A 56,434-nucleotide genomic window follows, 5' to 3' on the forward strand; every position below is an offset into this window, starting at 1 on the left:
GACAACGCCGCTGGGGGTCCCCCCTGCTCGAAGAGCTTGGGGGAGGGCGTGCCAGGCCCCGCGTCTCCGGCATGATCCGCCGGACAGGCCCTAGGACAGGTCCTAGCCGATGGCCGCGAACGTGATCGTGATCGGGTCCTGTTCCAGGCCGGTGTTGCCGACGCTGAACACATGGCCGGCGAAGTCCAGACCGCTGAGGGTGTTGTCGGTGATGGTCTGCGTGGCGGTGGTGCCGTCGCCGTTGCCGTTGCCGGCGTCACCGTCGGCCGCGGCGGTTCCGGCCAGACCGACCAGAGCTACGACGGCGACGGCGGGAAGGGCGAGAGCCGTTCTGATGCGCATGGGTGCGTTCCTGCGAAGTCGGTGGTTCTGCTGTCCGACCACTCAAAACGACCCCACGCACGACACGCACGGATTGCGCCGTCCCTTGGCGCGCCGCCGCAGGGCGCCCTCGCGGACGGAGGAGCCCCGGCCGAGGGCCCTCCCGTCAGCAGACCATGGCATTAATGTCATTTACGGCATTCCCCCATATATTGGGTCTGTGATCAGGCGGCTGGACCTACTCGACTCCGCTGACGACGGCATCACGGAAAGCGAGGTCTTCCGGCTCGCCCTTCAGCACTCCATCGCGGAGCTGGGCTGTGTCGGCGGGGCCGCCTACCTGCGGGGCCCCATGTCGGCTCTGCGCATGGTGTCCTCCACCGGACTGCCGTCGTCGTTCACCCGGGCGTGGGAGATCGTCGACCAGGACGGGCCCACGGCGACGGCCCGCGCCGTACGCTCGGGCCGGCACGCATGGGTGGCCGCTCTCCCCGCCGATCTGGTCGAACCCACCGCGCCGTTGCTGTCCCGGTCCGGCTGGTTCTCCGTACCCCTGGTCGACGGGCACCGTGCCATCGGCGCGATCACGTGCCTCACCGGGGACAACGAGGAACCGACGCCCGCGCAGTGGACGTTCCTCGAATCGGTGGCCGACTGGGCCATGAACCGCCTGCGGAAGATGCCGGCGCCCGCCCGTCTCGGCACCGACCTCGATTTCACTCCGGTCGGTTCCTGGGAGTGGGACCTGAGCACCGGCGCGCTGGAGTGGGACGAGGCCGCCATGAAGGTCTACGAGACCGATCCGGCGACGTTCGTGCCCGGCATCGAGAGCTGGATGAAGGTGGTCCACCCCGACGATCTCCCGGGCACCCTGGCGGCAGCCGAGCGCAGTATCCGGACCCACGCTCCGTTCGAGGCCGAGTACCGGGTCCGGCGCGGCGACGGAGCCTACACCTGGACGCGAGCATCCGGTCATGTCGTCCTGGACGACCAGGGCCATGTCGCGCGCATCGTCGGCAAGGGCTGGGCGAGCGACGCCTCGCGATCCACCCGGGATTCTCTCAGCCGTGCCCTGCAGCACATGAGCGACGCCTTCCTGTCCGTGGACGACTACTGGCGTATCACCTTCGCCAATCTGGAGGCGGAACGCATTCTCGGTTCGAAGGACGAGCAGCTCTTCGGACGCGATCTGTGGGACGTTCCCGCGCTGCGCCGGATGCCCGATCTGGAGGAACAGTGCCGACGCGGCGCCGCGCAGTCCACCGCCACCGGCTTCGACGTCACGCTGGCCGACACCGGCCGCTGTTACGACCTGCGACTCGTCCCCGTCCCCAGTGGTCTGACCCTGTACTTCACCGACGTCACCGATCGCCGCCGCAGTGAGGCCGAGCAGGTGGCGGCGATCCGGACCGCGGCCGAGCGGGCGAGCCGGACGGCGGAGCTGACCACGCGGCTCGCCGCGGCGACCACCTCACAGGACGTGGTGAAGGCCGTCGCCCAGCGCGTCCTGCCCCCGTTCGACGCCCAAGGCCTGCTCGTGCTGGTCATCGAGGACCAGAGGCTGGTGCACATCGGGTCCGTCGGTTACCCGAGTTCCTTTCTCCGGCACATGCGCGGAGCGCACGGGATGGAACTGTCGGATGCCGATCCGGCCGGGCGGGCCGTCCTGACCGGCGAACCCCGCTTCTACTCGTCCCGGGAGGAGTGGGTCACGGCCTTCCCCGACGACGGCACCCCGCCTCCGAGCACCAAGGAGGCCTGGGCCTTCCTCCCGCTGACGGCCTCCGGCCACACCTTCGGCGTGTGTGTCATCGCCTTCGACACCGCACGGCGCCTCACGTCCGAGGAACGCACCCTCCTCATCACCATCAGCGCGCTGGTGGCACACGCGCTGGAGAGGGCACGGCTCTACGACGCCGAGCTCACCCGCTCCGAGGAACTCCAGCAGGCTCTGCTGCCCCCGACCCTGCCCGCCGTGCCCGAGGTCACCGCGGCGGCGAGGTACCTGCCGGCCGGACAGACCTCCGACGTGGGCGGGGACTGGTACGACCTCATCCCGCTCTCGGCGGGCCAGGTGGCCCTGGTCATCGGTGACGTGATGGGCCACGGTCTGCCCGAGGCCGCGACCATGGGACGCCTGCGCACAGCGCTGCACACTCTGGCCGCCCTGGAACTGCCCCCCGACGAGATCATGGGCCACCTCAACGACATCGTCGGCGCCCTCGGCGATCACTCGTACGCGACGTGCCTGTACGCGCTCTACGACTCCACCGACGGAACGTGCACCATGGTGCGGGCGGGGCATCCGCCGCCCCTGGTCGTCCGGCCCGACGGCACCGCCTACTTCCCCGAGGTCGCCGCCAATCCTCCCCTGGGCGCCGCGTTCCCTCCGTTCGAGACGACGGAACTGAAGCTGTCGGCGGACAGCCTTCTGGTCCTCTACACCGACGGGCTCGTGGAGTCGCGGCTGAGGGAGATCGACCAGGGCATGGCCCAGCTCGCCGATCTGCTCCCCCGCGAGGCCTGCTGTCCCGATCTGGAGGAACTGTGCGACACGGTCACCGCGGGCCTGTTGCCGGGTGGGCAGCCCACCACCGACGACGCGGCCCTGCTGATCGCCCGCCTGCACACCGTGGCCGACCGGCAGATGGCTTCCTGGGCTCTTAAGGAGGGCCCGGAAGCCGCGGGTGAGGCCCGCCGCCACGTACGGGAGCAACTCGTCCGATGGCATCTGGACGACCTGGTCATGACGACGGAACTGCTGGCCAGCGAGCTGGTCGGGAACGTCATCCGCCATGCCAGGGGCCCGATCGGGCTTCGGCTCCTGTGCAGCGGAACGCTCGTCTGCGAGGTGTCCGACGCGAGTCTGACCATGCCCCGCATCCGGCGCGCCTCGGAGACCGACGAGGGGGGTCGGGGACTCCAGCTCATCAACGCCCTCTGCGAACGCTGGGGCAGCAGGTACACCACGGAGGGCAAAGCCATCTGGACCGAACAGGCACTCCCTCCGGAGGACCCGGCCGACGGGGATCCGCCCGCGAACACCGGCCGGCCGTCCTGAGGAGGGACCGAGGACACCTCGGCTACGGGGAGGTGTCGGTGCCGCCGGGTTGGGCGGCCTGCTGGTACAGCGTCACCAGCACGCTGTACATGGGCTGCCCCTCTTCGTCCTCCTCGGATTCGTCGACCAGCCGGGCGAGGGTCTCGGCGAGCTGCTGCGCCTTCGCGGGACCGAGACGCAGATGACGCAGCGTCAGAAGGGTCTCATCAGGCGAGCGCTGCAGTTCCTGGGCGACCGCGGCGAGCATCGCCGCGGTGCCGTCCGCCCGGGGTTCGGCGACGACCATGCGGCGGGCCGTGCGCTGGTAGTAGTGCTCGGTACCGCCGCGAACCTGGCGGGTCTCGGCGATGCGGACCAACCCGGCTTCCCGCAGCACTTTGAGGTGGTGGGCCACGTTGCCCTTCCTCGCGTCGAGATGCACCGCGAGCTGGCTGATGGTGGCCGGTCGGTGGCCGAGGACGAAGAGGAGCCGCTGACGCAGCGGATGGGCGAGCGCCGCGAACTGCTCGGGCGCACCGATCTCCTGGAGATCCTCGGGCGGCGGCGGACTGGGAGGCTGATCGCGCATTCCTAAAGTGTCTAACTCTCTTGACGCTTTCGCAAGGGCGGTGCTCTACTCCCTCCCATGACGACTCCGACGCAGCTACAACCTGCCCCCGTCATCGACGAGACGGCCCGGCTCCTGACCGAGCACTACATCTTCCCGGAGACAGCCGAGCAGCTCGCGGGCCTGATGCGACAGCGTCTCGCCGAGGGGGCCTACGACGTCGACAGTGCCGAAGAGCTCGGCCGGCTGGTCACCACGGACCTGCAATCCGCCAACGGCGACAAACACTTGCGACTGAAGTACCACCCGGTCCGGGTGCCTCCGGAGCAGGGGGAGGCCGCTCTGGCGGCCATGCGCCGGGACTTCGACACCTCGCTGGGTGGCGCGCCCCTGGTGGAGTTGCTCAAGGGAGGGGTGGCCGTCGTGGAGCTGGGGCCGGCCCTGTTTCCGCTGGAGTGGGCGGCCGAGCCACTGGGGGCGGCGCTCGCTCTGGCCTCACCTGCCCGGGCGCTGATCGTGGACCTCCGCGGCAACCTGGGCGGTGATCCGGACACGGTCTCCTTCGTCTGCGGTCACCTGCTGGATGCGCGCACCCACCTCAACACCATGCACTGGCGGGCCGGCGACCGCCGCGAGCAGTACTGGAGCCCCGCGCACGTGCCCGGCGCGCGCTTCGGCGGTACCAAGCCGTTGTACGTGCTGACCAGCGGCCGCACCTTCTCCGCCGCCGAGGAGCTCGCGTACGACTTGCAGCAGCTGGGCCGGGCCGTCGTCGTCGGCGAGCGCACCGGTGGCGGGGCGCACCCGCGTGACGGCTGGACGGTGCACCCGCACCTGGAAGCCAGTATTCCGGTCGGCCGCTCGGTCAACCCGGTCTCCGGCACCAACTGGGAGGGCACCGGCGTGGCGCCGGACATCGCCTGCGCCGCCGCCGACGCCCTCGACCGCGCCCACGCACTGGCCCTCGCGCGTCTGTCGGACTGAAGCGGCCCGACTCGGCGGCCCGGCGCCGATCAGGGCACCGGCGTGCTCGACCGGGACCGCGAGGCAGGCCTCGCGTCAGGACTTCTTGAGCTGGTCGTAGCGGCCCAGAAAGTGTGGGGTGCCGTTCTGCACGCGTTGCAGGAAGAGGCCGTTGACCCAGTGGAACTCGTCGGTGACCTCGTCGAACTCGATGGTCTTTGCGAGCCCGTTGTAGGTGGCCTCACGGAGTCTGCGCACCATGGCGCCCCGCTCGACCCCGGCGCTGCCCAGCTCGCGCAGCCCTTCGGCGATGAAGTTCAGGGCGTCGTACGCCTCGACGGCGAAGCGCTCGACGGTGCGTACGCCGAAGCGCTTCTTGTACGCCGTCACAAAGGGAGCCGCGGCGGGCAGCCGGGCCGGGTCGACATAGGCCGTGCAGATCACCCAGCCCTCGGCCGCCGTGCCCGCCTCCCCGAGGAACGCGGCCTCCAGGACCGGTTCCGGCGCCATCCGTGCGCCCCGGAAACCGGCCTGCCGCAACGCGCGGGCGCACCGGGCGGCGCGGTGCGGTGACGAGCCGCCGTAGACCACGGCCTGCGCCTTCGCGGCGAGCACCGCGGCGGCGACGGTGTCGAAGTCCTCGCTGTCCGCGGGGACGACATGGGTCGTGGTGGTGCCGTTGGAGGGCGGGAACGTCGCCAGGTCCTTGACGATCTGCCAACTGGTGCGGCTGGCCGCCCTGTCGTCGACGAGGGCGGTCCTGCGGCTCTTCTCGGTGTGGGTGAGGTAGTGGATGAAGGCCGTGGACAGAGAGTTCTCGTCGGGTCTGAGCTGGAAGAACGAGCGGGTGCCGGTCTTCGAGTACGTATCGCCGGCGGACGAGACGGTCACGATGGGCAGCAGGGCCTTCTCGTAGCGGGCGACGGCGGTCTCCGTCGTGGCGTTCCCGGTCGGGCCGATGACGGCGTACACCTCGTGGTCCGCGACGAAGCTCCCGGCCACCTCACCGGCCCGCTTCGCCTCCCCCGCGTCGTCCAGGACCTTGAGCGTCAGGTCGAAGGTACGGCCGTCCCGGGAACGGGAGTTGAACTGTTCCACGGCCAGCCGCACGCCCCGCTCCTGCGCCCGGCCCAGCGTCCTGTCCGGCCCCGACAGGTCGGCGTGCAGCCCGATGACGTACCGGGGCAGTGGTCCGGACCCCTTCGTGCCGGCACTTCCGGCCGTGGGCCTCGACGCCGCCCAGGCTGCCAGTCCCCCGCCGACCACCACCACCCCGGCCGCCGAGCCCAGCGTCAGCAGACGGCGCCGTGAGAGGCCGGGCCGCTCCGGCGGCAGCATGAGGGTGCCCGGCCCGGGGTCGGGCAGCGCCAGGACCGTGGCCGAGCGTTCCGCGATCAGCCGGGGCAGCGCGGACGGCAGCCAGTCGCCCTCCCCCTCGCCCTCACCGGCCAGCGCGTCCCGCACCTCCTGCGCGGTCGGCCTGGCCCGCGGGTCCTTCGCGAGGCAACGGGACAGCAGCGGGACGAGGGCCCACGGTACGGCGTCCAGGTCCGGCTCCTCGTGCACCGTGCGGAAGAAGATGGCGGCCGGAGTGCCGGTGCCGAACGGGCGGTGGCCGGTCGCGGCGTACGCCAGGACACAGCCCAGGGAGAAGATGTCGCTCGGCGGGCCGATGTCACCGCCCTGTGCCCGCGCCTGTTCGGGCGAGAGATAGCCGGGCGAGCCGATGACCACGTCGCTCGCGGTCAGCGCGGTGGCGCCGGTGGCACGCGCGATGCCGAAGTCGATCAACCGGGGCCCGTCCAGGGCGAGGAGGACGTTTCCCGGCTTGACGTCCCGGTGGACCAGGCCGGCGGCGTGCACCTCGGTGAGCGCTTCGGCCAGCCGGGCGCCGAGGGCGCGTACCGTCCGGTCGGGCAGCGGCCCGTGCAGCGCGACGGCCTCGGCCAGCGACGGGCCCGGCACGAAGGCGGTGGCCAGCCAGGGCTCGCGGGCCTGCGGAGCCGCCGCGGTGACCGGTACGACCCATCGCCCGGTGAGCCCGCCCGCCGCCTCGGCCTCGCGCCGGAACCTGGTCCGAAAAGCGTGGTCCGAGGCGTACTCGGCGCGGATCACCTTGAGCGCGACCAGCGTCCCGCCCGTCGAGCGGGCCAGGTAGACCACGCCCATGCCGCCCGCGCCGAGTCGGCCGAGCAGCCGGTAGCCGCCGACGAACGGCGGATCGCCCGGCTTGAGCGCGTGCACTCCCGTGTGTCCTGGCGGGTGCACTCCGCTCACGGCTACACCTCGGAGGGGGCGGCGCCGAGGAAGCGGAACCGGCCGCCCTCGACCTGGTGCAGGAAGACGCCCCAGCCGGCGAAGGTGCCGTCCGCCGGCTTGAAGGAGAACTCCTTGGTGATGCCCTTGTAGCGGCTCTTGCGCAGCAGGCCCAGCAACTCCTGGCGTTTCGGCGGCCGTCCGCCCTTCGTGCCCTTCACCAGCTCCTGGACGACGAGATTGACGGTGTCGTACGCCTCGGCGGCGTAGTAGCCGGGCGCGGCGCCGAACCGTTTGCGGAAGGCGGCGGTGAAGGCCGCCGCGGCCGGCACGGCGGAGGGGTCGACGAAGGAGGAGGTCAGCACCCACCCCTCGGCCGCGTCCCCGGCCCCCTTCAGGAACGCCGGGTCGATGACGGCCTGCGGGGTGAGCCTCGGTCCGTCGAAGCCGGCGTCGGCCAGGGCGCGGGCCACCCGGACCCCGCCCCGCGCGTCACCGGCGTAGATGAAGGAGCCGATCCCGGCCCGCATCATGTCGGCGACGACGGGTTCCACGTCGTCCGTGTCCGCGGGGATCACCCGGGGGTAGACCGGCCGGCCAAGTCGGCGCAGCATGAGGGCGTTGATCCAGGCGGATTCCTGCGCGTACGTCCGCGCGGTGCGGTCCTGGAGCAGGCCGGGGAGCAGCTTTCCCTTCTGCCGCATGAGATAGATGCTGATCGGCAGGGCGACGGCCGCGTCGCTGGGCCGGCAGTGCACGAAGGACCGGTACTGCTGCGCGGTCAGGATCAGTCCTCCGGCCGAGACGCACAGCAGCGGCAGCAGGGCCTCGTCGTAGGTGCCGAGGACGGCGTTGGCCGCCTCGTCGTTGGTCGGGCCGAGTACGGCGAGCACGTCGGTGTCCTGGATCAGTTTCTTGGCCGCGGTCCGTGCCCGGTCGGCGCTGCCGCCGTCGTCGACGGTCTTCAGGGCAAGCTCGAAGGGCTTGTTCTTACTGGAGTTGAACTGTTCGATCGCCAGCCGCGCACCCCGCTCCTGCGCCTCGCCCGCCGTCCGCTGCGCCCCGCTCAGGTCCGCCTGGACGCCGACGGCCCAGCGGTGGTCCCGCGGCGCCGGTGACCCCTGGTCGTCCTCGTCGCGCAGAGCGGCCCAGGCCGCCACACCGCCCGCCGCCATGAGCACGGCCGCTCCGGAAGCCAGCACGAGCAGTCGCCGACGGCTGGGCGCTGCCTGTTCCGCGTCCCCCGGCGTCTCGGCGACGGTCGGCTCGATGTCGGGCAGCGCCAGCATCTCGGACGAACTGTCGGCGATGGCCCGTACGACGTCCGCGGGCAGCCAGTCGAGCTGCCCGCCCTCGGGGATCGTGTCCTCGACCAGGAGCGCCGTGCCGAACTGCGCGGCCGTCGGACGGTCCGCCGGGTCCTTCGCCAGGCACCGGCGCAGCAGCGTCGGCAGGTCGCCGTCGCCGGTGTCCGCATCGTCCCCGTCGTCATCGGCCTCGATGCCGGCCAGGTCGGGTTCGTCGTGGACGGTGCGGTAGAGCAGGGCGTCCGCCGTGCCGGTGCCGAACGGCGGTCGGCCGCTCGCCGCGTACGCCAGCAGGCAGCCCAGCGAGAAGATGTCGCTCGGCGGGCCCACCTCCGAGCCGCGCGCCTCGGCCTGTTCGGGGGAAAGGAATCCGGGCGTGCCGACGACCAGGTCGGTGGAGGTGATCGCGGTCTCGTCGGACGCGCGGGCGATCCCGAAGTCGATGAGGCGGGGACCGTCCACGGCGAGCAGGACGTTGGCGGGCTTGACGTCCCGGTGGACCAGCCCCGCGGCGTGCACCTCGCGCAGAGCGGCGGCGAGCATCCTGGCCAGGACGCGCACGCTCCGGGCGGGGAGCGGACCGTGGCGGGTGACCGCCTCCTCCAGCGAGGGACCGGGCACGAAGGCCGTGGCCAGCCAGGGCGCCGCCGCGTCCGGGTCGGCGCCGGTGACCGGCACGGCCCAGGGGCTGGTCACCCGGCGGGCCGCCTCGACCTCGCGGCGGAACCGGGCGCGGAAGTCGGGATCGTCCGCGTACTCGGCCTGGATGACCTTCACGGCGGCCAGCGCCCCGGCCTCCGTACGGCCGAGGTAGACCACACCCATGCCGCCCGCGCCGAGGCGGGCCAGCAGTCGGTGTCCGCCGATCGAGGCAGGGTCGGTGGGGAGCAGGCGCGCGCTCATTCCGGCCCTTCCAGTTCGCTCTCGGTCTGGCCGAGCATCTGGCCCACTCCCTGCTGCAGGGCTGCGTCGACCTCCGGTCCGGACCGGCCCTTGGCACCCCTGCCGGCGACAGCCACGGTGATCTGTCCCAGGCGGCTCTGGATCCAGTAGTAGTAATAGGGGCCGCCGAGTTCGTCGCTGAAGTACTGGCCGCCCTCGGTCAGCGTGTCCTCGGAGCTGAAGTTGCCCAGCAGACCGAAGTCCGATCCCTGGGAGAGCAGTCCGGTGATCCGCTCGCCCTGGCGGAGTTGCTGGTCGGGGCACCGCAGCCCCTCTTCGAGTGTCTCGGCCATCTCCCATTCGGCGTCCTTCACCGTTCGGTGCACGGTGACGACGGCGGCGAGGCGGATCGGGCCCTTGCCGTCCTTCGCGGGGAGTTCGCTGTAGCGGGTGAGGGTGGCGAGGACCGTCGAGGGCAGTGGCGCGCGCTGCCAGACGCAGTCCGCGTCGAGCACGGGCCAGTAGCCGGGATCACTCTCGTACGGGTTTCGCTTGACGAAGCCGGGGCCCCAGTTCACGGGGGCCGCCGCGATGGCGCGGGCCATGCGTGCGGCCTCGGCGCGGGTCTTCGGTGCGCGGTCGGGATCGGGATGAAAGTCCAGACCGGTGCTGCTGGGCGTCGGGGCCGGGGCCGAGGTGGCGCCTGTGCCACTGCTCGCGGTCGCCTTCTCGGCAGCGGTGGGTTTCGCGTTCTCGCCGCCCCCCGCCCCCGAACAACCGGCCAGCGCCAGCCCCGTGGCTAATATGCCGCAGCACAGCCGCACCGGTCTTTGATACGCCATGAACGCCCCCATCCGCACGGGTGTTCCCCCGCAGGGAGCGTAGCGACTATGCCTCCGGCGCACTACGAATGTGTCGCGGTCCGTTGCGTACGGGCATGCCGACGGGGACGCCGAACAAGCGGCCCGGGGGTCTCTCAGCGCCTGTGAACAAACCCCGTGTCCGCCTGTACGGGCAAGCCGGGGTTGTTCAGGAGGCGGCTGGGGCGGGGGCGTTCAGGAGTGAGGCAGGCAGATAGCCGGACGTGATCCGCAGGTTCCAGCCGTGCACCTGCACGGCGAGCGCGGCCAGGGCGATCGAACCCAGCGGCATCAGGCTCCGGGGCGCGGGATCCTCACCGACGCCGACGCGGTGCTCCACCAGGCGTTGGTGCAGCGCGTGCTCGAAGGCGGCCTGGTCGTCTCGGAGCAGGATGCGCAGCAGCCGCTGGTCGGGGCTTGTCGCGCCGGCGGCGTCCAGGGCCAGCGCCGCGTCCAGGCGCTCGTCGATCGACGGCTTGCACAGCGTCACCTGCGGCCAGTCCCGGGGCAGATGGCCCGGCGACGGGGTCAGGTAGCCGCACAGGGCGTCCATGTGCGCGAGGTCGGCCGGATCGGAGATCGAGTCCCGCTGTGCGTGGGGCAGGTTCCTGTGCAACATGGGGGCGTAGTCCTGTCGGAGCAGGAGCCCGATCACCCGCTCCCAGTCGCTCACCAGGCCGCTGGCCACACAGATGTTGAACGCCTCGACCCAGGTGCGGGCGGTGACCGTGTCGGTCGCGTCCCGCATCTCGTCGAAGTCCTTCTCCTCGCTGCTCAAGCGCGTACGGGTCAGCGGGAAGGGAATCTCCCAGTCGCCGCCCGGGCAGCACCCCAACTCCAGTACGCCGAAGAGGGATTCGGCCGCCGTGGTCAGGGCGAGCCGGGTGCGTTCGTCCCGCAGGTCGGGATCGTGCACGCTGCGTGCGGCGACGTGGTCCAGCAGCTCGTCGCCGAGCTCCGACAACATCTCGCGCAGCGGGTACTCGTCGTGGTACACGTCCTCGAAACGGCGCTGAACACGGTCCGCCTTGTCGCCGAGGGCCTGCTCCAAGTGCTGCGGGCGCACCGGATGGCGCGGCACGTCGTTGATCTTCATCGGAACTCCTCCGTGGATACCCCGGCCTTCGGGCCGGGGTGGGGGTACCTCCCGCTTGCGGGGGAGAAGCGGACTCCTGCGGAGCAGGGCAGCGGGCTGGGATGCGCCGTCAGGGCGGATCGCAGTGCCCCGACCGGCAGGTTCGATCCTTCGCTAACGTTGGCGCTAGTTTGTGGGCCGTGGCCACTTACTTGAAGCGGGCGTTCAAGTACCGCTTCCATCCCACCGATGCGCAGGCAGCTGAGCTGTTGCGCACGTTCGGATGTGTGCGGAAGGTCTACAACCTGGCGCTGGCCGCGCGTACGCAGGCGTGGACGCGGCAGGAGCGGGTGAACTACAACCAGACCTCGGCGATGCTGACGGCCTGGAAGAAGACCGAGGAACTGGCCTACCTGAACGAGGTGTCGTCGGTTCCGTTGCAGCAGGCTTTGCGGCACCTGCAGGTGGCGTTCACCAACTTCTTCGGCAAGCGGGCGAAGTACCCGAGGTTCAAGTCCCGGAAGAAGTCCCGGAAGTCCGCCGAGTACACCAGCAGCGGGTTCCGTTTCCGGGACGGGAAGCTGACGCTCGCGAAGATGCGTGAGCCGCTGGACATCGTCTGGTCCAGGCCGCTGCCCGCCGGCGTGTCCCCCTCGACGGTGACCGTCTCCCAGGATCCGGCCGGACGCTGGTTCATCTCGATGCTGTGCGACGATCCGTCCGTCCAGCCCCTGCCTGCCACGGATACGGCCGTGGGTATCGACGTCGGCCTGACCCATCTGCTGACCCTGTCGACTGGCGAGAAGGTCACCAACCCGAGGCACGAGCGCCGCGACCGTGCCGCCCTCGCCATGGCGCAGCGCCGACTGGCGAAGAAGGCCAGGGGCGACGGCGCGAACCGGGCCAAGGCCCGCCGTAAGGTCGCGAAGATCCATGCTCGGATTGCCGACCGCCGCCGTGACACCCTGCACAAGCTGACCACTCGACTCGTGCGTGAGAACCAAACGCTCGTGATCGAGGACCTGACCGTCCGCAGCATGGTCAGGAACCGGAGCCTGGCCCGAGCCGTCTCGGACGCGGCATGGGCGGACTTGCGGAGCATGCTGGAGTACAAGGCCCAGTGGTACGGACGTGAGGTGATTGCCGTCGACCGGTGGTTCCCCTCCTCCAAGCTGTGCTCCGCCTGCGGCACCCTCCGGGAGCGGATGCCGTTGCATGTCCGTACCTGGACATGTGACTGCGGCACGACCCACGACCGGGACGTGAACGCGGCGAAGAACCTGCTGGCCGCCGGACTGGCGGTGACAGCCTGTGGAGCTGGTGTAAGACCTCAACGGAGCACTCCGGGCGGGCAGTCGGCGACGAAGCAGGAAACCCCACGGCGCGAGCCGTAGGAATCCCCCTCCTTCAGGAGGGGGAGGAAGTCAACCGTTCATCTTGTCAGTCCCCCAATGACAAAACCGCCCCGCCTTGAGGCGGGGCCGGCCAGGAGGGGCCGGTCAGACGTGGCCGGTCGGGGGGCGCGGTGTCCGCCGGGTGGGCAGGCCGCCTGGGGAGCGGCATGAGGGAAGTGACCAGGTCGGGGGCGTCCAGGAGGCGGACGCGGGCCGGGTCGAGGTCGTCCGGGTACAGGGCGTACACCTCGCTCCCGGCGGGGAGGTCCAGGTCGCCGCGTACGAGGAAGGCCAGTCGGGCATCGGCCGCTTCCGCGGGGGGTCCCTCGCACCTGGGGTCGTGGGCGCGGGCGGTGATGCGGAGGGCCAGCCACCTCGCGTCCCCGTACACACGGCGGTAGGTGGTCGTGGTGCCGTCGCCGTGGCGGACCACGACGGTGTGCGCGCGGGCGGCCGCGTGCCAGGCGGCGACCTCGCCGAGGCCGACCCAGGGGACCAGGTCGATGCACACCCGGTTGAACACATCGGTGACTTCCCAGCCGAGGTTTCGGAGGGGGTCGCCACACCGGTGGGGGGAGTTGTCGGTGGGGGCCGGGGGGACGTCGAGCCAGAGCACGGTGCGGTCCTCGATGCTGACGACCATCGCCATGCTTTGGTAGGCCCTGCCGGCCAGGTCGAACCGGTGCTCGGCCCGGCGGGCGTCGAACGGCAGGCCGTCGCCGATCTCGTCGCGGACCGTCAGCCCGGCGAACGCCTCGGCGAGGTTGCCGAAGCGCACGGTGCGGGTGTCGACGGTGGTGACGATGTACCGGACTCCGGCGGCGGCGAGCCTGTCGAGGTCGAGGTCGACGAACTCGCAGGCGCCGTCCGGCGCCCGGGGCACGTTCAAATCGGCGGAGTGGACCGCGGCCTCGGGGAAGTCCTGCCCCCACCGGTAGGGGTAGGTCTGCCCGGTCCATCCGCAGGCGCCGACGCGGTCCCACACGCCGTTGTAGAACAAGGCGGCCAGGTCCAGGCCGGCGGTGGCGTCGGCCCCCGTCAGGTGGACGAAGAGGCGCAGGGCGCGGCCTGCGGGCAGGGGCAGTGCGCTGCCCCGCTGCAGGGTGGCCGGCGTGCCGGATGTGCGGGGTGCGCGGAATGGACGGGACGTGCGGCGTCGGGCGAACGGTGCGACGACGCCGTCGAGACCGGCGTCGATGACCGCCGTGCCGACCTGGGGCAGGGCGGCGGCGCGGCACACGACCTCAGCGGTGATGATCTCCTCGGCAGGTTTTCTGACGGCCGACCAGTCGAGGCCGGCGCGGTGTTCGGGCTGGAGGTGGACCCTGCCGGGGGCGCCCTGGGGGAGGAACACGCGGTTGCCGACCGGGAGGGAGCGGGCGCGCACCGCGCCGAGTGCGGACAGCAGCGCGGCGGGCGCCGCGTGCGGCACGGCGGCCTCCAACGCGGCGAGCACCGGCGCGGGAGCGGTGCGGGCGAGGAGCAGCAACTGGTTGAGGCGGCGCAGCAGTTCGTCGGGGCGCCCGTCGAGGAGCCGGAGAGCTTCGCCGGTGTCGGCGGCGGCGAGTGCGGCCTCCAGCCGAGCGGCCCAGGGTGCGATGCGGACGGTGCCGGTGGTGGTGTCCGCGCCCGGTACGCCGGCGGCGGCGGTCCGCAGCGTGGCGGCGAGCCGGTCGTCGGCGAGGGTCAGGCCGCGCAGGCAGGCGAACGCCAGGGCGGCGCGGGGGAAGGCGGTGGCGTGCTCGAAGGGGTGCAGTCGTTCGGCGGCGCGCTTCCACAGGCCCGCGCGGCGGCGCAGGTCCTGTGCGGCCGGCTGCGGGTCCATCCGGTCCAACGCGGCGAGGAGGGTGCGGCGCAGCGGGCGCGGGACCGCGGTGAAGCGGCGCACCCGGGCCAGGCCCGGGTCGCCTCCGGCGCGAACGGCCAGCAGGCGCAGCGCGTCGTCGGGGGTCGTGATGCGGGCGCCGACGGCCGGCAGCGTGGTGGGGAACAGGGCGGGGTCGTCCAGCAGCCAGGCCAGGACGCGGGCCCGGGTCTCGCGGGCGGGGATCGGGTCGGGCAGCCACGCCGTGTCGGTGCGGTCGCCGACCGCGTCGAGGAGGACGGCGAGGTCCGCTGTGTCCTGCGGGCCCAGGGCCGCCGTGTGGGCGAGGAGGGCGGACAGCTCGGCCCCGGCGTGGGCGCGCCGGGCGGCCAGGTCGCCGCCCAGGGAAAGGACCCGCAGGCGGCGTTGCGGCGAGCCGTGGCCCGCATCGGATGGGGCGGCCGCAGTCGGGCGCAGGAACGGATCGCCCGCGTCGACGCGGCACCGGCAGACCGGACAGGTCGGCACGCCGGCCCTGTCGAAGCACTTCCAGCAGACCAGGTGTGCGCACGGCGACACCGCGTCCACCGCACCGACGGCGCCGCACACGGCACACGGCTGCACGGGCGTCCGCGCCAGGACCGCCAGCACCCGCTCGGCCCACCTCGCACGCGGGTTCGGCGGCACCGCCGCCGGGAACCCCCGGAAGACGGGGACGAGGTCGGGGCCTGTGCCGCCCGCCGCGTCGATTTCCTCCAGCAGCCCGCGGCCCGCGGCGGCCAGCGACTCCTCGCTGCGCGCCGCAAGGGCCCGCCGCAGACCCGCCGACACCAGGAAACCCCGCTCCAACAGGTCGCCCTCCACGAGCGTGGCGCCGGCCGACGTCAGCGCGGTGGGCTCCGCCGCACACCACCCCGGGAGGTAGACGGCACCACGCCGACGCAGCAGCACCGCGGCCACACTGTTGGCGCCGCCCGCCGCGCCCGTACCAGAAAGCAGTGCCATCAGGCGTTTTCCCCCGTGTCGTACGAAAGCCCGGCCCGGTACGCACCGGCAGCCCAGCCGGTCCGGGCGGACAGCGCGCCGCTCCCGCCCCGCGAAAGGCACCCGGGACGGCCCGGTACGCACCGGGCGGGTGCGGCACCGGTCCCGAACAGGCTCGAGGCGGGGCGGAAAGTGAGCGCGCTGCTCCCTGCCCCGGAAGATCAGTAAAGGAAACACGCTGCGGAGCCGCCCCGCCTGGATACAAGACAACTATCACGAACCCGCCGAAGTCGATCAACCGGGTTCCCAGCGCCACGCGTTGTGTCCGGCGGAGACGCGCGACAGCCAGAAGAACCGGGAGCGCCAAGCCTCAGCGCCGGACCGCTTGTTCTGTCGTGAGGGCCGGCCTCCTGCGCCTTCCGTCAGGAAGCCGTTGGTTCAACTGCGCGCGAATTCCAGGAGGTCGGCGTTGAACACGTCGGCGAACTTGGGCACCATGGCCAGGCCGTGGGGAGCGCCGGGGTACACCTTGTAGATCGCGTCCTTGACGAGCTTCGAGGACTTGTGACCGGAAGCCACGATGGGGACGATCTGGTCGTCGTCGCCGTGCACGATGAGTGTGGGGACGTCGATCTTCTTGAGGTCTTCGGTGAGGTCGGTCTCGGAGAACGCCTTGACGCAGTCGTAGGCGCCCTTGATGCCCACGGTCATTCCCCAGAGCCAGAACTCGTCCCGCGTTCCCTGGGTGACGGTCGATCCGTCACGGTTGGCCCCGTAGAACGGGCCGCTGAGGTCCTTGTAGTACTGCGACCGGTCCTTCTCCACGCCCGAGCGGATCTCGTCGAAGACGTCGACCGGCAGGCCCTCGGGGTTCGCTTCCGTCTTGAGCATGAGCGGCGGGATCGCACCGACCAGGACCGCCTTCGCCACCCGGCCGGTGCCGTGCCGGCCCATGTAGCGCGTGACCTCACCGCCGCCGGTCGAGTGCCCCACGAGAATGACGTTCTGGAGGTCCAGGGCTTCGATGACCGCCGCCAGGTCGTCGGCGTACGTGTCGAGGTCGTTGCCCTCCCAGGTCTGCCCGGAGCGACCGCCACCGCGCCGGTCGTGGGCGATGGCACGGAAGCCGTTGTCCGCCATCACCCTCATCTGGGCGTCCCAGGCGTCCGCGGTCAGCGGCCAGCCGTGGGAGAAGACGACGGGCTGACCCGACCCCCAGTCCTTGTAGAAGATCTGTGTGCCGTCCTTGGCAGTTGCGAAGGGCATGTGTGGTTCCTCTCGAACTGGTCCGGGATTCCACGCTTCACGCGATCTCGATACCCGCGCCGGATGGTGAACGACGACTGCCACACACGTACCAGCGGCGGACGCACGGGGACGACGGAACGGTCAGCAGCGCAAAATGACCGGAATGAGCACGTCGTCCACATCACCCTAACCGAGGGGCCACGCTTCGGCGCGCCGGGCAGTCACCGCCCCCGAGCTCACCGGACGGACTGACCCGTCGGGGCGATCTTGCTTGTCCTGCCTCGCTTAATTCGCCTGCTTCCGCATCCTTCGGACACGGCCGGGCGTTGGCGCGATGTCCGTGTCGATCACCGAGTCCGGAGCAGGCGTGCCCGTTCCCCGTGTCCCCTCCCCGCCCCCCGGCCTGATGGCCGCGCGGGTGCAGGACCCGTATCCCTACTTCGCCTGGCTGCGCCGGCATGCGCCCGCTCACGCGGACCGCAGGCCCGGTCGGCCCACCGTGTGGCAGATCTCCCGCTACGCGGACGTCCGCGCGCTGTTGACCGACGGGCGGCTGAGCAAGGACCCCGGCCGGGTGCCCGGCTATGTTCCGGGGCCGGCCGGGCTGAACCGGCACCTGGTCCACGCCGATCCTCCGGACCACACCCGTCTGCGCACCCTGGTGAACGCGGCGTTCGTACCCCGCCGTATCGCCCGGTTGGAACCCTTCATCAAGGACACGGCGAACCGGCTGCTGGACCGGATCGAGCACGACGCCCACGTGGATGTGATCGCGGCCTTCGCCGCGCCTCTCACCTTCCGGATGATCTGCGCGATCCTCGGCGTCCCCGAGGAACTCGACGACGCGACGACCCGGGACACGCTGATGGCCACCATCGCACCAGCTCCGGGCCGGGATCCGGCCCGGGTGGAGGGCGATCTGCATGCCCTCCTCGACCGCCTGATCGCCGGCAAGCGCGCCAGGGGCGAGCGCAGTGGCGTGGACCTGCTGGGCGCTCTCGTCGAGGCCGGCGACCACAGCGGGGCGATGAGCGAGGAGGAGCTGCGCTCGACCGCCTACCTCCTGCTGCTGGTCGGCCACGACACCACCATGAACCTCATCGGCAACGGCATGCTCGCCCTGCTCAGGAACCCGGACCAGGCCGCCCGGTTGACCGCACCGTCGGCCGGCCCGGAGCTGGTCGGCACAGCGGTCGAGGAACTGCTTCGCTACGACTCCCCGGTGCGGGACGCGACGTTCCGGTGTGCCAGCGAACCGATCAGCCTGCACGGTCAGTTGATCGGTGAGGGGGACATCGTCAGCCTCCTGATCGGCTCCGCCAACCGCGACGACGCCCGCTTCCCCGACGCGGACCGGCTCGATGTGGGCCGAACCTCCAATGATCATCTCGCCTTCGGCTACGGCCCTCACTTCTGCATCGGCGCCGCCCTGGCCCGGCTCGAAGGCGCCGTCGCCCTCCCCCTGCTGCTCCGGCGCCTGGGCAGGGTGCAGCTGGCCAAACCCGACGACGAACTCCCCTGGCGCCCGGCCCGGGTGATGCGCGGACTGGCCGCACTGCCCGTCGTACGGACCTGACCGCTCCCGACTCCCCGCCTGCCCGCCTGCCCGCCTGCCCGCCTGCCTTGCCCCGTCTGCCCGTCTGCCCGTCTGCCCGTCTGCCCGTCTGCCCGTCTGCCCGTCTGCCCGTCTGCCCGTCTGCCCGTCTGCCCGTCTGCCTAACGTCCCTCGACCAGGAGCACATCGCATGGACAGTCACGACCCCGTAGTGATGACGGCCGAACCACGGCCCGGCGTCCTGCTCATCACCCTCAACCGGCCCCGCGTCCGCAACGCCGTCGACCAGGCGCTGGCCGACGCCGTGGACTCGGCCCTCACCCGCCTGGAGTCCGACCCGGCCCTCTCCGTCGGCATCCTCACCGGAGCGGGCGGCCACTTCTGTTCAGGCATGGACCTCAAGGCCTTCCCCACCGAGGGCGTTCCGCTCGTCGCCGACCGCGGGCTCGCCGGACTGACCCGCGCCCGCGTCGGCAAGCCGCTCATCGCCGCCGTCGAGGGCGCGGCCGTCGCCGGCGGTTTCGAACTCGCCCTCGCCTGCGACCTCATCACCGCCTCCGACACCGCGTTCTTCGCCCTGCCCGAAGTCGCCCGCGGGCTCATCGCCGCCGAGGGCGGAGCCATCCGCCTCCCCGGCCGGCTCCCCTACCACGTGGCCATGGAGATGCTGCTGACCGCCGCTCCCCTGCCCGCCCCGGACGCGGCCCGGTACGGACTCGTCAACCAGCTCACCGGTGAAGGCCGAGCCGTTCACGCGGCGCTCGCCCTGGCCGAGCGCGTCCAGGCCCACTCCCGCGACGCCGTCCACATCACGAAGCGGATCGTCCAGGACACCCGCGGCCTCGACGATCACACCGCGTACACCGTCCAAGACCCCCTGAGCGCACCGGTCTTCACAACCGGCGCCGCCGCCGAGGGCGCCCAGGCGTTCACCGAGAAGCGCCCGCCGGCGTGGAGCCGGTGAGCATCGCGGCCCGCGGTCACGTCGCCGGCCTGCCCTCACCCCGCCGGCCGCCGTGTCCGAACAGGTCGCCGGCCACCACGCCGCGGGTGGAGAACGTGACGGGTTCGCCCAGCGGGAAGTCCCCCGGCGGGATACCCGGGTGGTGCCCGTCGTGTGGTGACGCGTGCGCCGATCTCGGGCCGAGCGCGAGTCGGGAGACGATGCGGTAGCGGTCTCCGCGGTAGATCGAGTGGACGTACTCCACCGGCCGGTCCCGGGCGTCCGAGGTGAGGCGCTCGAACAGGAGGGCCGGGGACAGCTCCGGCACGTCGAGCAGGCCTGCCTCGTCGCGGCTCACCACCGTGGGTTCGATCGACTGGACCGCCTCGCTGACCTGGATTCCGTGCCGTTCACCGAGGTGCTCGTACAGGTCGCCGTTCTCCAGTTCGTCACTGGTCAGGTCGGGCACCAGGTCGGCGGGGACGTGCAGGTACTCGATGGCCATGGGTGAGCCGTCGACCAGGCGGAGCCGTGCCACGTAGCGGATTCTGGCCGCGGGCGAGATACGCAGCCTGCGGCCCACGCGGGCACCGGCGGACAGTGTGCTGAATTCCAGGAGTCTGCTGGTCCACGTGCCCGCGGCCTGGGGCAGGCTGAAGGTCTGCCGGTCCGACACCAGTTCCTGGGTGATCTTCTCGGCGGCCACGAACATGCCTCGTCCGTGCTCACGCACCAGGAGTCCGGCGACGACGAGTTGGTCCACCGCCGCCCGCAACGTGGGCCTGGACACCCCGAGTTCGGCGCAGAGCGCGCGCTCGGAGGGAATGGCGTCGCCGGGGCGGCGTTCCTCGATGAGTTCGAGGATCGTGTCACGGACTCTTTCACGCTTGAGTACCGCGCGCGAGGCGGCGGGATCGATCTCCATGCAGGACTCTCGTTCGTCGTGGGTACCGGCCGACTGGTATGGCGGCTGACCATAACTGGTCTGCTGGTCCATGGGGGTTGAACCTGCCCGGCCTTGCGCCACAGGTAACCCGAGCCACCTTGGTTCGAGCAAGTCCCCTTACGTACAAGGGGGTTGACGCACGCAATGGTCTATGCCACTTTCATGCGACGTCAACTGGTAAGCCCGGCCGACCAACTGGTCAAGCACGGAATGTCTCCTCGTGTTCCTGAGTACCCCCACCCTCCCGCGGCCGGCGGGAGCCCCCCGAAAGGAACTCACATGAGAAACCGTCCACCCTCGGGCCGCCGCCGCGTGGCCCTCGCCCTGTCGGCTCTCCTGGGCGGCACCGCCCTGGTCGCCGTTCCGATGACCGCGCCCGCCGCCGCGGCCGGAGGTCTCGCCGTCCAGTACCGCACCAGCGCGAGCGGTGCCACCGCCGACCAGAGCGAACCCTGGTTCAAGGTGCGCAACACCAGTTCCTCCTCCGTGCAGTTGAGCCAGGTCAAGATCCGCTACTACTTCAAGGCGGACTCGGCGAGCACCAGTTATCGCTTCGCCTGCTCCTGGGCGGTCAAGGGGTGCGCGAACGTCACCGGCACGTTCGGCACACTGGCTCATCCCACCGGCACCGCGGACCGGTACCTGGAGATCGGTTTCGCCTCCGGGGCCGGCACCCTCGCACCGGGCACCGACACCGGCGACATGCAGCTCCGCTTCTACCAGTCCAACTGGCAGAGCGTGAACCAGGCGGACGACTACTCCTTCAACGCCGCACAGACCTCGTACGCGGACTGGAACAAGGTCACCGCCCAGCTCGCCGGAACCACCGTGTGGGGCACGGCGCCGGAGGGCAACGACCCGACGGATCCGACCGACCCCACCGATCCGCCGACGGATCCGCCCGGTGGCGGCCAGTCCCTGTTCGACGACTTCACCTACACGTCGTACACCGACCCCGCGATCTCCGCACACGGCTGGACTGTCCGCTCCAACTCCGGCGGTCCCGGGGTTCCCGGCGCGACCTGGGACCCCTCCAAGGTCACCTTCCCGAAGGTGTCCGGCAACTCGGTGATGAACCTGGAGACCTCGACGGCGGGCACCGCCGAGTCCACCAGGCAGACCGAAGTCCTCTCCAAGAGCACGAAGTTCAAGAACGGCACCTACGCGGCGCGGGTGAGATTCGCCGACGCTCCCCAGTCCGGCCCGGACGGCGATCACCTGGTGCAGACGTTCTTCACCATCAACGACCTCAAGGCGCCGATGGCCGACGACTACGCCGAGTACGACTTCGAGTACCTGCCCAACGGCGGCTGGGGCGAGTCGGGCAACATCCTCTACACGACGTCGTGGGAGACGTACAACCCGGACCCCTGGCAGGCCGTCAACCAGCACACCGAGGCGCGTCAGAGCTACGCCGGATGGCACGACCTGGTGCTCACCATCGACAGCGGCAGCATCAAGTACTACATCGACGGACAGCTCTTCGGCACCCATGACGCCCAATACCTGCCCGAGCGGCCGATGTCGATCAACTTCAACCAGTGGCTCATCGACCTCGCCGGTCAGACCTCGACCACGGCGCGCGCCTACAACGAACAGGTCGACTACGTCCTGCACGTCAAGGACCAGGTCCTCACCCCGGCCCAGGTGGCCGCGAAGGTGACCGCCTACCGCGGCGCGGGCACCGCCTTCGTGGACGAGGTTCCGGCGTCCTGACGCGCAGAGCCGTACGGTTCCCCGTCCCGGCCGGACAGTCGGGCCCGCCGGGACGGGCCCGACGCCGGCCCGGGCTGGGCAGGACCCGTACCCTCGCGGTCCCGGTCCGGCCGAGGCCGTCGTCGCAGGAGGCTGGATCACGCCAACGAGCCACCCGCGCGGCGGAGTTGCCGATGGTCCGGGCGGGACACCCGGGTTGGACGCGTCGCGGCCGGAGCACAGTAGAGGTGTGGAATGGACCAGCCTCCTCAGTACCACCATGGGTGCGCTCATCGCCCTCGCCGCGTCCGCGCTGGCGGAACGGCGCCGCTGGCTGCGGGAGGTCGAGCAGCGCACCAGGGACGACCGCCGCGCCGCCTATGTCGCGTTCCTCACCGCGACCGCGGAAGCCAGCGAGATCCTCGTCAACATCGCCCGCGGCCACGACCGCGACGAAACGGCGCTGTCCCGGGCCGGGACCGTCCTGCGCGACAGCAACACGCTGTCCCGTCGGCTGGAACTCTCCCTCGTGGCCGAGGACCACGTCGTCGAGCAGGCCGCTCTCACCATCACGCTGCTGCGTGCCTATCGCGACGCCGTCGCGCAAGGACTGACCTTCGAAACCGAGGAGTTCCAAAGCGCCCGCGCCGCGTTCAACGAACAACGCGACCGCCTCACCCAGCACATGCGCGGCACACTCTGACAACCCGCTGGTCATGATGGGCGGCCCCGGTCAGCCTGCCGGCGAGCGCACGGGCGCTCGCCGGCAGGGCCGCTCACGGGTCCGGGTACCGCGACCGGAACGGTCAGTGGTGCCCGGCTCCCTTGCCCAGGCGCGCCAGCAGCGCACGCGCCATGGCTTCCTGGCCCTTGGCGTTGGGGTGGGCCGGTGCGGCGGGCGACGTCGGGCGCAGGGGCTCGACCCAGCGATCGGCGGGCGCCTTGCACATGTCGTGGCCGACGGTCGGCCCGTACGTGTCCACGTACTCGGCCCGGTTCAGCAGCGCCACCGTGCGCAGCATCAGATTGAGCCGCTTGCCGGTGTCGCGCAGATAGGGGAAGTCCTTCGCGGCGAACGGAACCGTCGGATAGCAGCCGCTGCCGTCGTCGGGCAGGAGGTCGGGGTAGCCGACGACGACCACCCGCGCGTGCGGTGCCCTGGCGTGGACCGCGCGCAGCACCCGGGCGACCTTGGGCGCCGTTTCGATGATGTTCAGGGTGAGTTGGTCGAAGCCGGAGGCGCCGTAGTACTGCTGACAGGGATTGCCTGCGAGGTCCTTCGAGCTGAGCCCGGCGCAGGTGGCGATGATGGAGCCGAAGCCCATGTCGTTGCCGCCGATCTGCACGGTCACCAGGTCGGTGTCGTGCTTCACCGCGTCCAGCTGGGGTCCGTTGGTCCCCTGGGCCTTCCACATCTCGTCGGTCTTCGCGCCGCCGCAGCTGACGTCCGTGAACGAGGCGATCTTTCGCTCGGCCGCTGTGATCGAGGGGTAGTTGTGGTCGGACCGCGCGCAGTTCGCGTCGATCTGAAGGGGAATCAGGGGCCCGGACGTGTACGAGTCGCCGAGCGCCACGTAGTCCACGCCGGGCGGCGTGTGCCCTTGCCCCGCCGCGGCGGGGGTCGCCGCGGCGACCCCCGCGACGAGTGCGCAGCTGCTCAGCGCGGCCCCCAGCGCCATGGCGCCGCGCCGCCTCGGGACGGTGTCGTCCGTTCGCGTGTGATGGTTCATCGTGCCCCTCCCCTGAAGCCATGACGGCCTGCGGACGGGTACCGGCTTCCCGCGGCGCGGACCAGGGATCGCACCGCCGCGGCAGGCCGGACGGCTCCTGCCCGGCAGACCCAACCCGGTCTGTATACCGGCCGGTAGGCCGCCGGACCAGAGTTTGATCGCCCTCCACTTGTCCAACTCCCGTCCGCCACCTCCCGGACTCGTCCGTGCCACCGGGCTCGACGCGAGTTGGCCGGGCGTGACTCAGGTCACGTGACCTGGGTGCATAGTGAGGCCCCCGCCAGCGTCTTTCTCCAGGTGTACGAAGGTGGCACGGGCGGGGACGGTGCGGATGGAACAGCCAAGAGCAGAGGGGATCGACAGCTTCGACGGGTTCGTCGCGGCCCGTTGGTCGGCGTTGTTCCACCTCGCACGCCTGCTCTGCGCGGGCGACCGGCACCGCGCCGAGGATCTCCTCCAGGAGGCCCTGGTCAAACTCTGGTTCGTCTGGCCGAAGGTCGCCGACGAGGCGCCCGAGGCGTATGTGCGGAAGGTGCTGGCACGCGCGGCGGCCCGCTCGGCACGGCGGCGGTGGTGGGGCGAACGCCCCGTGGAGGAACTGCCGGATCGGGCGCACACCCGGGACGAGTCAGCGGCCGTGGTCGAACGGTCGCGGCTGGAGGCGGCCCTCGCCCAACTGCCGCCCCGGCAGCGGGCGGCCGTAGTGCTGCGCTACTACCAGGATCTGCCTGAAAGGCAGGTCGCGGAGGTGCTGGGCTGCCCCTTGGGCACCGCCCGTTCCCACGCGTCACGCGGTGTGGCGCGGCTGCGCCAGATCCTGGCGGATGTCATCGAGCCGGTGGGGTGAAGGAAAGCATGGATCACTTCGAGCGGGAGTTGGCGCGGATGATGCGCGACTCCCAGGAACACACCCCCTTCGAGCCCGCCCAGCAGAACAGCCTCCGGAACGGTGTCCGCGTCCGCCGCCGGGTCCGCGCGGCGCAGAAGGCCGCGAGCTGCGTACTCGCTGTCGCCGGGGTCAGCGTCGGCCTGTTCCTGCTCCCGCACAGCCCGGACCGCGACCGGCCCCTGGCCCCGCTGCCGAGACCCGCGACCGGTCCCACGTCCCCGTACGCCACCCCGACACCGACCTCGCCCCCGAGCGGGACTCCCACCGGGTCGGCCACGGCCACGTCCGAGGACACCGCCGGGATCTCGTACCCGCCCAACACACCTACCACGACAGGGAGTTCGAACTCGGTCGCCACTGACCCCGGAGGAACCGCGACGACCAGTGCGCCCGCCACCGCGCCGGTGACCCCGAGCGAGACACCGTCGTATCTGCCGACGTCCACCCTCGGACCGTCATCGTCCGTCCGGGCGACCAACACCGAGTAGCTCCGGCCCGACCTCAGCCGGGCCGCCGGATTGACCGGTTCCGGCCCCGGTAGGGCTCTGGCCCGCACCACCCCTGCCCTTACCGCCCCTGCCCCTACCGCCCCATGTCCGAACACCCGCATCAGCACTCCCTTGTCGCCGTTCGGCCGTGAGCGTCTTCGGCCTGCCTTGCGACAGCGCACAGAACAGGACGAATCATGACGAAGGCACTGCGGTCCGCTCCCCCGGGCTTCGAGGACTTCGAACACTTCAAGGACTTCGAGAAGGGACTGTCCGTGGAGCGAGAGCCCGTGGAGCGGCTGCCGGAGGACCGCCTGCCCGTCCGCCTTCCGCTGCCGGCGGATCACACGGAACCCGTCCTCGACGTGGTCGTCCCCGTGTTCAACGAGGAAACGGACCTGGAGCCGAGCGTGCGGCGCCTGCACGCCCATCTGCGCGAGACGTTCCCGTACCCGTTCCGCATCACGGTCGCCGACAACGCCAGCACCGACGCCACCCCGCGGATCGCGGCCCGACTGGCCGCCGATCTGCCCGAGGCCACATGGATACGGCTCGACGAGAAGGGACGCGGCCGGGCCCTGCGCACCGCGTGGTCGGGCTCCAAGGCCCCCGTGCTCGCGTACGTGGACGTGGACCTGTCCACCGAACTGAACGCGCTCCTTCCGCTGGTCGCCCCGCTGATATCCGGGCACTCCGACATCGCCATCGGCTCGCGGCTCGCCCGTGGCTCCCGGGTGACACGCGGCCCCCGACGAGAGATCATCTCCCGCTGCTACAACGTCCTGTTGCGTTCCACGCTCGCGGTCGGCTTCTCCGACGCGCAGTGCGGTTTCAAGGCCGTCCGCCGCGATGTCGCCGAGCGTCTGCTGCCCCTCGTGGAGGACTCCGGGTGGTTCTTCGACACCGAGCTGCTGGTGATCGCCGAACGCGCCGGGCTGCGTATCCACGAGGTACCGGTCGACTGGGTGGACGATCCCGACAGCCGGGTCGACCTGGTCTCCACGGCCGTGGCCGACCTGCGCGGCATCGCGAGGATCGGCCGCGCGCTGGCCCGTGGCACGCTGCCGACGGCGCGGCTCGGGCGCGCCCCCGAGGGCGGGCCGCCGGTCTCCCTGACGGCTCAGCTGCTGCGGTTCGGCGCCGTGGGCGCGGTGAGTACGGTCGGATACGTCCTCCTCTACGCGGCCCTGCGCCCGGCGGCGGGGCCGCAGGCCGCGAACGCGTGGGCGCTGCTGGTCTGCGCCGTCGCCAACACGGCCGCGAACCGGCGGCTCACGTTCGGGCTGCGCGGCCGGGGTGGCGCACTGCGCCACCAGGCGAAGGGTCTGGCCGTCTTCGGCCTGGGTCTCGCGCTCACCAGCGGCTCACTGGCCGCGTTGCACCGCTGGACGCACGGACCCGGACGGTCCACCGAGATCGTGGTCCTCGTCACCGCCAACCTCGCCGCGACGCTGCTGCGTTTCCTGCTCCTGCGCTCCTGGGTGTTCACCGCCGCCTCCCCCGGCAACGACAAGGGAACCGAGCCGCGATGAACGACCCCGGCCCCGCGAACATCCCGACAGAGCGGAGCAACAGGCCCCGCACCAACGTCCGTTGGCCCAAGGCCGAACACCCGGACGGCACCGGCCCGGCCCACGGCGCCCGCTCGACGCACAACACCCCCTTGACGTACGGCACTTGTGCGCCGTACGACGAGACAGCGGCCTGCGCCGCCGGCCCTCAGGACGGATCGACGCCGGCCACGACGGATCACCACGGCCTCGACGCCCACACGTCACCAGCCGCCGCTGACGCGCGAGGAGCCGCCCTTCGCCCGTCCGGCACCCCGGCCTCCGCCTCGGCTCGCGAACGTGCCGACAAGCTGTGGGCCCGGTTGTGCCGGGCGGCGCGGCAGCACGGCCCGGTCCTCGCGCTGTACGGCGCGATGAAGCTCATCGGCTTCTGCGTCTTCATGTACCTGCTGGACTCCTCCGGGGACTTCCGCAGAAAGAATCCCCGCTTCGGGGGCGGCGCCCATGTCTGGGACGTCCTGGCGACCTGGGACGGCTGGTGGTACCAGCAGATCGCCGCGCACGGCTATCACCCCGAGCTCGTACCGATACCGGGCGCCACGGGGCTGATCACCCTGGAGGGCAACTCCGCGGCGTTCTTCCCGCTGTACCCGGCCCTCATGCGCCTGGTCTCCTCCTGCACCGGACTCGGTCTGCTCGGTGCCGGTCTCGTGGTCTCGATCGCCGCCTCGTTCGTGGCCGCACTGGCCGTCTACGCCGTGACCGCCCGGATCAGCGGACGCCGCGCCGGGCTGGCCGCCGCCGGGCTCTGGGCCGTGTGGCCCGGATCCGGCATGGAGTGGTCCGGCTACTCCGAATCCCTCTACATCGCCCTCGCCGCCTGGGCCTGCTACGCCGTCATGCGCCGGAACTGGCTCACCGCCGGCCTCCTGACCTGCGCCGCCGGCCTCACCCGGCCCACGGCCACCGCGCTGATCGCGGCACTCACCGTCGCCGCGCTGGTGGACCTGCTGCGCGATCGGCGCGCGGTGCACCGGTGGGGAGACATCCCCGCCCTCGACGGGACCGCGCGCCGGGACGCGGTCCTGCGCCCGCTGACGGCCGTCGTGATCGCCCCCGTCGGCCTGGCCGGCTATCTCGGCTGGGTGGGACACCGGATGGGCGACTACGGCGGGTACTTCGAACTGCAGGACGGCGCCTGGGCCCACTCGTTCGACTACGGCCGACACACCCTCAAGGTGTTCAGCTCACTCATGGTCGGCCACTTCGACTACCTCTACGCCTACCCCTACGAGGATGCCATCGGCGCCGCCACCGTCCTGCTGGCCCTGATCATCCTGCCTCTGCTGTTCTGGCTGCGCCCGCCGGTCGTCCTGACCGTCTACACACTCCTGACCATGGCACTCGTCCTGGGAAGCCAGCAGATCTTCGGCAACGTCTCCCGCTATCTGCTCCCCGCGTTCCCCCTGCTCATCCCCTGTGCCACCGCCATGCGTCGGCTCAGCACACCGGTCCTGTGCTCGGTTCTCACCATCGCCGCACTCGCTTCCGGCTCCTACGCCGGATACGTCCTGTTCGAAGTCGGCATCCCGTGACCGACACCGCTCCCGGCCGCGGCGCGGAGGCGCCGTCGGCCGTTCGCGCGACAATCTCTCTACGGGTTGGTCGGCGCCGCCTGTTGCACGACCTCGAAGGACCACAGCGTGGACCCGCTGGCCGCCGGCTTGGGCCGCTCGGCACCCTGCGCGTCTCCGCCCTGTGCGCCTCCGCCCTGTGCGCCTCCGCCCTGGTGGGCGGCCTTCATCGGGCCCTCCATCCAGGCCTGGAAGGACTCCTCGTCACGCCAGCGGGTGTAGACGAGGTAGCTGTCGGTTCCCTCGACGGGGCGGAGGAGTTCGAACCACTCGAACCCGTCGGAGTTCTCCACGGCATGGGCGCGGGAGGCGAAGCGCTTCTCCAGCGTCTCCCGCTGCTCGGCAGGCACGGTCAGTACGTTGATCTTGACTACGCTCATGCCCCCATCCTGCCGTACGGGGGCCGGCAGAGGGCTCAAGGGCCGGGCCGCCCAAAGCGGTTCGTCGATCAGGCGTGCAGCCAGACCCGCAGCGGGCCGATGGGCTCGAAGCCCTGTCGAAGAGCGGCCGCGAGGTCCTCACCGTGCTCGTACCCGACCACCGGCATCGCGGGGAACAGCGAGTGCACCGCGTCCAGTACGACCGGCCAGGCCTCGTCAGGGCCACCGCCCGGCGCGAAGACATTGGAGACTCCGACCACAGCCTCGCTGCGGCTCGCGATCGCGCCCGCGACGACCCGGCCGTGCGCCGACCGCCCGGCGAGTACGAACGTGGAGGGGTCGTCGAGCAGTTCGGGACGGAAGAGGTCCGCGCTGCCGCCGTCCCCCTCGTCCCAGGCGAGGGCCCAGGCACGCAGCGTGCCCGGATCACCCACGACGTCCCAGGGGAGATCCGAGGCAGTGGCGGGCGCGCCCGCCGGACGGTGGATCCACTGAGCCTCGAACAGCACGTGGAAGCCCGCTCCCGCCAGATCGAGATCGGCGAAACTGTCCTTGACGGACGCTCCCGGCGCGCTGTCGATCCGGGCCGCCAGCGCAATCGGGTCGGCTCCCGGCACCAGGGTCACCGCGTCGGGGTAGTACCGCGGAGTCCGGGTCGGGGAAGCCCAGGCCTTCGGCCCGAATCGGCCCGCCGAGCCGTGCGATCGGCTCATCGCCGCGCACCATGTCGCGTTGTTGGAAGCGGCGGCCCGGACCAGGAACTGCTCGGTGGTGTCCACGGGTGTGGATCATGGCCCGTCCCGGCTCGGCCTGTCGAACGGTTTCCTGATGGCCATCTCCTGGAGGCAGGGCGGGCGGGGCGCATCAGACGGGAATCCCCGCCCTGTGCGGAAGCGCCCCTGCCCTGCCGCCTCCCGTCAGCCGGTGGCGAGGAGCTGCAGCGTGTCGATCACACGGTTGGAGAAGCCCCACTCGTTGTCGTACCAGGCGACCACCTTGATGTGGCGGCCGTCGACCCGGGTGAGGGCCGAGTCGAAGATCGACGAGGCCGGGTTGCCCGTGATGTCGGACGACACGAGTGCGTCGTCCGAGTACTCGAGAACACCGGCGAGCGGCCCGTCCGCCGCGGCGCGGTAGGCCGCCAGGACGTCGTCGCGTGTCACGTCGCGGGCCACGGTCGTGTTGAGCTCGACGATCGAGCCCACCGGGACGGGCACGCGGATCGAGTCGCCGGACAGCTTGCCCTCCAGGTTCGGCAGCACCAGACCGATCGCCTTGGCGGCGCCGGTCGTGGTCGGCACGATGTTGACTGCGGCGGCACGCGCGCGGCGGGCGTCGCGGTGCGGGCCGTCCTGCAGGTTCTGCTCCTGGGTGTAGGCGTGCACCGTCGTCATGAAGCCGTGCTCGATGCCGGCGAGTTCGTCGAGCACCGCGGCCAGCGGCGCGAGCGCGTTGGTGGTGCACGACGCGTTCGAGATGATCGTGTGCACGGACGGGTCGTAGGCGTCGTTGTTGACACCGAACGCGAGCGTGACGTCGGCGCCCTCCGCCGGCGCGCTGACGAGGACCTTCTTCGCACCGGCGTCGAGATGCGCTCCGGCCGCCTTGGCCGAGGTGAAACGGCCGGTCGCCTCCAGTACGACGTCGACTCCGAGCTCGGCCCAGGGCAACTGGCCCGGTTCACGCTCGGCGAGGACCTTGATGCGCCTGCCGTCGACCACGAGGGTGTCGCCGTCGACGGTCACCGGGCGCCCGAGCCGGCCGGCGGTCGAGTCGTAGGCGAGCAGCCGCGCGAGCGTGGCGGGCTCCGTCAGGTCATTGACCGCGACGACTTCCAGGTCGGTGTCGCGTTCGAGCAGGGCGCGCAGCACGTTGCGTCCGATGCGGCCGAATCCATTGATGGCGATACGAGTCATGAGTGGTGTCCCTTCGGTTCCCTCCCAGGTTCGCGCGCGGCATCGGGCGGTGACAGCGGCGAGATCGCCATGGTCCGCAAGGATCGCGCCACCTGCCCCACCTGGTGGCGAGCCGCTCGTCGGCGGGCTACTCGCCCTGGGTGAAGGTGCGCCGGTACTCGCTCGGGGAGGTGCCGAGGATCTTGTGGAAGTGCAGGCGCAGATTGGCACCGGTGCCGAGACCGACGCCCGCGGCGATCTGCTCGACGCTCCACTGCGAACGTTCGAGGAGTTCGCGGGCCATGTCGATGCGGGCCCGCATGACCCATTGCATCGGCGTGTACCCCGTGTCGTCGGCGAAGCGCCGCGAGAAGGTGCGCGGCGACACCGCCGCGTGCTGGGCGAGCACCTCCAGGGAAAGGGGTTCACCGAGCCGGTGCAACGCCCACTCGCGGGTGGCGGCGAATCGCTCGCCGAGCGGTTCGGGCACGCTGCGCGGCACATATTGCGCCTGACCGCCGCTGCGGTAGGGGGCCGCGACGAGGCGCCGGGCCGCGTGGTTCGACGCGGCCACCCCGAGATCGCCTCGCAGGATGTGGAGGCACAGGTCGATGCCCGAGGCGGCGCCGGCCGAGGTGAGCACGCTTCCCTCGTCGATGAAGAGAACGTTCTCGTCGACCTTGATGAGCGGATGTTTCGCCGCGAGTGCCCGTGTGTAGTGCCAGTGGGTCGTGGCGCGCTTTCCGTCGAGCAGCCCCGTGGCGGCGAGCGCGAAGGCGCCCGTCGAGATGGCGGCGAGCCGGGCGCCCCGCTCATGGGCGTCGATCAGCGCGTCGACGACGGCCCGCGGCGGGTCCTCGCGGTCCGGAGACCGGTACCCGGGGACGAAGACGATGTCGGCCCACGCGAGCTGTTCGAGGCCGTGGGCGACGTGGTACGACAGGCCGTCGCCGCCGGTCACGAGACCGGGTTCCGCGCCGCACACCCGCACCTCGTACGGCATGCTCGCGCGGGTCGTGAACACCTGCGCGGCGATGCCGACATCGAGCGGCTTCGCCCCCTCGAGCACGAGAACGGCGACGTGATGCAAGGGGGTTTCTGCCACGGTCCGAGGGTACGTGGGCGGGCGCTGTCAGAGCTTTCGGTGTCGCTCGCGCCGACTCCGCGACCATCGGATGCACCTGTGCGCACCGGGCGACCCGCTCGTCCGGATTGCCCCCTCTCACACCGTCATGTGATACCCCGTCACCGGAATCGGCGAGGGGCCGCCGCCGCCGGCCGGACGGCCTCACACCCGGTGGCCCTGGCCGGAGTTGCGTCGACCGCAGAGCCGCCCGCTCTCGGGGCGACCTCTTGCGGGGGCAGAGCCGCGCACTTCCGCGGAAGCCTTGATACCGCTTCGGCAACCCCCTTCACAGGAGCCACACACGTCGTGCGAGGATGCGGCTCCGGTATCGAATACCGGCGTAGAGGGGAACACCATTGAAATCAAGGAAACTGAGCCGTAAGCGGCAACGCGCGACCATAGTCACGGCGGCGGCCGCGTCGGTCGTCGCCGGCGCAGCTCTGCTGCCCAACTGGTCCGCGGGTGCGGCGAGTGTCGCCGCCGACCCCAAGGTGGACGCGTCGACGAAGGCCACCTTCCAGCGGCTGGCGGACGCGGTCTTCACCGACCGCACCGACGCCCTGGTGGACAACGACGAGACCAAGCGGAAGACGTCGCGTTTCTCGGGGGAGGTGCGGCTGTCCTCCACGCAGTCCCACGCCGAGAAGGCCGCGCTGTCGCAGCTGGAGAGCCGCAAGGCCCGCCTGGCGTCGCTCGGTGAAAAGTACAGCGCGGCCAACACGACTGTGTCGCTGGACCGTACGCGGCTGAAGGGCCGTCACGCCACGGTCAGCGTCACCGAGACGACGACGCTGACCTACGACGAGGCCAAGGGCACCGAGCCGAAGACCACCGGCTTCGTGGCGCACCACGAGCTGACGTTCAAGGCCGACCGCAAGGGCGACTGGCAGCTCACGGGTGTCCGTGACACCGACGACGGGGTCGCGGTCAACCAGGTCGCCGCCACGACGTTCGTCGCCACGCCGATGACCGGGGACAACACCCCGCCCTCGGCGACCCGCTCGGCGACCACGCGCCCCGCGCCCGCGAAGCCGAAGAACTTCTCGGCCACCGGGTACGACTACAAGGCCATGGCCACGTACGCGGCCAAGTACTGGAAGAACTACAACCCGGCCTACCCGGACTTCAACGGGGAGGGCGCGGGCGGCGACTGCACCAACTTCGTCAGCCAGAGCCTGAAGGCCGGTGGCTGGAAGCACGCTCCCGGCTACACGAACGACTTCCACAAGTGGTTCGGGAACGCCGACATCCAGTCGGACTCGTTCGTCGGCGTCAACGAGTTCTCGTGGTTCGCCCTGTCCTCCAAGCGGGTCACCAGCCTCGCCAACGTCTATCAGGCGGACGTCGGTGACGTGCTGCAGATGGACTTCAACAAGGACGGGTCCAAGGACCACACCATGATCGTCACGTACCGCAGCCCGCAGGGTGAGCCGTATGTGTCGTACCACTCCACCAACACCTACAACAGGTCGTTGGCGAGCATCATCGCGTCGTACCCGAACGCCGCGTACTACGCCTACCGCACCTGAGCGGTCGCGTTCCGGGGCGGGAGTCGGCACCACGTGCCGGGCTCCCGCCCTTTCCCTTGTCTCCGGCGGACCGGTCAGAGCCAGGTGGTCCCCAGCCAGATCGCCGCCGCTGCCGCCAGCAGCAGGGCTATGTTGAGTCCGATCAGCCGCGCTTCGCCGCGCGAGACATGGACGACGATTCCGCCGACCTGGATCAGAACGAGGCCCGTCGCCGCGGCGACGGCGAGCCAGGGCGCGATCCCGGTGAGCGGGGGCAGGATCAGGCCTGCCGCGCCGAGGACCTCCAGCGTCCCGATGACCCTGACGAGCGGCATGGGAACGCGGTCGACCCACCCCATCATGGGCTGGAGCCGCTCCTGGCTCTGCAGGACCTTCATGCCTCCGGCGTAGGGGTAGAACGCCGCCAGCAGCGCTGCGACGATCCAGTAGGCGACGTCCATAGCGACCCCTTGCACAATAGTTACCAGGCGTAAGTTGCCTCATGATGAGTGACTGCCGGGGGGCTTACAAAAGGCACACGGATGTGCGCTACCTACAGGGAGTTGTCATGTCGCAGTACGAGCACACGTGCATGATCCGCGGGGACGGCGGCCGGACGATCCGCGCCGTGCTCGACCGGATCTGCGACAAGTGGACGCTGCTGATCGTGACGACCCTCGATCAGGGACGCCTGCGCTTCACCGACCTGCAGCGGCAGATACCCGGGATCTCGCAGCGGATGCTGACGCTGACCCTGCGGAACCTGGAGCGCGACGGCCTGGTGTCCCGAACGGCGTACGCGGAGGTCCCACCACGCGTCGAGTACGCGCTGACCCCCACCGGGCAGAGCCTCATCCCACCGGCCCTCGCACTCGCCGGCTGGGCGATCGAGCACATCGCGGACATCGAGGCCAGCAGGACCGCGTACGCGGACCGAGCCGGTTGACCCCCTCGCAGCGATACTGGGGGGCGCCGCGCCTGTTCAGCGCGTTCGAGAAGTCGCGGGGCAACGCTCCCTAGGATGCGTGGCATGCCTGATGTCGCGCCTCACCCCGAGCCGTTCACGCCGCGCACCAGCCCGTCGGCACTCGACGACCTCCGCTCACGACTGCGCGTGACCCGCTGGCCCGACGCCCCTGAGGACGCCGGCTGGTCACTCGGGGCCGACCTCGGCTACCTCCGCGAGCTCGTCGCCCACTGGGCCGACGGGTTCGACTGGCCGGCGCAGGAGGCGGCACTCGCCCTGCTCCCCCGTTTCCGCGTCCGGCTCGGCGGTCTCGGGATTCACTTCGTGCACGCACGGGCCGTCGCACCGGCGGGGCCGGTTCTGCCTCTGGTGCTCAGTCATGGCTGGCCGGACTCGTTCTGGCGGTACACGAAGGTGATCCCGCTGCTGACGGATCCGGGGGCGCACGGAGGCGATCCCGCCGACGCGTTCGACGTGATCGTGCCCGACATGCCGGGCTACGGATACTCCGACCGCCCCACGGGCCCGCCGCTCGACTCCATCGCCGTCGCCGGTCTGTGGGCCGAGCTCATGGACGTCCTCGGATACGAGCGGTTCGGCGCGGCCGGCGGTGACCTCGGCAGCCATGTGAGCCGCTACCTCGCTCTCGACCACCCCGACCGCGTCGTGGCCGTCCACCGCATGGACGGGGGCCTGCCCCTCTTCACCGGAGACCCCGCGGACCTGACACCCGAGGAGCGCGCCTGGATGGAGGACGCCGCGGCCTGGGGCGGTACCGAGGGCGCGTACGCCGCCATGCACCGCACGAAGCCCCAGACCGCCGCCGTGGGGCTCACCGACTCACCGGCCGGGCTCGCCGCCTGGATCGTCGAGAAGCTGCGGGCGTGGAGCGACTGCGACGGCGACATCGAACGGTCCTTCACGAAGGACGAGATCCTCACGAACGTGACGCTCTACTGGCTGACGGAGACGATCGGTTCGTCGATGCGCATGTACCGCGCGAACGGCGCGATTCCGCCCGCGCAGCTCGCCCGCCGGGTCGAGGTGCCGTCCGGCTTCTCGATCTTCCGCGGCGACATGGTCCGCCCGCCACGGGCCTGGCTCGAGCGCACGACGAACCTCGTGCGTTACACCGAGCCGGCACGGGGCGGACACTTCGCCCCCTTCGAGGAGCCCGAGCTCTACGCGGAGGAACTGCGTGCGTTCTTCCGCCCCTACCGTGCGACGGTGACGGGCTGACGAAGCGTCACCGCGCCGCCGGGGTCACGCCCCTTTCGGCTCGCCCACGACTCTTTTTCAGCGTCGTCACGGGACAGAGCGCTCCAGGCCGACGACCGTGAAGCCCTTGGAATGCGTACGCGTTCGGCGACCTGGCGTTGTTCAGCGCACCGTCGGCTTTCGGTGGCCCGATTTCCGAGGCTCTCCTGTGACGGCCAGGCGGAGAATTCTCGGCCCAGGGTGTGCTTCGTACCCGCGGCCAGTGGAGACGCCGCCGCTTACACCCAACAATTTCTCGCCGCGTCCATGTCACGAACCTGTGAGGCCGGCGTTCTGCCGCTGTTCCGCAGGAAACTCGACGACAACACGCTGCGCACGTTCCTGATCTCTCAAGACGTCGTATACGTAGGCGGCGGCAACACCGTGAACCAACCGGCGGACCCCCGCCGGGTGGGCACTGGAGGACGGGGTCGGAGCTCCGGCGCGTCACACCCGGGGCCGGCGGACGTTCACAGCCGGATCAGCGGACCAGGGAGCGCGCGACGCGGAATCCGACGTCGTCCACCCGGAAGGTGGGGTGGCTGCGGCGTCTCACGGACGCCCGGCAGCTCCAGTGCTCGTCGAACCAGCCACCGCCGCGCAGCACCCGGTAACTGCCGTAGATCTCCGCGTCGTAGATGTCCCAGCACCACTCCCACACGTTGCCGAGCATGTCGTGCAGACCCCATGGGTTGGGCCTCTTGCCGCCCACCTCCCGCATCCGTTCACCGGAGTTGTGCCGGTGCCAGGCGATCTCGTCGAGGGGGCCGTACCGCGGTCCGGTCGTGCCGGCCCGGCAGGCGTTCTCCCACTCCGCTTCACCCGGCAGCCGGTAGCCGTCCGCCGCCGCGTCCCGTTCGACGGCCTCGTCGCCGGCCCCGAGGCGGTAGACGGGCATGAGGCCGTCGCGTCGGGACAGCGCGTTGCAGAACCGCACCGCGTCCCACCAGGAGACGCCCTCGACGGGCAACCGGTCCCCGCGAACGCCACTGGGACACAGGCCGGTGACCTCCTCGTACAGCCCCTGGGTCACCGGGTACGCGGCGATGGCGTACGGCGCGAGTTCCACCACCCAACTGCGCTGTGTCCGCCGGTCCGACAGGGTGACCCGCCCCGCCGGGATCGCGATCATCTCGTGCTCTCCACCCGTATCCATGAGCGGACGATCCTACCGGCGGGCGCCTGCGACGCCTTGGAGACGGCGGCCACCCGGTTGGGTGCCCCGCGTCGCGAGGACGAGCCCTTCCTCCAGCAGCTCGGCGCGGCCGGGTGACGGACCCTGCGGCTGCAATACGCCCCGGCTCGCGCGGACCCTCAGAATCAAACGGCGAAGGGTGCCATTACTCGCCAAGTTCCCCTCCTCCGTTGACGTGCGAAACAGTGGCTAAATATCATCGTTCTGAAGTTCGGTTAGAGGTCGGTTGATCTGTACGTCTCGCAATTCGGGTCAGTCCGACCCCTTGCCGTGAGAATCGAACGTCACCGCATAAACGGGGGGATTCATGATGTCACGGGTGGAGGCCGTCGGGCCTTGTCCGACAATTTTAATTCCCGGAAGATTCCCGGAATTAGCACATGGGTATGTCCGGCTGTTGCCCTGCGGGCAGGTCGTACGCCGTTGTTATTCGGTGGCAGGGGGCATTCCATGTTGTTCTTCTCCGTACTAGGCCATGTCGAAGTACGCGCCCGCGACCGGGTGTTCCAGCTCGCCGGCGCCATGCAGCAGCTGTTGCTCGCGTCTCTTCTCGTCTCAAGAGGAGAGCTCGTCACGGTCGACTCGCTCATACTCGAACTGTGGGGCGGCGACCCGCCGTCCAAGGTGCAGAACGCGCTCCAGGCCCAGGTGAGCAGGATCCGCCGGAGCCTGGCGCTGCTCGAACCCGAACGGCCCGGATCACGGGTGATCACTACGCCCTCGGGCTACCTGTTCTCGGTCGGCCGGCACGAACTCGACGCGCACGTCTTCATGGACAGCGTCGACCGCGTGCGACGTACCGTCGCGGACGGCACGTCGACGGACCCTGCCCAGGACATCCACGAACTGCGTCGGGCGCTGTCCTTCTGGAGCGGCCCGGTGTTCGGCGGCCTTCGCGTCGGACCGCTGTGCCAGGCTGTCGCGGCCCGGTACGTGGAGGCAAAGAACGCCGCATTCACCCTGCTCTTCGAGCTGGAATTGAAGGCCGGCTCCCATGCCCGGATACTTCCGGAACTCGCGGAGGCGTACGAGCAGAATCCAACGAACGAGAAACTCTGCATGCTCCTCATGGGGGCGCTCTACCGCAGCGGGCGCCAGCGGGACGCGCTCGACGTCTACCGGAAGTGCCGACGCAATCTTGTGGACGACCTGGGGGTCGAGCCCACACCCGCGCTGCGCCGGTACGAGAAGGCCATCCTTACCCACGACCCCGAGCTGCTCGGTGAGCCCGTGGGCCACTCTGGCCGGAAGGGGATGTGAGACACGCCGCCCCAGGCACGGCGGCCGTGACGCGGAAACGCGAACAGGCCTGATCGAAGCGGTGCAGCACCAGTTCCACCACCTCCGGGGCGTCGCCCAGAACCGGCGCGATCACATCCGCTTGTACGGCACCGCGCGCGATGCGGTCCATCAGGAATCCGGGGGCCAGGACGTAGGAGGCGACCGCCACGCGGGTACAGCCCAGGGCACGCAGCCGGCGTACGGCCCACGCCGTTCCGGCGCCGACCGCGCCGGGACCGCTGCCGGACGCCGAACCACCGGCGGGGAAGGAGGCGAACGCGGGCCGCACGGCGCACCAACCGGTGCTCCGCCACTCCCGCGCGATGTCTGCGATCACCGCGTTCGCCTCCCGATCGGAGGTCCCCGCCGAGGCCAGCACCACCCCGGTCGAGGACATGTCACCGGGGACCAGCCCGGCCTCGTACAGCCGACGTTCGAGGGCCCGCGACAGCAGCGGCGCGGGCCCGAGGACGCCGGCCTGCTCGATCCGCAGCTCCGGCGGCGCCTGCCGCAGCACCGCCGGGATGTCCGCCTTGGCGTGGAAGGCCCGGCTCAGCAGCAGCGGGACGGCGACGACCTCGCGGACCGCCCCCGGCTGCCCCGGCGTCGCACGCTGCACCTCCTCCGCCAGCTCCGCCAGCACCCGGAGCACCGAGGGGACGGCGAAGTCCAGGAACCCGATCTCCACCCGCAACTCCGGCCGCCGGGCCCGCACCTGGCGTACCAGGCCGCGCAGCGTCTCCGCGTGCCGCGGATCGCGGCTGCCGTGGGCGACGGCGAGCAGCACGGGCGGCATCGGGGTCACCCCGCCGGGTCGAACAGACCGCGGCTGCGCAGCACGCGCCGCTCCAGCGGGGAGAAGACCAGCACGTCGATGCCGATGCCGACGAGCAGGATGAGGATGATCGTGGCGAGTACCCCCGACATGTCGCTGTAGGTGCGGAAGTTCTCCAGCAACTGACCGAGCCCGGTGCCGAGATCGGGCGAGCTGGCGATCAGTTCGGCGGCCATCAGGGAGCGCCACGCGAACGCCCAGCCCTGCTTGAGCCCCGCGAGGAAACCGGGGAGCGCGGCGGGCAGCAGCACATGGCGCACCGAGGCCAGCCCGGTGGCGCCGACGACCCGGCCGGCGCGCAGATACAGCGGCGGGGTCTGATCGACGCCCGCGACCAGGCCGTTGGCGATGGAGGGCACCGCGCCGAGCAGGACGACGGCGTACACGGTGGTGTCGGTGAGCCCGAACCAGATCATCGCGGCCGGCACCCAGGCCACCGACGGCAGCGACTGCAGTCCCGACAGGACCGGCCCGATCGCCGCCCGGACCGGTCTGATCCGCGCGACCGCCAGACCGAGCGGCGTGCCGATGGCGATCGACATGCAGAAGCCGAGCCCGCCTCGGGAGACGCTGGTCCATACGTAGCCGAGGAGGGTGCCCTCCAGCCACATCTGCCGGATGGCACGGGCCACGTCGAGCGGCCCGGGCAGCACGTGATCGGGTTTGAGGTCCGCGGCCGCGGCGAGCTGCCACACACCGACGATCAGGACGACGGTGCACAGGGGCGGGAGCACTCTGGCCAGAATCCGGCCCGCGAACGGGGTCCGAGCGGCGGCGGCCGGCTTCTCCAGCGCGTCAAGTCCCGCTTCGAGCCCGGCCAGATCGCTCGTGTCCTCGATCTCACTGCCTGCCATGACGGCGGATCTCCCCTCGCAGTTCCTCGGTGATCTCCACGGAGAGTTCGGCGACCGCGGCGTCCTCGATGCGGCGGGGCTGCGGAATGTCCACCGTCCACTCGCGGGCGATGCGCCCGGGGCGGGAGGTGAGCAGGACCACGCGCTGCGCGAGCCGCACCGCCTCGCGGACGTTGTGCGTGACGAAGAGGACGGACAGTCCCGTCTCCGCCCAGATGCGGGTCAGCTCGTCGTGCAGCACGTCCCGGGTGATCGCGTCCAGCGCGGCGAACGGCTCGTCCATCAGCAGCAGCCGGCTGTCCTGCGCCAGCGCCCGCGCGAGCGCCACCCGCTGCCGCATCCCGCCCGACAACTCGTGCACGCGCTTGCCGTACGAACCCTTCAGGCGTACGAGTTCCAGCAGCCGCTCGGCCTCCGGGCGCCGCTCCGCCCTGGCCATGCCGCGCATGCGCAGGGCCAGTTCGATGTTCTTGCCCGCGGTCAGCCAGGGGAAGAGGGCGTGTTCCTGGAACATCAGGGCCGGGCGCCCGCCGGACACGTCGATCGTCCCGGACGTCGGCTCGTCGAGCCCCGCGACCAGGTTGAGCAGCGTCGACTTGCCGCACCCCGAGGCGCCCAGCAGGGTGACGAACTCGCCGGTCGCCACATCGAGCGTGATGTCGTCCAGCACGGGCTGACCCGCCGGCCGGCCGAACGACTTCGACACGCGGTCGAGCCGCGCGGCGGGAAACGTCGCGTCGCGGGCGGACTCGGGGGTCCGCCGGACGAGGTGGGTGACCATGACTGTCGCCTTCCGGTCAGTCGGCGCCGAGGCCGGCTTCGTCGACCGCGGGCAGTCCCGCGGCCCGGAGGACCTTGTTGAGCGGCCCGAGATCGTAGATGCGGTCGAGCAGCGGGTCCTGGAGCAGACCGGCCCGGACCGCGTGGGCAGCCTCCTCGCGCAGAGTGGCGGCGAGCGGATCGTCGAGGATCTCGACGTGGTCGAAGGCCATGTCCAGCACCTTCGGCGGCAGCTCCTTGCCCGAGTCGGCCTTCAGCTTCCGGTCGATGGAGGCCTTCGCCTGTTCGGGATGGGCGTTGATCCAGGCGTTGGTCCTCACCGAGCCGCGCAGCAGTGCCTCGACGACGCCCGGATGCTCCTTCAGGAACCGCTGGGAGGCGATCATGTTCGTGATGACGAACTGCCCGTCCTTCCACAGCTTTTTCTCGTCCACCAGGACCTTGCCGCCGGCCGCGACCAGCCGGGCCGCCGTGGGCTCGGGCACCCATGCCCCGTCGAGATCGCCCCGCTCGAAGAGGGAGGGGATCTCCTTGTTGTCGACGCGCTGGACCTTCACGTCGCCCCGGCCGCTCTTGGCGTCGACCTCGAAGCCCTGTCGTCCGAGGTAGTCGAGAAGAGCGACGTCCTGGGTGTTGCCGAGCTGCGGTGAGGCGATCGTCCTGCCCTTGAGGCCGGCCGGGGAACCGATCTTCTTGGGATTCACCACCAGGGAGACGCCGCCCGAGGCGGAACCCGAGATGATCCGCAGGTTGGTCCCGTCGGATTTCGTGTAGCCGTTGATGGCGGGCGACGGCCCGATCCAGCCGATGTCGATCGCGCCCCCGTTCAGCGCCTCGATCTCGGCCGGGCCGGCGTTGAAGGCCTGCATCCGGATCTTCGTCCCGCCCAACTCCTTCTGGAAGAACCCTTCTTGCAGGCCCACCAGGGCGGTGGCGTGGGTGATGTTGGGGAAGTATCCGATCCGTACCTCGTCCACTCCGCCGGTCTTCGCGCCGGTGGCGACGACGGCCGGCCGGCCCGCGTCCTTGGCCTGGGATCCGTAGCCGCAGCCCGCGGCGGCGAGCAGGGAGAGGGCGACGAGGGGCAGCCATCGCCTGGTGGAGCCGGGGGCGAGAGGAGCTGGCACAGCGAATCCCTTTCCTCACATAGCGGTTGGGTGCGTCGAAGGCTGGTGGGGGTGTGCGGTGGAGTCGGCGCCCGCCATGCCCGCCGTGAGGGTGGTGCCGTCGGCCGGATCGATGAGGATGAACGAGCCGGTGCGCCGGGAGTCGGCGTACGCGTCGAGCGGGAGCGGCTCCGCGGTGCGGATGTTCACGCGGCCGATGTCGTTGGCGACGAGTTGTCCCGGGTGCGGGTGCAGGGACAGGTCGTCGAGCGTGAGGCGGGAGGGGATGTCCTTGACGGTCGCCTTGACGGTGCGGGTGCCGTGCTTGAGCAGTACCCGGTGGCCGACGGTGAGCGGCTCGTCGGCGACATGGCACACGGTGGCCTCGATGTCCCGTGTGGTGGCCGGGGCGTCCTTGCTGGGCACGATCAGGTCTCCGCGGGAGATGTCGATGTCGTCGGCCAGGAGTACGGTCACCGACTGCGTGGTCCAGGCGGTCTCGACCGGCTTGCCCAGCAGGTCGATGCCGGAGATCGTCGAGGTGCGGCCCGACGGCAGCACGGTGACGCTCTCGCCGACGCGGAAGGAGCCGGCCGCGATCTGGCCGGCGTAGCCGCGGTAGTCCGGGTGCTCGGGGGTCTGGGGGCGGATCACGTACTGGACCGGCAGCCGTGCGTGGCAGTGCGCCAGGTCGTGGCTGACCGGGACGGTCTCCAGGTGTTCGAGGACGGTCGGGCCGCCGTACCAGTCCATGTTCGCGGAGGCGTCCACGACGTTGTCACCGGCGAGCGCGGAGATCGGGATCGCGGTGATCTCGGGGACGCCCAGCTCGGAGGCGTACGCCGTGAACTCCTCGGCGATCGCCGCGAACACGGACTCCTTGTACTCGACGAGGTCCATCTTGTTGACGGCGAGGACCACGTGCGGCACGCGCAGCAGGGCCGCGATCGCCGCGTGCCGGCGGGTCTGCTCGATGACGCCGTTGCGGGCGTCGACGAGGACGACCGCCAGGTCGGCGGTGGAGGCGCCGGTGACCATGTTGCGGGTGTACTGCACGTGGCCGGGGGTGTCGGCGAGGATGAACCGGCGGCGTGCGGTGGCGAAGTAGCGGTAGGCGACGTCGATGGTGATGCCCTGCTCACGCTCGGCCCGCAGACCGTCGGTGAGCAGCGCGAGGTCCGGGGCGCTCTGGCCGCGGTTGCGGGAGGCGTGTTCGACGGCCTCCAACTGGTCCGTGAGGATCGACTTGGAGTCGTGCAGGAGGCGTCCGACGAGCGTGGACTTGCCGTCGTCGACGGAACCGGCGGTCGCGAAGCGCAGTGTGTCAACCGTCATGGCTAGAAGTACCCCTCGCGCTTGCGGTCTTCCATCGCGGCCTCGGACACCTTGTCGTCGGCGCGGGTGGCGCCGCGCTCGGTCAGCCGGGAGGCGGCTATCTCGTCGATCACCTGCTCCAGGGTCGCCGCGGCCGAATCCACGGCACCCGTGCAGGACATGTCCCCGACGGTCCGGTACCGGATCATCCGCTTCTCGACGGTCTCCCCGTCCTTGGGCCCGCCCCACTCACCGGCGGTCAGCCACATGCCGCCGCGCCGGAACACCTCACGCTCGTGCGCGAAGTAGATCCCCGGCAGCTCGATGTCCTCGCGGGCGATGTACTGCCAGACGTCCAGCTCGGTCCAGTTGGAGAGCGGGAACACGCGGACGTGCTCGCCGGGCGCGTGGCGGCCGTTGTACAGGTTCCACAGCTCTGGCCGTTGCCTGCGCGGGTCCCACTGGGAGAACTCGTCCCGCAGCGAGAACACCCGCTCCTTCGCGCGGGCCTTCTCCTCGTCACGGCGCCCGCCGCCGAACACGGCGTCGAAACGCTCGGACTGGATCTTCTCGGTGAGCGGGAGGGTCTGGAGCGGGTTGCGGGTGCCGTCGGGGCGCTCGCGCAGGACACCGCGGTCGATGTAGTCCTGGACGGAGGCCACATGGAGCCTGAGCCCATACTTCTCCACGGTCCGGTCGCGGTAGCCGAGGACCTCGGGGAAGTTGTGTCCGGTGTCGACGTGCAGCAGCGTGAAGGGGATCGCGGCGGGCGCGAACGCCTTCAGCGCCAGGTGCAGCATGACGATGGAGTCCTTGCCGCCAGAGAAGAGGATCACCGGCCGCTCGAACTCGCCCGCGACCTCGCGGAAGATGTGCACGGCCTCGGACTCCAGCGCGTCCAAGTGGGACAGGAACAGGGCCATTTCCGCGGTGGGCGCGCTCACGCCAGCCCCCGCTCCACCAGCAGGGCGTGGACCGCGGCCGCGGACTCCCGGACCGTCTGGGTGTGCGACTCGATCCGCAGGTCGGGCGACTCGGGAGCCTCGTAGGGGTCGTCGACCCCGGTGAGCCCGGTCAGCTCGCCCGCGGCCTGCTTCGCGTACAGGCCCTTCACGTCACGTACGGAACACACCTCGACCGGAGTCGCCACATGCACCTCCAAATACGGGGCGCGGCTGTCCCGGTGGCGCCCCCGCACCACCGCGCGGCTGTCCGCGTAGGGCGCGATCACCGGGACGAGCGCCTTGACGCCGTTGCGGGCGAGCAGTTCGGCGAGAAAGCCGACGCGCTGTACGTTGGCGTGCCGGTCCGCGCGGCTGAAGCCGAGGCCCGCCGAGAGGAACGTGCGGATCTCGTCGCCGTCGAGCACCTCGACCCGGTGGCCCTCCTCCCGTAGCCGCCCGGCCAGCTCGTACGCGATGGTGGTCTTGCCGGCGCTCGGCAGACCCGTGAGCCAGACGGTGGCTCCGGTCGTCACGTGCAACTCCTCGGTGGTCGTGGTCATTCGTGCAGCCCGCACTCGGTCTTCGCGCGGCCCGCCCAGCGGCCCGCGCGCGCGTCCTCGCCCTCCAGCACCCGACGGGTGCAGGGCGCGCAGCCGACGGAGGCGTAACCGTCCATCAGCAGCGGGTTGGTCAGGACCCCGTGTTCGACGGCGTAGGCGTCGACGTCGTCCTGCGTCCAGCGGGCGATCGGGGAGATCTTGACCTTCCGCCGCTTCTCGTCCCAGCCGACGACCGGCGTGTCCGCCCGGGTCGGGGACTCGTCGCGGCGCAGCCCGGTCGCCCAGGCGTCGTACTCGGTCAGGCCCTCTTCGAGCGGCTCGACCTTGCGCAGGGCGCAGCACAGGTCCGGGTCGCGGTCGTGCAGCCTCGGCCCGTACTCTGCGTCCTGCTCGGCGACCGTCCGACGCGGGGTGAGGGTGATGAGGTTGACGTCCATCACGGCCTCGACCGCGTCACGGGTACCGATGGTCTCCGGGAAGTGGTAGCCCGTGTCGAGGAACACCACGTCCACGCCGGGCAGCACACGGGAGGCGAGGTGGGCGACGACCGCGTCCTCCATGGACGAGGTCACGCAGAACTTCTCGCCGAAGGTGTCGGCCGCCCAGCGCAGGATCTCCAGCGCGGACGCGTCCTCCAGATCCCGGCCCGCCCACTCGGCGAGCAGCCGGAGTTCGGTGGAGTTGCCGGTGTCAGCGCCCTTCATTCGGTGCTCCCTGACCGACGCCCAGGGCTATGAGCCCGAGCAGCCGGAGGAACGAAAAACTGAACGCGCGCTCGCAAGCGCCGCATTTCCAGGTGTCATGCCCTTCGCCGGCCGGGAAGAGCCCCTTGTACTCGCAGTACGGGCAGGGGTGGAGCAACTCGCGTTCATTCATCGGTTCTCCTGTCCGGAAGCACTTTGACAAAGGGTTGTCTCGATGACGGAAGAAATCCCGTAGAGAAATCCCTATTCCGGAGATCGGCAGTGCCGGTCACCCTAGCAACGGCCGCGGATAGGCCACTGACACGGCGCTGATGCGTTCCGGAATCCGGCGCCGCAAGAGCTGTGTCAGCGCCAGGTCAGCGGTGTTTGAGATAGTCGCGAACGGGATTTCGCGGGCCGCTGCGGGACTCATCGGCGCACCCCGAAGATCCAAAAGAATCCCTTGCCCACCGCCCCTCGGTCCGGGGCCATTGCGCATGCCTGCGACCGGGGGGACCCGAACCGCTAGCTCCAGGAGAGGGGCATTTGCACGATGAGACTATCCAGGCTCCGAAGAACAGGGTTCGCACGGCGTCTGTCCGTAGTTCTCGTGACCTTTGGACTGACCACGGCCCTCCTCAGCGGAGCCGGTCAGGCACGGGAGTCCGCCAAGTCGTGGACCTCCGCGTTCACGGCATCCAACGGAACCACCTACACCGCCACCAACAATCTGGTCTCCGCGGCGCGCGGCCACGGGCGCGAGTGGCTGCTCGCGTGGGCGGGCCCGACGGACCACACGACACCCGACTTCCTCACCGTCATCGACGCGACACCCGACTCACCGCACTACGGCGAGGTCGTCAACACGGTGACGATGGGCCCGGGCAAGGGCAACGAGCCGCACCACATGCAGTACATGTGGCACAAGGGCGACCGGCTGTTCGCGGGCGGCATCCTCACCGACACGACGTTCGTGTTCGACACGAAGGCTCTGCCTGCCGTCAAGCTCGTCGGCGTGAACGTCCCCACGGACACCCCGTGCGGCACGCTGCCGGACGCCTACCAGGTGCTGCGCGACGGCACCGCGTACGGCACGTACATGGGCGGTCCCAACATCACCGGGCCCTGCACCTACACCAACGGTGAGGTACGCGAGGGCAACGGTGCCGCGGGCTCGCCCGGCGAGATCGTCTACTTCGGCAAGGACGGGCAGACCGTCTCCGAGATCCCCGCGGCCGTCAAGGGCGGCGAGGACCCGGTCCAGTGCGGCAACGTACCGGTGCTGAAGGACGCGAGCTGCGCCAACCCGCACGGCATCGCCGTCCGCGAGGACATGAACATCATGGTCGCGAGCGACTTCGTCGAGGCGCGCAACTTCGTGACTCCCGAAGTGGAGTTGCGCGAGGACCTCGCCCGGCAGACCGTCCGCGTCTGGGACATCAGCAACCGGGCCGACCCGAAGCTGAAGTCCGTCACCAAGGTGCCGGACGGCCCCAGGCTCGCCCAGGAGAAGGACCCGATCTTCGGTGAGTCCCGTGTCCTCATGGAGACGGCCCTGCCCAACAAGCGGGGGCACAAGGGCGCGTTCGTCTCCTCGATGACCGGCGGCGCGGTGTTCTACACCCCGGACATCACGGCCGCGGAGCCGAAGTGGAAGGAGGTGCTGGACGACACCACGGCGTACCAGACCTTCGCCCCCGACGGCTCGGTGACCGGTGGCGGCGACAACTCGAGCTGGCTGGCCGTCAGTCCGGACGACCGTTATCTGTTCCACACGGTGATGGGCGCGTCGAAGCCGTACGGAGAGCCGCTGGACCGGACGACCGGCATGGTCTACGTGCTGGACATCCAGAAGCTGCTCGCCTCGGGCAACAGCCCGCAGTGCTCCATCGACAAGCTCACCGAGGCCTACCAGGGCGGCGCCGAGAGCGACTGTCCCGGTCTGGTCGGCACCGTCCCGATCCGGGACACCACCGACGGTGGCCCGCACTGGGGCGCGATGGACAACTTCCAGAAGGGGAAGGACGGCACATACCGCGAGGCCACCCAGGTCAAGCGGATAGCCACCGCCAACTACTTCCTGGCCGGCGCCTTCGGCGGCGACGGCGACCACCGGGTGTGCATGTTCACCCTGGGAGGCAAGGCGGGCATCTCCATCGACAAGCGGTTCCGTGACGAGGTGACCGGCGAACCCTGCGTCAGCTTCAACCGGACGTCGTGGCCGCACGGCGACACCGGGAACGCGCGGCCCCACGGTGTGCTGTTCGTCGTGAGCGACGGCGTACTGCGGTGAGCAAGCCCTTTTCCATCCAGATGTCCGCGGCGGCTGCCGGCCGCCGCGGGCACCTGGCCCAAGCCGCGCAGGACTTCGGGCCGTTGTACGGCGTTCTGCTGGGCGCGCTCGTCCTGACGGGCGGGATCGGCCTGATCATGCTGCAACTGCGGTACGGGCGACTGCGCCGCCGACGCACCGTCCTCGCCTCCTTCGCCGTCATCGTGGTCACGTCGGTGCTGGTGGGAATGACGGTGTCGCACGACTCGGGTCCTGCCGTCGCCCGTACACCGGGTGTACCCCTGCTGAGCACCGCCGCGTTGGGGGCGCAGCGGGTGCCGGTCCTCGTCGTGCCGAACCGTCCCGGGTTCAACCTGGTGGGCGTCGCCGCGGACGGCGCGTCCGCCGGCACCGACCCCGGGCGGCTCACCGCCGGCCGGCGGTACAGCGGATCGGAGCGGACCTGGGTGGGAGTCACCCTCGGGGCCGGTGAACAGCGGCTGTACGTCTCCGCGAACGGCGTCTCTGCCGCGCTGGACGTCGACACGGGCCACGAACCGGCCGCCGAGTCCGCCACGCTGCGCGGGACCGACGGCCCCGAGTGCGCCGCCGCCGCTCTGGGTGCCCTTCTCGCGGGCAGCGAACGGCCCTGGTCGGCGTGTCCGGCTGACCGGCTCGCCGCCGCCGACACCGCCATGCTGCGGTCGACCGTGCACTTCCTGGCGGCGCGCGGGACACGGTCCGTCGCCCTGCGCTCCGACGATTCACCCCGTGCGCGGGCCGCCGCCGCGGTGGTGCGCGAGGCCGCGACCCGCGAGAGGCTCAGCGTCGTGGCCCCAGGCAAGGGCGCGCCTCCGCTGCTCGTGGTCGCGGACTGGGCGGTCGCGGAGACCCAGGTCAAGGATGTGGCGGCGGGCCGGGTCAGGGCCGAGGGCACCTACCTGGCGCCCTGGCTGCTCTCGCCACCCGTGCTCGGCCCCAGCGCGGGCCAGATCATCCCCCTGCGCTACGACCCGCGGGGCCCCGCCGCCGAACGGTATCTGTCCGCGCTGGCCGGACGGTTCCCCGGCGAGCTGCCCAGCGCCGCCGGTTACGAGGCCTGGCAGCGGCAGCTGGGCGGCGACTTCGCCCCGACCCTGCTGTACGCGGCGGCCGAGGTGTACATCCCGGGCATGCCCTCGCACCAGCACTCCAAGGGTGCGGACTGGCTCTCCAGCGGAATGATCACCCCGGTCTCGGGGCCGCTGAGGCAGCCCACGCCATGACGACCCGGAGCCCATTGCGATCCACGGCCGGGAAGAGGCCGGAGAAGGGCAGTTCACCATGACGGACACGGCGCCGACGCCGCGCGCGGCGCGGGCGAGGCGCGAGGGCTCGCGCGGCGAGGGCCAGTGGGCCCACGGTCTGCGCGAGCCTCTCAACAAGAACGAGGAGATCAAGAAGGACGAGGATCCGCTGCGGGTGCGGGAGCGCGTGGAACGCGTCTACGCGCATCACGGCTTCGCCTCCATCGACCCGGACGACCTGCACTCCCGGCTGCGCTGGTGGGGGCTGTACACCCAGCGCCGCCCCGGCATCGACGGCGGGCGCACGGCCGTCCTCGCCCCCGAGGAACTGGAGGACGAGTACTTCATGCTCCGCGTCCGCGTCGACGGCGGGCGTCTCGACCTGCGCCAGCTCCGTGCCGTCGCCGACATCTCGGTCCGCTGGGCCCGGGGCACCGCCGACATCAGCGACCGTCAGAACATCCAGCTGCACTGGGTGCGCATCGAGGACGTCCCCGAGATCTGGCGTCGGCTCGAAGCGGTCGGGCTGTCGACCACGGAGGCGTGCGGCGACTGCCCGCGCGTCGTCGTCGGCAGCCCGGTCGCGGGCGTCTCGGCGGACGAGGTCCTCGACGCCACCCCGGCGATCGAGGAGATCACCGCCCGCTTCATCGGCGACCCCTCGCTGTCCAACCTGCCGCGCAAGTACAAGACGGCGGTGAGCTGGCTGCCCGACATCCCGTACGAGATCAACGATTTGGCGTTCCTCGGCAGCGTCCACCCCGAGCACGGCCCGGGGTTCGACCCCTGGGTGGGGGGCGGCCTGTCCACCGCGCCGAGGCTCGCCGAGCGGCTGGGCGCCTGGGTGGCGCTGGAGGACGTACCCGAGGTGTGGGCGGCCGTGACCCGGCTGTTCAGGGACTACGGCTACCGGAGGCTGCGCGGCCGCGCACGGCTGAAGTACCTGGTGGCCGACTGGGGTGTGGAGCGGCTGCGCAAGGTGCTGGAGGAGGAGTACCTGCACCGTCCGCTCATCGACGGACCCGCCCCGGTGCTGCCGCCCGCGCCCCTCGACCACATCGGCGTCCACCGGCAGCGCGACGGGCGGTACTTCGTCGGCGCCGCCCCGGTGGCCGGCCGGGTCTCCGGCGAGGCGCTGACCCGGCTCGCGGACCTCGCCGAGGCCCACGGCTCGGCACGGGTCCGGCTCACCCCGTACCAGAAGATCCTGGTGCTCGACGTGGCCGACCCGGCCTCGCTCGTCGAGGCGCTGCGCACCGTCGGTCTGGAGGCCGAGCCGTCGTCCTGGCGGCGCAACACCATGGCCTGCACCGGCATCGAGTACTGCAAGCTGGCGATCGTCGAGACCAAGGAGCGGGCGGCCACCCTCATCACCGAACTCGAACGGCGGCTCGCCGGGGAGTCGTCGGACATCACCGTCAACGTGAACGGCTGCCCCAACGCCTGCGCGCGGACGCAGGTCGCCGACATCGGGCTCAAGGGACAGCTCGTGACCGACGCGGACGGCACCCAGACCGAAGGCTTCCAGGTGCACCTCGGCGGTGGCCTCGCCCTGCACGACGGAGCGGACGGGCGCTTCGGCAAGAAGCTGCGCGGCCTCAAGACCACGGCGGCCGGACTGCCCGACTACGTCGAACGCCTGACACGCGCCTACCTGGCGGGCCGTACGGACGAGAACGAGACGTTCGCCGAATGGACGGCGCGCGCCGGGGAGGACGAGCTGAAGTAGACCGATATGCACCTCGGCATGCGGCCGAGGTGCATATCGAAATGGCCGTGGACCGCACCTGAACATTCCGAACTCTTGCCACAGAGAAAGGACGGGCCGTGCGGATCGAACTGCTGGGGCCTCTGGAGATAATCGACGAGGACGACATCCACTTCCGCATACCGGGCGAGAAACTCCGCACCATCGTCGCGGCACTCGCCCTGTCGAGCGGAAAAGTCGTCTCCCGTGACGAACTGATCGACGAACTCTGGGCGGAAAGGCCGCCCAGGGACGCGGTGAACTCGCTGCAGGGCCATATCGCGCGGCTGCGCCGCATTCTCGTCACCCGGATCGGCAGAGAAAGCCTGCGCGGGGTCGTTCAGACCACACCGGCCGGCTACCGCCTGCAGCTTCCCGCCGACCACATCGACGCCCTGCGCTTCACCGCGCTCGTGGAATCCGCGGCGCCCCTGCTCGAAGAGGATCCCGGCGCGGTCATCCGAACGCTGAACAGCGCGCTCGCCCTGTGGCGGGGACCCGCGCTGTTCGACACCGGGCAGGGGATGATCTGCCGGATGGCGTACACGCACCTGGAGGAGAGCCGGCTGATCGCGCACGAGCGCAAGATCGACGCCCAGCTCGACCTCGGTCTCCACCAGACGGTCATCCCGGAGGCCGAGCGCCTCCACATGCGCTACCCCCTGCGCGAGCACTTCTGCCGGCAGCTGATGGCGGCGCTGTGCCGCTCCGGCCGTCAGGGCGAGGCGATCAACGTGTACAGCCGTACCCGCCAGCGCCTGGTGCGTGAGCTGGGGATCGAACCCTCACCCCAGCTCAGGAGGGTCTTCCGCGAGATCCTCTCCCAGACGTGACCTCCGGTTCCCGAGTGTGGTCGGCGACGCGGGCGCCCCTGTCCTCTCAGGCCCGCCCGAAGACGAGCACCGCGTTCTGGCCGCCGAACCCGAACGAGGTGCTGACCGCCAGCTCGCCCGTGAGGTCACGGGGCGCCTTGGCGACGATGTCGAGTTCGACCGCCGGATCCAGGCTCTGCAGGTTCGCCGTGGGCGGCACGAGCCGGTGTTCGAGGGTGAGCGCGGTGACGGCCGCCTCGATGGCGCCGGCCGCCCCGAGAGAGTGGCCGACCACGCCCTTCACGGACGTGACCGCCGGACCGTCGCCGAGCACCCGGCGCAGCATCCGGGCTTCCGTGACGTCGTTGAGAGGGGTGGCGGTGCCATGGGCGTTGACGTGGCTGATCTCTTCGGCGCCGACTCCCGCGTCGGCCAGCGCCGTGCGCAGCGCCAGTTCCGCGCCGCGGCCGTCCGGATCGGGAGCCGTGGCGTGGTGGGCGTCGGCGCTGGCGCCGTATCCGGTGATCAGCGCGTGCACCGCGCCGCCGCGGGCCCGCGCGTCCTCCGGCCGCTCCAGAACCAGCACCGTCGCTCCCTCGGCGGGCACGAATCCGTCCCGGTCCACGTCGAAGGGGCGTGAGGCGCTCGTCGGCGACTCGCGGCGGGCGGAGAGAGCGCCCATCTGGCTGAACCCGGAGACGATCGAGGGGATCAGGCAGGCCTCGGTGCCGCCGGTGATGACGACGTCGCAGGTGCCCGCGCGCAGCAGCTCGCGTGCCGTGCCGATGGCGGTGGTGCCCGACGCGCAGGCGGTGGACGTCACCAGGTTGGGACCCCGGGCCCCGCACTCCATGGCGATGTAACCGGCCGTCATGTTCACCGCGAGCATCGGAATCAGCATCGGGGAGACCTGGTCGAAGCCCTGGTCGAGCAGGACGTGGTGCTGCTTCTCCCAGGTGGCGGCTCCTCCGATGCCGCTGCCGATCACCACGCCGACGCGGGCCCCGTCCCATACGGCCGTGTCCAGGCCCGAGTCGGCCAGCGCCTCGGCGGCGGCGGCCACCGCGAACTGGCTGCTGCGGTCGAGGCGCCACGCCTTGCGTCGGCCCAGTGCCTTCGCCGGGTCGAAATCCGGCACATGACAGCCGAAGTCGGCCCGGGTGCCCGCCAGCGCGGGCACCTCGCTCGCCTCCGTCGTCTCGCCCCGCAGGATGCGCGTCCAGGAGGCGGCGGTGCCGATGCCCGCCGCGGTCACCATGCCGATCCCGGTGACCGCGGCGGCGAACGGCGGCCTGGAGTCCGGCATCAGCGCGTCACTCCCGGCTGCTCGGCCAGCTTCTTCTCCACCATCGCCGCCGCGTCGGCCACGGTGGCGTCCAGCTCCAGCTCGTCGTCCTTGATGGGGACGCCGAACTCCTGCTGGGCGGCCAGGCCCAGTTCGACCAGGGCGAGCGAGTCCACCTCGAGGCTGCGGAACGTCACCTCGGGCGAGATCTCGTCGGCCTCCAGACCGCAGACCCGCACCAGCAGGGCGATCAGGCGATCGCTCGTGTCACTCATGGGATGTCTCTCCTCGGTTTGTCCGTCGTGGTGTGCGAAGTGGTCGGTGGTGTACGAGCGTTGCGAACGGTCGGTGTCAGTACGGCTCGACAGCCGGCCAGCGGACCGTGCAGGCGCCCCAGGTCAGCCCGCCGCCGAACGCGGTCATCAGCACCCGGTGGCCGGGGCGCAGCGTGCCGCCCGCGACGGCGTCGGCCAGGGCCAGCGGCACGGAGGCGGCGGAGGTGTTGCCGACGCGGTCGAGATGGATCGCGCACCGGTCCCGGTCCAGGTCCATCCAGTCGGCCAGGGCGTGCATGATCCGTACATTGGCCTGGTGGGCGACCAGCAGGTCCACGTCCGCCACCGACCAGCCCGCGCTGCGCAGGGCCCGCTCCGAGGACTCGGCCATGGATTCCACGGCGTGGCGGAACACTGCCTGGCCCTCCATCCGGAAGTAGGGGTCGCTCCGCTCGGCCGTCGCCGGCCGGAACGGGTCCCGGGAGCCTCCGGAGGGCACCCGGATCAGGTCGTCCGCCGATCCGTCGGAACCCAGCTGGAACCGGCCGAGCGCACCGGGCTCGTCGGGCCGGCCCGCCCGCAGGACGACCGCCCCGGCTCCGTCGCCGAAGATGGCCCGGGTGGAACGGTCGGCCGGGTCGAGGATGCGGGAGTACGCGTCCGCGCCGATGACCAGGACGGAGTCCGCGGACTCGGCGGCGATGAACCCGGCCGCCGTCGCCAGCCCGTACAGAAAGCCTGTACAGACGGCGGCTACGTCGAACGCGGGCACCGGGCCCAGCCCGAGGCGGGCCGCGACGCGCGGCGCGGTGGCCGGGATCGGATGGTCGGGAGTGGCCGTGGCCAGCACCACCGCGTCCACCGCTATGTCCGACGCGGACTTCAGCGCCCGTGCCCCCGCCTCGACGGCGAGGTCCGAGGTGGCGAGGCCCTCGTCGATGATGTGGCGGGCGCCGATGCCGGTACGCGCGCGGATCCATTCGTCGGAGGTGTCGAGTTCCCTGGCGAGCTCGTCGTTGGTCACCGCCCTCGGTGGCAGCCAGGAACCCAGCCCGCACACGACCGCGGCGCGAGCGGTCACAGGGCTTCCTCGAGGCCCATGTACGCGAGTCGCGCGCGCTGCATCGAGTCGGCCCACTCGTGCGCGGTCCCGGCCCGTTCCTCTGCCGTGGTGTCGATCAGCCGCCGCCCCGGCCAGACCTCGTAGTCGCCGACCAGTTCGCCGTGCTGTTCCAGCCCTTGCTGGAACAGCTGCTCGCGGCGCATCACCAGATCCTGCGAGGGCAGCTTCTCCCACAGGCCGTACCCCTCCTGGATCAGCTCCAGGATGCGCGGCTTGTCCTCGGGGTGGCGCAGCAGATGCTCCCGGGCGATGGAACTGCCGACGGTGAGGTGGCGGATCTCGTCGATGCCGGCGCCGCGCTCGATGTCGGCGGCCGCCGGGTCGAACACCCGCCACTTGCGCTCGCTCAGCTCCGCGGAGGGGGCGAGGACACCCTCGACGAGCACCGTGAGGATCACGACGCCGCCGATGAAGTCCCGCCGGTCGCGCAGGGCCCGCAGGCCGAACTCCTCCAGGGGTACGAGGACGCGCTCGCTGTCGGCGCCGGCCAGCCGGTCGATCGCCGGCCACAGGTCGTCCTCGGCGATGCCGAGCGACAGCAGATGGCGGCGGAAGACCATGGCATGCCGTGCCTCGTCGAGCAGTTGCGTCGAGTAGAACTCCAGCGACGGGTTGTCGGGGGCGACCGCCACCATGTAGGCGATGGCGCGGGTGGCCTTCTCCTCCGCGATGGAGCGGAAGGCCAGCTCCTGGCTGAGCGCGCTGTTCAGCGGTCCCGGCTCGGTCATCACCGGCGACGGGCGTACGTCGTCGGCGTGGCCGAGGGGGTGGCCGCGCAGTGTGCCCTGCGGCACGGACCGCAGCCAGTAGCGCAGATCGCAGGATTCGGCGGTCAGTTCCAGGGTCATGGCGCCGTCGACCAGCGACGGCGCGTTCTCCCAGTCGGCTTCGGGTGGCGTGTTGGACACGGTCATCGATCCCTTTCCGCGGGCAGTGGTCGGATGGCGGCCCGGCCGGGTCGCAGCTCGTCGGCGAAGTTGACCAGCGGCGTTCCGCCGTCCTGTGAGCCGCACAGCACCCGGGCGAAGATCACCCGGTGGTCGCCGACGGCGGTGCTGCGCAGGACGTGGCACTCCAGCCAGGCGACGGCGCCCTTCAGCCGGGGCACCCCGTGCGAGCTGAGGCCGGCCCAGGTCTCGGACGGCAGCTGGGCCAGGCCCCGGGGGCGCTTCTTCGAGGCGAAGTGGTCGGCGAGGAAGGCCTGTCCGGCGGCGAGCCCGTTGACGACGAAGCGGTCGCACGCCAGCAGGGTGCGCAGCCCCCGGCTGTCCTCCCGCAGGGCCACGGAGACGATCGGCGGCTCCATGGACGCGAGGGCCACCGTGCTCACCGTGACCCCTTCGACCGTCTCGGGGTCGCCGCAGGTCAGCACCGCGACGCCGGTCGCCAGACGGCGTACGGTGGCGCGCGTCGCGCCGGCCGTGCCGTCGGTGCGGCGTTCCGCGGCGAGGGTCTCCCTCATGAGGTCCTCGCATCCAGGTGCGCGGCCACCGGGGGAAGCCGGTCCCCCGTGTCCTCGAACGCGGTACGGAAGCGGAGGTATCCGGGGTCCTCGACCGGTTCGAAGGGCAGCCGGAAGCTCTTGAGGAAGTTCCCGAACAGCGCCCGGTCGCCGAAGAGATGGATCGGCAGGGCGAGCAACGCCCACTCGGCGCCGAACGCCCAGATCCACACCAGCGCCACGAGGCCCTCGGTGACGAGGCTGTGCATGACGTTGTAGAGCACGTAGTAGACCTTGGAGATCTCCTTGGTCGTACTGCGGTGGTAGGCGATCGCGCCGGGGATGTAGCCGATCAGGTCGATGTAGAGGAACAGGCCGATGAAGGCGGGCCAGGACACGTCTCCCAGGTGGGTGAAGAACAGCACGCTGGCCACCACCAGGCCCAGGCCGTACTCGGCGCGGTGGAGCTTCGAGGTGGTCGGCGTCTCGAAGAGGTTCTTGGCGTCCATCAGCGCGCGCCTCCCACCGGTCCGGCCACTTCCAGAAGCGCGGCCAGCGCGTTGGCCACGGCCTCGTCGCCGATCACCACGGCGCCCGGGAACAGGCCCCGGATCACACGGGCGATGGTCTCCTTGAACACCCGCTCCGCCACCGGGTCGAGGATCCCGGCGAGCGAGGGGATACCGAAGTCGAACGCGGTGTCGAAGGAGATCCGGCAGCCGTCGCCGTCGGCGGTGACCGCCCAGGTCCCGGAGAACTCCTCGAAGTCGCCGTCGACCTGGGCGAAGACGATGGTCAGCGCGGCCGGGTCGAACCGGTCGGTCTCCGTCCAGCGCAGGATGCCGTTGCGGAAGTACACCTCCCAGTCGCTCGACTCGTCCGTGTCGCTGGTACGGCGGACCGTCACGGACCGTACGACGTCGACGAGGTCCGGGTACGCGGCGAAGTCCTTCACCCGGGCGAAGGCGGCCTGAGGACTCACCCCCGGTACGCCGAGGGTCACATGAGCACTACGCATGGCCGACGCCACCTTCCGATGAGAGTGAGTAGGCGGAGGCCTGCCTGCCGCAGGCGCGGTCGAAGGCCTCGTACAGGAAGTCCATGTCGGAACGGGACAGCACGGCCGGCGGGGTGAGCCGCAGGACATGGTCCGAGTTGAGCGAGTGGTTGGCGATGACTCCCTGTTCCACGAGTTCGATCAGCAGGTCCCCGGCCGCGCCGGGCCGGGCGAACTCGAAGCCCAGCAGCAGGCCCCGGCCCCGTACCTCGCGCAGCCCGTCGCCGTAGTGGCCGTGGGCGATCTCCCGCAGCCGGACGAGCAGTTCGTCGCCGAGCACCCGGGCCCGCTCCACGAGACCGTCGTCGTGGATCGCGGCGAGCGCGCCCCGGGCCGCCGCCATCGCGAGCGGCGCCCC

The 56,434-nt window shown here is 70.9% G+C and carries 52 protein-coding genes and 1 pseudogene (1 of these 53 cut by a window edge); 20 read left to right on the top strand and 33 right to left on the bottom strand.

Annotated elements, in window-relative coordinates:
- Positions 1-102 precede the first annotated feature (102 nt).
- Entirely contained in the window at positions 103-342 is a 240-nt protein-coding gene (locus ABZX90_RS24825; protein WP_351133600.1) for a hypothetical protein, read from the bottom strand.
- 199 nt (positions 343-541) lie between these two features.
- Between ABZX90_RS24825 and ABZX90_RS24830 the strand changes: the two genes are divergently transcribed.
- Entirely contained in the window at positions 542-3,382 is a 2,841-nt protein-coding gene (locus tag ABZX90_RS24830; protein WP_355208126.1) for a SpoIIE family protein phosphatase, read from the top strand.
- Between the two features lie 22 nt (positions 3,383-3,404).
- On the opposite strand, the gene ABZX90_RS24835 is transcribed toward ABZX90_RS24830, so the two are convergent.
- Entirely contained in the window at positions 3,405-3,950 is a 546-nt protein-coding gene (locus ABZX90_RS24835) for a winged helix-turn-helix domain-containing protein (RefSeq protein ID WP_355208129.1), read from the bottom strand.
- Between the two features lie 57 nt (positions 3,951-4,007).
- On the opposite strand from ABZX90_RS24835, the gene ABZX90_RS24840 reads away from it, so the two are divergent.
- Entirely contained in the window at positions 4,008-4,913 is a 906-nt protein-coding gene (locus tag ABZX90_RS24840; RefSeq protein WP_355208132.1) for a S41 family peptidase, read from the top strand.
- A 75-nt stretch (positions 4,914-4,988) separates the two neighbouring features.
- Here the strand turns inward: ABZX90_RS24840 and ABZX90_RS24845 are convergent, their stop codons facing one another.
- The 4 genes from ABZX90_RS24845 to ABZX90_RS24860 form a co-directional block, all read right to left on the bottom strand.
- Positions 4,989-7,169, bottom strand: a complete 2,181-nt coding sequence (locus ABZX90_RS24845; protein ID WP_355208134.1) for a bifunctional serine/threonine-protein kinase/ABC transporter substrate-binding protein — start codon at positions 7,167-7,169, stop codon at positions 4,989-4,991.
- Between the two features lie 2 nt (positions 7,170-7,171).
- Complete coding sequence (locus ABZX90_RS24850; RefSeq protein WP_355208137.1) at positions 7,172-9,358, bottom strand: bifunctional serine/threonine-protein kinase/ABC transporter substrate-binding protein; 2,187 nt, start codon at positions 9,356-9,358, stop codon at positions 7,172-7,174.
- Positions 9,355-10,179: a hypothetical protein gene (locus ABZX90_RS24855; RefSeq protein ID WP_355208140.1), complete on the bottom strand. Its 825-nt coding sequence runs from the start codon at positions 10,177-10,179 to the stop codon at positions 9,355-9,357. The genes ABZX90_RS24850 and ABZX90_RS24855 overlap by 4 nt, the downstream gene beginning before the upstream one ends.
- 187 nt (positions 10,180-10,366) lie before the next feature.
- Entirely contained in the window at positions 10,367-11,293 is a 927-nt protein-coding gene (locus ABZX90_RS24860) for an immunity 49 family protein (protein ID WP_355208143.1), read from the bottom strand.
- A 179-nt stretch (positions 11,294-11,472) separates the two neighbouring features.
- Here ABZX90_RS24860 and ABZX90_RS24865 point away from each other — a divergent pair, with 179 nt between their 5' ends.
- Complete coding sequence (locus ABZX90_RS24865; protein WP_355208145.1) at positions 11,473-12,666, top strand: RNA-guided endonuclease TnpB family protein; 1,194 nt, start codon at positions 11,473-11,475, stop codon at positions 12,664-12,666.
- Positions 12,667-12,712: 46 nt separating this feature from the next.
- Here ABZX90_RS24865 and ABZX90_RS24870 read toward each other — a convergent pair whose 3' ends face one another.
- Complete coding sequence (locus ABZX90_RS24870; protein ID WP_355208148.1) at positions 12,713-15,475, bottom strand: MXAN_6230/SCO0854 family RING domain-containing protein; 2,763 nt, start codon at positions 15,473-15,475, stop codon at positions 12,713-12,715.
- Positions 15,476-15,892: 417 nt separating this feature from the next.
- A complete protein-coding gene (locus tag ABZX90_RS24875; protein ID WP_355208150.1) occupies positions 15,893-16,720 on the bottom strand; it encodes an alpha/beta hydrolase in 828 nt (275 codons plus the stop codon).
- 349 nt (positions 16,721-17,069) lie between these two features.
- Here ABZX90_RS24875 and ABZX90_RS24880 point away from each other — a divergent pair, with 349 nt between their 5' ends.
- Together ABZX90_RS24880 and ABZX90_RS24885 are read left to right on the top strand one after the other, a co-directional pair.
- Complete coding sequence (locus ABZX90_RS24880) at positions 17,070-18,278, top strand: cytochrome P450 (RefSeq protein WP_355208153.1); 1,209 nt, start codon at positions 17,070-17,072, stop codon at positions 18,276-18,278.
- 169 nt (positions 18,279-18,447) lie between these two features.
- The gene (locus tag ABZX90_RS24885) at positions 18,448-19,221 is read left to right on the top strand and encodes a crotonase/enoyl-CoA hydratase family protein (RefSeq protein WP_355208156.1); all 774 of its coding nucleotides are present in this window, start codon (positions 18,448-18,450) and stop codon (positions 19,219-19,221) included.
- Positions 19,222-19,237: 16 nt separating this feature from the next.
- Here ABZX90_RS24885 and ABZX90_RS24890 read toward each other — a convergent pair whose 3' ends face one another.
- Positions 19,238-20,125: a GntR family transcriptional regulator gene (locus ABZX90_RS24890; protein WP_351133623.1), complete on the bottom strand. Its 888-nt coding sequence runs from the start codon at positions 20,123-20,125 to the stop codon at positions 19,238-19,240.
- A 300-nt stretch (positions 20,126-20,425) separates the two neighbouring features.
- On the opposite strand from ABZX90_RS24890, the gene ABZX90_RS24895 reads away from it, so the two are divergent.
- Entirely contained in the window at positions 20,426-21,862 is a 1,437-nt protein-coding gene (locus ABZX90_RS24895; RefSeq protein WP_355208159.1) for a cellulose binding domain-containing protein, read from the top strand.
- Positions 21,863-22,091: 229 nt separating this feature from the next.
- Positions 22,092-22,544 (top strand): hypothetical protein, encoded by a 453-nt coding sequence (locus tag ABZX90_RS24900; RefSeq protein ID WP_355208162.1) that lies wholly within the window; start codon positions 22,092-22,094, stop codon positions 22,542-22,544.
- Positions 22,545-22,647: 103 nt separating this feature from the next.
- Here ABZX90_RS24900 and ABZX90_RS24905 read toward each other — a convergent pair whose 3' ends face one another.
- The gene (locus tag ABZX90_RS24905) at positions 22,648-23,571 is read right to left on the bottom strand and encodes an SGNH/GDSL hydrolase family protein (RefSeq protein WP_351133628.1); all 924 of its coding nucleotides are present in this window, start codon (positions 23,569-23,571) and stop codon (positions 22,648-22,650) included.
- Between the two features lie 331 nt (positions 23,572-23,902).
- Here ABZX90_RS24905 and ABZX90_RS24910 point away from each other — a divergent pair, with 331 nt between their 5' ends.
- From ABZX90_RS24910 to ABZX90_RS24925, 4 genes are all read left to right on the top strand, one after another.
- Entirely contained in the window at positions 23,903-24,418 is a 516-nt protein-coding gene (locus tag ABZX90_RS24910; protein WP_351133630.1) for a SigE family RNA polymerase sigma factor, read from the top strand.
- Positions 24,419-24,426: 8 nt separating this feature from the next.
- Positions 24,427-24,948, top strand: a complete 522-nt coding sequence (locus tag ABZX90_RS24915; RefSeq protein ID WP_355208166.1) for a hypothetical protein — start codon at positions 24,427-24,429, stop codon at positions 24,946-24,948.
- 332 nt (positions 24,949-25,280) lie between these two features.
- Positions 25,281-26,480 carry a bifunctional glycosyltransferase family 2/GtrA family protein gene (locus ABZX90_RS24920; protein WP_355208401.1) on the top strand — a complete coding sequence of 400 codons (1,200 nt, stop codon included), beginning with the start codon at positions 25,281-25,283 and terminating at the stop codon, positions 26,478-26,480.
- On the top strand, positions 26,477-28,054 hold the full coding sequence (locus ABZX90_RS24925) for a glycosyltransferase family 39 protein (protein ID WP_355208169.1): 1,578 nt from the start codon (positions 26,477-26,479) through the stop codon (positions 28,052-28,054). The genes ABZX90_RS24920 and ABZX90_RS24925 overlap by 4 nt, the downstream gene beginning before the upstream one ends.
- Before the next feature lie 59 nt (positions 28,055-28,113).
- Here the strand turns inward: ABZX90_RS24925 and ABZX90_RS24930 are convergent, their stop codons facing one another.
- From ABZX90_RS24930 to ABZX90_RS24945, 4 genes are all read right to left on the bottom strand, one after another.
- Positions 28,114-28,473, bottom strand: coding sequence for an antibiotic biosynthesis monooxygenase (locus ABZX90_RS24930; protein ID WP_355208172.1), 360 nt, complete (start codon positions 28,471-28,473; stop codon positions 28,114-28,116).
- 68 nt (positions 28,474-28,541) lie between these two features.
- Positions 28,542-29,252, bottom strand: a complete 711-nt coding sequence (locus tag ABZX90_RS24935) for a hypothetical protein (protein WP_355208175.1) — start codon at positions 29,250-29,252, stop codon at positions 28,542-28,544.
- A gap of 138 nt (positions 29,253-29,390) precedes the next feature.
- Entirely contained in the window at positions 29,391-30,389 is a 999-nt protein-coding gene (gene gap, locus ABZX90_RS24940; RefSeq protein WP_351133642.1) for a type I glyceraldehyde-3-phosphate dehydrogenase, read from the bottom strand.
- A gap of 127 nt (positions 30,390-30,516) precedes the next feature.
- Positions 30,517-31,473, bottom strand: coding sequence for a helix-turn-helix domain-containing protein (locus ABZX90_RS24945; RefSeq protein ID WP_355208180.1), 957 nt, complete (start codon positions 31,471-31,473; stop codon positions 30,517-30,519).
- A gap of 377 nt (positions 31,474-31,850) precedes the next feature.
- Between ABZX90_RS24945 and ABZX90_RS24950 the strand changes: the two genes are divergently transcribed.
- Positions 31,851-33,023: an amidase domain-containing protein gene (locus ABZX90_RS24950; RefSeq protein WP_355208183.1), complete on the top strand. Its 1,173-nt coding sequence runs from the start codon at positions 31,851-31,853 to the stop codon at positions 33,021-33,023.
- A 74-nt stretch (positions 33,024-33,097) separates the two neighbouring features.
- Here the strand turns inward: ABZX90_RS24950 and ABZX90_RS24955 are convergent, their stop codons facing one another.
- Entirely contained in the window at positions 33,098-33,463 is a 366-nt protein-coding gene (locus tag ABZX90_RS24955; RefSeq protein ID WP_355208186.1) for a DoxX family protein, read from the bottom strand.
- A gap of 107 nt (positions 33,464-33,570) precedes the next feature.
- Here ABZX90_RS24955 and ABZX90_RS24960 point away from each other — a divergent pair, with 107 nt between their 5' ends.
- The 3 genes and pseudogenes from ABZX90_RS24960 to ABZX90_RS24970 all read left to right on the top strand — a co-directional run.
- A complete protein-coding gene (locus tag ABZX90_RS24960; RefSeq protein WP_351133647.1) occupies positions 33,571-33,948 on the top strand; it encodes a helix-turn-helix domain-containing protein in 378 nt (125 codons plus the stop codon).
- Positions 33,949-34,032: 84 nt separating this feature from the next.
- Complete coding sequence (locus tag ABZX90_RS24965; RefSeq protein WP_355208189.1) at positions 34,033-35,208, top strand: epoxide hydrolase; 1,176 nt, start codon at positions 34,033-34,035, stop codon at positions 35,206-35,208.
- A gap of 162 nt (positions 35,209-35,370) precedes the next feature.
- Positions 35,371-35,616 (top strand): annotated as a pseudogene (locus ABZX90_RS24970) (Type 1 glutamine amidotransferase-like domain-containing protein); the annotation flags it as partial.
- A gap of 91 nt (positions 35,617-35,707) precedes the next feature.
- Here ABZX90_RS24970 and ABZX90_RS24975 read toward each other — a convergent pair.
- Positions 35,708-36,382, bottom strand: coding sequence for a formylglycine-generating enzyme family protein (locus tag ABZX90_RS24975; protein ID WP_351133649.1), 675 nt, complete (start codon positions 36,380-36,382; stop codon positions 35,708-35,710).
- Between the two features lie 489 nt (positions 36,383-36,871).
- On the opposite strand from ABZX90_RS24975, the gene ABZX90_RS24980 reads away from it, so the two are divergent.
- Positions 36,872-37,681, top strand: coding sequence for an AfsR/SARP family transcriptional regulator (locus ABZX90_RS24980; protein WP_351133651.1), 810 nt, complete (start codon positions 36,872-36,874; stop codon positions 37,679-37,681).
- Here the strand turns inward: ABZX90_RS24980 and ABZX90_RS24985 are convergent.
- Genes ABZX90_RS24985 through ABZX90_RS25025 form a run of 9 tightly spaced genes read right to left on the bottom strand, consistent with a single transcriptional unit; the run spans position 37,620 to position 44,971 of the window.
- Positions 37,620-38,498 (bottom strand): sirohydrochlorin chelatase, encoded by an 879-nt coding sequence (locus tag ABZX90_RS24985; RefSeq protein WP_355208193.1) that lies wholly within the window; start codon positions 38,496-38,498, stop codon positions 37,620-37,622. The two genes, ABZX90_RS24980 and ABZX90_RS24985, sit on opposite strands and share 62 nt — an antisense overlap.
- A gap of 5 nt (positions 38,499-38,503) precedes the next feature.
- Positions 38,504-39,391 (bottom strand): ABC transporter permease, encoded by an 888-nt coding sequence (locus ABZX90_RS24990; protein ID WP_351133655.1) that lies wholly within the window; start codon positions 39,389-39,391, stop codon positions 38,504-38,506.
- The gene (locus ABZX90_RS24995; RefSeq protein ID WP_351133657.1) at positions 39,378-40,172 is read right to left on the bottom strand and encodes an ABC transporter ATP-binding protein; all 795 of its coding nucleotides are present in this window, start codon (positions 40,170-40,172) and stop codon (positions 39,378-39,380) included. The genes ABZX90_RS24990 and ABZX90_RS24995 overlap by 14 nt, the downstream gene beginning before the upstream one ends.
- A gap of 16 nt (positions 40,173-40,188) precedes the next feature.
- Complete coding sequence (locus ABZX90_RS25000) at positions 40,189-41,298, bottom strand: aliphatic sulfonate ABC transporter substrate-binding protein (protein WP_355208197.1); 1,110 nt, start codon at positions 41,296-41,298, stop codon at positions 40,189-40,191.
- A gap of 15 nt (positions 41,299-41,313) precedes the next feature.
- Positions 41,314-42,612 (bottom strand): GTP-binding protein, encoded by a 1,299-nt coding sequence (locus tag ABZX90_RS25005; protein ID WP_355208200.1) that lies wholly within the window; start codon positions 42,610-42,612, stop codon positions 41,314-41,316.
- A gap of 2 nt (positions 42,613-42,614) precedes the next feature.
- The gene (cysD, locus tag ABZX90_RS25010) at positions 42,615-43,514 is read right to left on the bottom strand and encodes a sulfate adenylyltransferase subunit CysD (RefSeq protein WP_355208404.1); all 900 of its coding nucleotides are present in this window, start codon (positions 43,512-43,514) and stop codon (positions 42,615-42,617) included.
- A 17-nt stretch (positions 43,515-43,531) separates the two neighbouring features.
- Positions 43,532-44,095 (bottom strand): adenylyl-sulfate kinase, encoded by a 564-nt coding sequence (gene cysC / locus ABZX90_RS25015; protein ID WP_355208203.1) that lies wholly within the window; start codon positions 44,093-44,095, stop codon positions 43,532-43,534.
- Entirely contained in the window at positions 44,092-44,799 is a 708-nt protein-coding gene (locus tag ABZX90_RS25020) for a phosphoadenylyl-sulfate reductase (RefSeq protein ID WP_355208206.1), read from the bottom strand. The genes cysC and ABZX90_RS25020 overlap by 4 nt, the downstream gene beginning before the upstream one ends.
- Positions 44,786-44,971, bottom strand: coding sequence for a hypothetical protein (locus ABZX90_RS25025; protein ID WP_355208209.1), 186 nt, complete (start codon positions 44,969-44,971; stop codon positions 44,786-44,788). The genes ABZX90_RS25020 and ABZX90_RS25025 overlap by 14 nt, the downstream gene beginning before the upstream one ends.
- Before the next feature lie 417 nt (positions 44,972-45,388).
- Between ABZX90_RS25025 and ABZX90_RS25030 the strand changes: the two genes are divergently transcribed.
- The 4 genes from ABZX90_RS25030 (at position 45,389) to ABZX90_RS25045 (ending at position 50,916) form a co-directional block, all read left to right on the top strand.
- The gene (locus ABZX90_RS25030) at positions 45,389-47,071 is read left to right on the top strand and encodes a hypothetical protein (RefSeq protein WP_355208212.1); all 1,683 of its coding nucleotides are present in this window, start codon (positions 45,389-45,391) and stop codon (positions 47,069-47,071) included.
- On the top strand, positions 47,068-48,315 hold the full coding sequence (locus ABZX90_RS25035; RefSeq protein WP_355208215.1) for a hypothetical protein: 1,248 nt from the start codon (positions 47,068-47,070) through the stop codon (positions 48,313-48,315). The genes ABZX90_RS25030 and ABZX90_RS25035 overlap by 4 nt, the downstream gene beginning before the upstream one ends.
- A gap of 58 nt (positions 48,316-48,373) precedes the next feature.
- Positions 48,374-50,065, top strand: coding sequence for a nitrite/sulfite reductase (locus ABZX90_RS25040; RefSeq protein ID WP_355208218.1), 1,692 nt, complete (start codon positions 48,374-48,376; stop codon positions 50,063-50,065).
- Positions 50,066-50,163: 98 nt separating this feature from the next.
- Positions 50,164-50,916 (top strand): AfsR/SARP family transcriptional regulator, encoded by a 753-nt coding sequence (locus tag ABZX90_RS25045; protein ID WP_351129691.1) that lies wholly within the window; start codon positions 50,164-50,166, stop codon positions 50,914-50,916.
- Positions 50,917-50,962: 46 nt separating this feature from the next.
- Here ABZX90_RS25045 and ABZX90_RS25050 read toward each other — a convergent pair whose 3' ends face one another.
- The 8 genes from ABZX90_RS25050 to ABZX90_RS25085 form a co-directional block, all read right to left on the bottom strand.
- Positions 50,963-52,201, bottom strand: coding sequence for a beta-ketoacyl-[acyl-carrier-protein] synthase family protein (locus ABZX90_RS25050; RefSeq protein ID WP_351129689.1), 1,239 nt, complete (start codon positions 52,199-52,201; stop codon positions 50,963-50,965).
- Positions 52,201-52,455, bottom strand: coding sequence for an acyl carrier protein (locus tag ABZX90_RS25055; protein ID WP_351129687.1), 255 nt, complete (start codon positions 52,453-52,455; stop codon positions 52,201-52,203). Before ABZX90_RS25055 ends, ABZX90_RS25050 begins: the two co-directional genes overlap by 1 nt.
- A 76-nt stretch (positions 52,456-52,531) precedes the next feature.
- Complete coding sequence (locus ABZX90_RS25060; protein WP_351129685.1) at positions 52,532-53,536, bottom strand: beta-ketoacyl-ACP synthase III; 1,005 nt, start codon at positions 53,534-53,536, stop codon at positions 52,532-52,534.
- Positions 53,533-54,492 (bottom strand): VlmB-like protein, encoded by a 960-nt coding sequence (locus tag ABZX90_RS25065; protein ID WP_351129683.1) that lies wholly within the window; start codon positions 54,490-54,492, stop codon positions 53,533-53,535. Before ABZX90_RS25065 ends, ABZX90_RS25060 begins: the two co-directional genes overlap by 4 nt.
- Complete coding sequence (locus tag ABZX90_RS25070; protein WP_355208225.1) at positions 54,489-55,040, bottom strand: flavin reductase family protein; 552 nt, start codon at positions 55,038-55,040, stop codon at positions 54,489-54,491. The genes ABZX90_RS25065 and ABZX90_RS25070 overlap by 4 nt, the downstream gene beginning before the upstream one ends.
- Positions 55,037-55,528 (bottom strand): hypothetical protein, encoded by a 492-nt coding sequence (locus tag ABZX90_RS25075; protein ID WP_355208228.1) that lies wholly within the window; start codon positions 55,526-55,528, stop codon positions 55,037-55,039. Before ABZX90_RS25075 ends, ABZX90_RS25070 begins: the two co-directional genes overlap by 4 nt.
- A complete protein-coding gene (locus ABZX90_RS25080) occupies positions 55,528-56,037 on the bottom strand; it encodes an SRPBCC family protein (RefSeq protein ID WP_351129674.1) in 510 nt (169 codons plus the stop codon). The genes ABZX90_RS25075 and ABZX90_RS25080 overlap by 1 nt, the downstream gene beginning before the upstream one ends.
- Positions 56,030-56,434 carry the end of an aminotransferase class III-fold pyridoxal phosphate-dependent enzyme gene (locus ABZX90_RS25085; RefSeq protein ID WP_355208231.1) on the bottom strand. 1,005 nt of this gene lie beyond the right edge of the window, so 405 of the gene's 1,410 nt are visible here — the last part of the coding sequence; its start codon lies off the right edge, out of view; its stop codon occupies positions 56,030-56,032. Before ABZX90_RS25085 ends, ABZX90_RS25080 begins: the two co-directional genes overlap by 8 nt.

It is taken from the genome of Streptomyces sp. NPDC002935, from assembly GCF_040611295.1.
Classification (GTDB): domain Bacteria; phylum Actinomycetota; class Actinomycetes; order Streptomycetales; family Streptomycetaceae; genus Streptomyces.

Bases quoted from the DNA above. Each gene is read 5' to 3' on its own strand.
- ABZX90_RS25020 (WP_355208206.1), bottom strand. From the start codon at position 44,799: ATGAAGGGCGCTGACACCGGCAACTCCACCGAACTCCGGCTGCTCGCC.
- ABZX90_RS25040 (WP_355208218.1), top strand. From the start codon at position 48,374: ATGACGGACACGGCGCCGACGCCGCGCGCGGCGCGGGCGAGGCGCGAG.
- ABZX90_RS24875 (WP_355208150.1), bottom strand. From the start codon at position 16,720: ATGCCCTTCGCAACTGCCAAGGACGGCACACAGATCTTCTACAAGGAC.
- ABZX90_RS24985 (WP_355208193.1), bottom strand. From the start codon at position 38,498: ATGCCGCCCGTGCTGCTCGCCGTCGCCCACGGCAGCCGCGATCCGCGG.
- ABZX90_RS25005 (WP_355208200.1), bottom strand. From the start codon at position 42,612: ATGACGGTTGACACACTGCGCTTCGCGACCGCCGGTTCCGTCGACGAC.
- ABZX90_RS24975 (WP_351133649.1), bottom strand. From the start codon at position 36,382: ATGGATACGGGTGGAGAGCACGAGATGATCGCGATCCCGGCGGGGCGG.
- ABZX90_RS25080 (WP_351129674.1), bottom strand. From the start codon at position 56,037: ATGCGTAGTGCTCATGTGACCCTCGGCGTACCGGGGGTGAGTCCTCAG.
- ABZX90_RS24965 (WP_355208189.1), top strand. From the start codon at position 34,033: ATGCCTGATGTCGCGCCTCACCCCGAGCCGTTCACGCCGCGCACCAGC.
- ABZX90_RS24905 (WP_351133628.1), bottom strand. From the start codon at position 23,571: ATGAACCATCACACGCGAACGGACGACACCGTCCCGAGGCGGCGCGGC.
- ABZX90_RS24825 (WP_351133600.1), bottom strand. From the start codon at position 342: ATGCGCATCAGAACGGCTCTCGCCCTTCCCGCCGTCGCCGTCGTAGCT.
- ABZX90_RS24835 (WP_355208129.1), bottom strand. From the start codon at position 3,950: ATGCGCGATCAGCCTCCCAGTCCGCCGCCGCCCGAGGATCTCCAGGAG.
- ABZX90_RS24860 (WP_355208143.1), bottom strand. From the start codon at position 11,293: ATGAAGATCAACGACGTGCCGCGCCATCCGGTGCGCCCGCAGCACTTG.
- ABZX90_RS24925 (WP_355208169.1), top strand. From the start codon at position 26,477: ATGAACGACCCCGGCCCCGCGAACATCCCGACAGAGCGGAGCAACAGG.
- gap (WP_351133642.1), bottom strand. From the start codon at position 30,389: ATGACTCGTATCGCCATCAATGGATTCGGCCGCATCGGACGCAACGTG.
- ABZX90_RS24910 (WP_351133630.1), top strand. From the start codon at position 23,903: ATGGAACAGCCAAGAGCAGAGGGGATCGACAGCTTCGACGGGTTCGTC.
- ABZX90_RS25050 (WP_351129689.1), bottom strand. From the start codon at position 52,201: ATGCCGGACTCCAGGCCGCCGTTCGCCGCCGCGGTCACCGGGATCGGC.
- ABZX90_RS25075 (WP_355208228.1), bottom strand. From the start codon at position 55,528: ATGGACGCCAAGAACCTCTTCGAGACGCCGACCACCTCGAAGCTCCAC.
- cysC (WP_355208203.1), bottom strand. From the start codon at position 44,095: ATGACCACGACCACCGAGGAGTTGCACGTGACGACCGGAGCCACCGTC.
- ABZX90_RS24890 (WP_351133623.1), bottom strand. From the start codon at position 20,125: ATGGAGATCGATCCCGCCGCCTCGCGCGCGGTACTCAAGCGTGAAAGA.
- ABZX90_RS24850 (WP_355208137.1), bottom strand. From the start codon at position 9,358: ATGAGCGCGCGCCTGCTCCCCACCGACCCTGCCTCGATCGGCGGACAC.
- ABZX90_RS24960 (WP_351133647.1), top strand. From the start codon at position 33,571: ATGTCGCAGTACGAGCACACGTGCATGATCCGCGGGGACGGCGGCCGG.
- ABZX90_RS24840 (WP_355208132.1), top strand. From the start codon at position 4,008: ATGACGACTCCGACGCAGCTACAACCTGCCCCCGTCATCGACGAGACG.
- ABZX90_RS24955 (WP_355208186.1), bottom strand. From the start codon at position 33,463: ATGGACGTCGCCTACTGGATCGTCGCAGCGCTGCTGGCGGCGTTCTAC.
- ABZX90_RS24995 (WP_351133657.1), bottom strand. From the start codon at position 40,172: ATGGTCACCCACCTCGTCCGGCGGACCCCCGAGTCCGCCCGCGACGCG.
- ABZX90_RS24855 (WP_355208140.1), bottom strand. From the start codon at position 10,179: ATGGCGTATCAAAGACCGGTGCGGCTGTGCTGCGGCATATTAGCCACG.
- ABZX90_RS24990 (WP_351133655.1), bottom strand. From the start codon at position 39,391: ATGGCAGGCAGTGAGATCGAGGACACGAGCGATCTGGCCGGGCTCGAA.
- ABZX90_RS24870 (WP_355208148.1), bottom strand. From the start codon at position 15,475: ATGGCACTGCTTTCTGGTACGGGCGCGGCGGGCGGCGCCAACAGTGTG.
- cysD (WP_355208404.1), bottom strand. From the start codon at position 43,514: ATGGCCCTGTTCCTGTCCCACTTGGACGCGCTGGAGTCCGAGGCCGTG.
- ABZX90_RS25065 (WP_351129683.1), bottom strand. From the start codon at position 54,492: ATGACCGTGTCCAACACGCCACCCGAAGCCGACTGGGAGAACGCGCCG.
- ABZX90_RS24980 (WP_351133651.1), top strand. From the start codon at position 36,872: ATGTTGTTCTTCTCCGTACTAGGCCATGTCGAAGTACGCGCCCGCGAC.
- ABZX90_RS24895 (WP_355208159.1), top strand. From the start codon at position 20,426: ATGAGAAACCGTCCACCCTCGGGCCGCCGCCGCGTGGCCCTCGCCCTG.
- ABZX90_RS24885 (WP_355208156.1), top strand. From the start codon at position 18,448: ATGGACAGTCACGACCCCGTAGTGATGACGGCCGAACCACGGCCCGGC.
- ABZX90_RS25070 (WP_355208225.1), bottom strand. From the start codon at position 55,040: ATGAGGGAGACCCTCGCCGCGGAACGCCGCACCGACGGCACGGCCGGC.
- ABZX90_RS24930 (WP_355208172.1), bottom strand. From the start codon at position 28,473: ATGAGCGTAGTCAAGATCAACGTACTGACCGTGCCTGCCGAGCAGCGG.
- ABZX90_RS24915 (WP_355208166.1), top strand. From the start codon at position 24,427: ATGGATCACTTCGAGCGGGAGTTGGCGCGGATGATGCGCGACTCCCAG.
- ABZX90_RS25025 (WP_355208209.1), bottom strand. From the start codon at position 44,971: ATGAATGAACGCGAGTTGCTCCACCCCTGCCCGTACTGCGAGTACAAG.
- ABZX90_RS25055 (WP_351129687.1), bottom strand. From the start codon at position 52,455: ATGAGTGACACGAGCGATCGCCTGATCGCCCTGCTGGTGCGGGTCTGC.